Here is a 57,329-nt window from a genome sequence, read left to right on the forward strand (position 1 = left end):
CCCCAGTGGCCTTATTGCCACGGCTACACCACCATATCTGTTGACTTAGGTAGGCAAGCTCGGAGAACCGTCAGCCGTGATTATAAGCCGAAAGTATTGGCTAGCTATACCCCTAAACAGGTATTTCTTGATCCGCTTCAACTGAGCGTGAACAATCTGTGACAGTGCTCACCCAAAGATTTGTCACTCTTTAGGCTAAACAGCCTGCTTAGCCCCTGTGCCATGCGGTGATTTTGAGGTAAGGTGGACATTAGTAATAAAACGCCCGTTTACAAACAAACTACAACACCCGATATAAATTGGGGATAAGCGAAGGAAAAGGTGAACTGATGGAACGCGAATCAATGGAATTCGATGTTGTTATCGTCGGCGCTGGCCCAGCTGGCTTGGCGACTGCGTGTCGATTAATACAGATATCAAAGGATTCAGGTAAAGAAATTACCGTTTGCGTGGTAGAAAAAGGCTCCGAAGTGGGCGCGCATATTCTATCAGGCGCCGTATTCGAACCAAGGGTATTAGACGAGCTATTCAGCGACTGGCGTGATAAAGGCGCCCCCGTCACCACAGCCGTGACCCACGATGAAATCTATCTACTCAACTCCGCTACCGACAGCAAACTCATGCCCAATGCATTTGTGCCGAAAACCATGCACAACGAAGGCAACTATATTGTCAGCGTAGGTAATCTCTGCCGTTGGCTCGCGACCCGTGCCGAAGAGCTCGGCGTAGAAATTTTCCCCGGCTTTGCCGCCAGCGAATTACTCTTCAATGAAGATAACAGCGTGAAGGGTATCCTGATTGGCGATATGGGCGTCGGCGCCGATGGCCAACCCAAAGACAGCTTTATGCCCGGCATGGAGCTTCACGCCAAATATACCGTGTTCTCAGAAGGCTGCCGTGGTCACCTAGGCAAACAGCTAATCGCAAAATACCACTTAGATAATGGTAAAACACCACAACATTACGGCCTTGGATTTAAAGAAATTTGGAAAGTGCCCGCCGAGCAACACGAACAAGGGAAAGTGGTGCACACAGGTGGTTGGCCATTAACCGATGGTGCCTCGGGTGGTGGCTTCCTCTATCATATGGAAGACAACCAAATTGCCGTGGGTCTGATTATCGACCTCAACTACAAAAATCCCCATTTAAGCCCATTCGATGAATTCCAACGTTATAAGACTCACCCAGTTATCGCCAAATACTTAACTGGCGGCGAGCGTTTGAGCTATGGTGCTCGCGCAATCACTAAGGGCGGCCTGAACTCACTGCCGAAGATGAGTTTCCCCGGCGGTTTGCTGATTGGTTGCGATGCGGGCACTTTAAACTTTGCCAAGATCAAAGGCACGCATACCGCCATGAAGAGCGGCATTGTCGCGGCTGAAACCTTAGCTAAGGCAATGATGGCCGAGGTCGAAGGCGGTAAAGATCTGGATTGTTTCCAAACCCATCTGGAAGAAAGCTGGTTACACGAAGAGCTATATAAGTCGCGCAACTTTGGCCCAGCAATGCACAAGTTTGGCACTTTCCTCGGCGGCGCATTTAACTACATAGATCAAAACTGGTTCGGTGGTAAGTTCCCGATCACCCTGCGTGATGAACACCCAGACTATGCACAAATGGCCCCAGTAAGCGCCTACAATAAGATTGATTACCCCAAACCCGATGGCAAACTCAGCTTCGATAAGCTCTCTTCAGTCTACCTGTCGAGCACCTATCATGAGGAAGACCAGCCTTGCCATCTACGCTTAAAAGACAACAGCATTCCGCTCGGGATAAACCTGACGCAATTTAACGAGCCCGCCCAGCGTTACTGCCCTGCTGGCGTGTACGAAATCGTTGAAGAAGCGGGTCAACCGAAGTTTGTTATCAATGCGCAAAACTGCATCCATTGCAAAACCTGTGACATTAAAGATCCTAGCCAAAATATTACTTGGGTGACGCCCGAGGGCGGCGGCGGTCCAAACTACCCGAATATGTAATCTCTACCGAAGAAGGCGCTCATTGAGCGCCTTCTTTTTACTTGCCTTACCCCTACATTTTGGCCACAATTGCATCATAAAAATCACATGCTTCAAATCAGCAACTCATTTCCATCTATACTCTACATAACAAGATCTACCGCAAGAGCAACAGGTTAGGCCAAATAAATGTCTTGTACGCTGTTTTATTCGGCATTCGACCTAAACAAAGGTTAACTTTTAACATTTCTGTCCGATACTTGTTATTGGCTAGAAAACGTCGACCGATATTTCTAAACGTCTAACACAGGCATATTGATATTTATGATATTGAATAACCTTACTATTAAGCAGAAAATCCTGCTGACAGTGACATTTGCTGTGCTGCTGTCGACCATACTCGTGGGCGTCCTCAGCCAACGTAGTGCAAAAAGCGTGGTACAGCAGCGTATGCTCGGGTCGGAAATGCCCAGCCTAATGATGCAGATCCGCAACAAGATTGAGCTAGATATTTCGAGCTTAATGAATGCCGCCGAGCAACTCGCCAGCAGCCGTATGTTACTGCAATGGCTTGAAAATGGCCGTCCACCGGAGCAAGAGCCTCAAGTCGTTGCCCAATTAAAGGACATCACCCGCCAATATCATTTGGCCCAAGCCTCCTACGCCGATAGACAAACCGCAGCCTATTATACTCAGGACGGTTTTTTACGCGTACTCACGCCCGCCCAAGATGGGTGGTTTTTTGGTTATCGTGATAGCGGCCAAGAGCGGATGTTAAACGTATTTACCGAAGCCAATGGTGAGGTAAAACTCTTTATAAACTATCAACAACCTAACGGTCGCGGACTTGTTGGTCTCGCCAAATCCCTCGATGATATGGTGCGACTCCTCGACTCTTTTAAGATTGAAAAAACCGGGTTTGTCTACTTAGTCGATGCCAAAGGCGAGGTAAAACTACATCCAGACGCCAGCCAAATTGGCAAGAGCAGCCTCAAGAGTTTGTACTCAGGCGCCAACATGAGCTCATTACTCAATCGTAGTGATTTCAATCTTATTAATACCGACATCCAAGGTGAAAACACCTTTGTTGCCAGCAGTTATATTCCGTCGATGGATTGGTATTTGGTTGCCCAAGTACCTGAAGCCGAAGTCTTCGCCCTGCTGACAGATGCCGCCTACCAGATCCTAATTTGGACCGTAATCATTGCCGCGGGCTTTATCATGCTGGCCATTGTGGTAGCTGGCTCAGTGAGTCGCCCTATCGCCCAAGTCGCAGCAATGTTCCATGATATCGGTGAAGGTGAGGGTGATTTACGCCAACGCTTACCTGTAAATGGTGAAGATGAAATTGCCCAACTTGCCCAAGGATTTAATAGCTTTATCAGCAAAATCCAAGATTCCGTGATTGAGGTAGCACAGACCAGTGAACAACTCGGCCTCTCGGCGAAAGATGTATCTAATCAAGCGCAGCAAACCCTTGAAGATAGTCATGAACAAAAAGACCGCACTATGATGGTGGTCACGGCCATCAATGAGATGGGGGCAACCGTAAATGAAATCGCTAGTAATGCAGCCCAAGCTGCTGTCGCCGCGAAAGATGCCGATACAGAATCCAATAGCGGCCAAGTGGTGGTAACGCGTGCCCGTGACACTATCAATCAGCTCTCCCATGATGTGGAACAAGTAGGTGAAGTGATTGAATCCCTCGCGACTCATACCAAATCTATCGGTGGCATCCTCGATGTGATCCGTGCTATTTCGGAGCAAACCAATCTATTAGCCCTCAACGCCGCGATTGAAGCTGCACGCGCAGGTGAAGCGGGACGTGGCTTTGCCGTAGTAGCTGATGAAGTCCGTAATCTGGCATCACGTACCGCAGCCTCTACTAACGAAGTCCAAGGTATGATCGACAAGTTGCAATCTGAAGCAAGCCGCGCAGTTAATGCCATGGCACAGAGCCGTGCTCGCTCACACGAAGGTGTAACAGCGGTTGATGAGGCTAGCCAGTCTTTGGTTGGCATTAGCGATCGTATTGGTCTTATCAGTGATATGAACATTCAAGTCGCGGCGGCAACAGAAGAACAATCAACAGTGGTCGAAGATATTAACCGTAACGTGACCGAAATTAACGACATTACCCAACGCACCGCGAGCACAGCCCAAGCTGCGGCGCAGGCCAGTTTAGCGTTAAATCAACTAGCCAACCGCTTGGATACCTTGGTAGCTAAGTTTAAAGTGTAATTGTCAAACACAAAGATATTGATATAGAAACAAAAACGCCTTAGTGGATCTCCCTAAGGCGTTTTTATTACACAACTTAAAAGGCGATTAGTTATCGGAGAGAAACTTGATTGTCAGTGGATAGCGATAAACCTGCCCTTCACTGGCCTTAACTATGCCTAGGATAGTACAGACTAAGTCCAAAATGCCGAGGATGATAAGCAAGATAAATCCAATGCCTACAAACGCTAATATCCCACTGATGATCACGTAGATTAGTAGGCTTAGCTTAAAGTTCAGACAGCTGCGCCCACATTGGTCGACAAAAGCCGACTCTTCACGCTTCATGAGCCACAAAATGAGCGGACCAAGGATGGAGCCTAATGGTACTAAATACCCGATTAAACTAGAGGCATACACCAGTAAACCAAAATCTTTCTCGCTCTTCGTCACTGACTCTATCATGACACTTTCCCTGTATTATTGTTTGAAATATAAAAGTTATTAGCTCTTTGGCCCATACAAACGCATTTGCCAATCTTCGACTTGCTGCGTTGCTAAGCGGCGCTGTAGGCTATTCACCCAGCTTTGTGCCAGCCCTTCACAAGAGGCGAGTCTATCATAGGCTTTAGCGTTATATTGAGGAGAAAAATACAGCGCCATCGCCTCGGCAACGCTGATATCAGTTTTACGCTCGACTAATTCTATCTTGTCGCTTAACTGAATCACACCTGGGATTAATACTCTGTAAAACCAACCGCATAACTGACTCTGCTGCATGGCAAGGGCAAAGTCTCTATGGCCAAATTGCAGGTTCAATTTAAAGCAAGGCGAGCGCGGCTGAGTCACTTGCACAATCACTTCACCGATTTGCAGCACATCCCCAATATTGACCTCGGTTTCATTTAAGCCAACCGTGCTGATATTTTCACCCATGCTCGGTGCATCTTCGAGTTGGGTGATTAAATCCCAACGACGGTATTGACCATAATGCTCACGGGGAAAATGATGCAATACTCGGTCAAGTCCGCCATGATGTTTAGGATCAGCCTGTGCATCGCCTTCCACATGGTCGACATTTACCACTAACTGCTGCGCCGATTTTTTACCGTCAATGCCAGTTGAAATGCCGCTAATTTCTTGCAGGCTCGCCCCTAAATACAAACCCGATAATCTGTTTACCAATAAGGTCGACATTGGTTACTCCCATCATTGTCGCCACACGGGGCCAAATAAAAACGCTAAGTATTACATACTCTAAACAAATAGAGCGTGCCCTAAAATCTGGGTATCACTGATTTAACACGACTTGATTACGGCCAGCTTCTTTCGCTTGATATAAAGCTAAATCGGCTCGTTTTATTAAATCCTCTGCCGGTTCAAGCTTTTGATATTCTGCAACACCAATACTGACTGTGATAGCAATATGTACTCCATTGACCTTCAACTCGCGCTGAGAAATCGAATCACGGAAACGTTCTGCCAACTCTGCCGCATGGCTTAAATCCATCTCTGGCAATAACACCAAAAACTCTTCCCCACCCCAACGGCAAAGTATATCTTGCTGTTTTAGCTGGCTACGTAGCAGGTTAGTGACCGTTTTTAGCACTAAATCACCAATACTATGACCATAGCTATCATTCACTTTTTTAAAGTGGTCGATATCGACAAGGAGAACTGAAATAGGAGTTTGCGACAAATTAGCTTTGTCTAATGCCTGATGGAAATACTCTTCAAAGACTTGTCGATTAGCTGCACCAGTGAGTTTGTCAGTTGATGCCATAACCTCAAGTTTGCGCTGATAGCGCCCTAAGGTCATGTTTGAAATAAACAAAATACCTATGGTCACGACCAAACTTAGGGCTAAGTTCCCCCAAAAGGTATTAAGCAGTTCTTGTTCTTGCGGAGCATCTTCTTGCTCAACAATTAAATACCACTTGAACTCAGGCACTAATCGACTGTTTAAGTAGACCGTTTTACCGTTGCGCTCATAGCTAAATGCGGCGCTTGGGCTAGTTAAAATGCGCGTTGATAGTTGCTCCAAGCCAGTGCTGGCTTGCAGTGAATTAGCGCCATCATATTCATCACCATGGAGAGTGACATTCCCCTGTCTATCGGTGAAAAAAACCCGACGGTTATAACGCTTTTGATAGAGTTCAATCAGCGCCTTGACCTTTTCAACTGCAAGGCCAACGCCAGTAACCCCCATAAACTTACCTTCAAAATCAAAAACTTTATAGTTAACAAATACGGTTGTTTTAGTGCGATCAGCAGTATCGGCATCAATATTGATTTCATAATGTTCTGATTCTGGTAACGAACGGACACGAAAATACCAAGCATCATTAGGCTCAATATCTTGGATTTTCTTTAATACCCCCGATGAGTGGTAGTAGTTGCGACTCTGTTCTGAAACAAAAAAACTGGTGACAGTATCGTACTTATCTTGGATTTCTTTGAGGTAACGGATCAGCTTTTCAGGCTCTTGCTCATGGTTTAATGTCCAATCACGCACAAAGGTATCCTGTGCCATTAGGGAGGAAATAAAGATCGGACGTAGTAGATCTTGTTGAATTTCTGAATAAATATTATCGCTTGTTAAAGGTAAAGTATTACTTTCAATTTGCTGACTCAAAGAGTCATGGGCCACTTTATAGCTAATACCACTGGTCACTAAAAAGGCAACTAGCAACAACACAGAAAGTAGCCAAATAAACTTCTTTTTATCATTCCAAACGTGATTGCCCATTTCCAACTCCAACAGCAGTAGGCTTATTATTTTGTAGTAGCGTGGTGAGTTACCTAAATGTTAACGCAATCCCTCAATGACCGCACAATATTTCCGCTATATGAATGTTCTTCGACGAAATAACATTATTCGAGGTAAAAAAATGCCCCGTTGGGGAAACGAGGCAAACAAGCGAACCAACAAAATGGGAGAAAAGCGCAAGCAAACGTTAAAGGACAAGAGCTCTCCGTCACTGTGCACACTTTATCAATCCAAGATGACAGAAAAATGACATCCAAATTGTTTAACGGTTGCAGCCCATTTCCACATTATGCTTCTAAATACTGCTTTAAAGCTTCACCAGGAATAGAACTGTCTGTTGCGACTGCAAAAGCCGCCCAAACAGCACCTTCAGACATTGCTTGAGTGATAGATTTGCCAGCACAGAGTCCATGAATAAGCCCAGCAGCATAGGCATCCCCTGCACCCGTGGTGTCGACAACCTCAGCAGGCACCGCAGGCACATGCTGCACATCATCTTGGGTATAAACCTTCGCGCCACGGACACCATCAGTCACCACAAAATAACGTAATGATTCACCACCAATGCTTACACCGTAATCCCAAGAGGCGACATCACATCGTCCATGCATATCACTCATAGAAGCAAGTAGTACATGGCAAGGGCGTGGTCTATCATCCTTGGCAAGTTGCGCGATCACAAGGCAATGATCCAGTGCAGTTTTAGCCCAACTTACAGTCCCTTCCGCTGATGTATTAAAATACAACGCATCCCAATGCTGCCATTTTGGTGGAACCGATAACTCAAAAACTGGCCGCTGCGGGCGGATAATGGTGCGCTCACCGTCAGGAGTCATCACCAGTAGCATCTCGCAGGTATTCCCTGCGCGGCGCTGCACTAAACGACAATCAAGCCCTTGGGTACTAGCCTCGGCGATAGCCCAATCCCCCATTTCATCCCTACCCACTTGGCTGACTAATGCAACTCTATGACCTGCCCAAACAAGTCCAAGCCCCGTATTCGCCCCACCGCCGCCTAGGCGTTGACCGCCATCTTGATAATGAAAGCGACCACCGGTTTTTAAAGGTTTATCAAGGATTAACACACGGTCACAGTTAAGGTTGGCCACCAGCAAAATATTTGCCATGACAAGGCTCCATTGAAAGAGAATACCACGCCCAACCGGGACACGTTTGGGGCTAAAAGAGCCCCAATCTAGACCAAAATGCGAGGTGGCACAATCTGAGTATCTAATACCTATTATTCATCAAATGTCAGCTTAAACGGGCTTTTGTTGTAAGACCTTGACCATAATCAAATTCAGCAACACCACACATTCAGGCTAAACAGTTAAAGACGATGTTCGATTAAGAACATGATAAATAATATGAATAATCTTGAAAAACGTAAGCTTTACTCATGAAAACATAAAAATATCACCAAGATTCAAGCGAGCCTTAAATTAGAAAAAGGTTAAACTTGGTGCCAAGGATAAAGACGAAAGGAATTCGTATGTTAATAGGCTGGCTGCATGAAGATATGGATAGCGAAGAACAATTACGCCGTTATCGGCAATGCGTAGAGGAATTTCATCAGCTGAATTTTCATGATGTTTATGTAGCAAAAATCCAACATGAATATCGATTACTACAAACCTTGTTTGAAGAGCAGTCGATTCAACAAAGTGAGCCTGACTGCTCTGAAAAATAACACGAGAATTAGTCAACCGCCTTAAATGGCGAAAGTGATGCAAACTTGACCTCAAGTTGCCAATCCTGAATAACCATCTCCGACGGTTGCCAACTGTCATCAACCCATTCGTAAAGTAGGCCAGGATCTTCCTCAGCATTCACCAATAAACGACGGCCATCTTTTAAAACAATCGTATAATCAAGCCCCTGCGCATCCACACTTTCAATATCCCCCAAGACTTTGTGGTGAATGCTTGCAATTGCCCCAGTAGCCTTAACTGCTTCAGTTTTATTCGCTCCGCTGTAAAGTCTTAATACCTCATTGGTAGCGGGTTTATGAAATAAAAACTCTTCAGTCACGCCCACAACGATCGACGGATCAAGCTCATACCAAGCGGGTATCCATAATGCGTTCATTGCCATCCCGTTATATCCTGCATAATAATTTTACGGACGTGAACATTCTGCCCTAACCTTAGCCGATAAAATACTGCCCAAAGATAAAATAATTTTATCTTTGCGCAATCCAGTAAACGGCAATTCCTTTATCAAATACAGATAAAGCTAGCCGAACAAGCCCGCTCTTAACCAAAACGGCTTATCTCTAAACCACTGGGTACAAACCCATTTTTGCCCCGCTGTTACCTCACAGCCGCGGTGCAATGAGGAAGGAATGGGTTTACCTGTTTGATCCGTGTTGTCAAAAACCAAAATAGCGGCAGTCTCAGGTTTGACTTGTATATAAGGTGCCTTGAACTCCGTTTCGCCTCCGTCAAAATCATCATTAAGATACAAAATAGCCGTTTTTGACCTTTGGCCAAAACGTGCCAATTCGGCTTCAATTTCAGCCGTATATGCATGTATTGCGTCATAATGCCATTGATAAAACTGGCCAGGCTCGTACCTAAGTACAACTATGGGTTCCGCAAACGCCAACTTAACCCCTGCAAACTTGGCAATGACTCTTTCAACACAAGCCATTGCAAGATTGTCATTAGGAATCGGTGTGGGGTAATGCATGTTGTTGCGGATACCGCTTTCGACACTCCCCTTTCCCTGATGTCCATACACAGTAATAGGCCGCAAATGGGGCAATGAGAATCTCTTAATATCGTCTAATAAATTCACTGGGAGTTGGGATTGGGACAGCGTTGCCGATTGCAGTTGCTTCCCGGCTGAAGTCGGCCAGCGCTCAAAAGCCAATAGCGCAGCAAACACATTGATCGCATCAGCGTGGCGGGGCGTAATCGTTTTTAGCCAAGGTACGAAATAACAAAATTTCGCTTTAACTTCTTGCGCTTGCAGAGGATCTTCCATCAAAACATAGGAACCCCAGAACGATTTTAAACTCGCCAACTCCTCTAGCTCCCACTCAGCACTAAAAAACAAAGCGATGGCCAGCTCTCTTTCAGAAACCATGCTACGCATGCAGTGAACTAACCAAAAACGCACAAAATCAGCCGACTCAGTTGCCAACTTAAGTACTAACGCCTCAGGCAAACGATTGAAATAACGCTCTTCTAATAATTGAACAAATAACTGCTGCATATAAAAACCTATTCACAACTCAACCCAACTATGCTCATTAAAACTGAATCACATCAGTGATGAAACATTTTATTTACAATCGATCGTTTTATCGTCTTTTGTCTCTATCAATCTTGAGTACAAAAATACAATCCTAGTTTCATCTCAGGCTTGGTTTCTGTTAGCTTGAAAACTCAGATAAATAACTGCCACATTTTGTTGGTAAAGTGATCCGATAACCAACCGTGACGTATTGAGCCTGACAACCCATGGCAACAACAATGGCACCCGCTTGCCCTATGGAGAAATCGAACATGCCTGTTTTGCAAACACTCAAACTTACGGGTGATAATGAAACGCTAAAACGTCAAGCGCTTAAGCACTACTTCAACCAAACTTGGACGCTCTATGAGTCGCTCTTCGAGTTGATAAAACACGACCATGCCTATTATTTAAAAGCCGAGCCTTTACGCCATCCGCTGATTTTTTACTTTGGCCACACCGCGACCTTCTACATCAATAAGCTCAAACTGGGCAAATATCTTGAAGACAGAGTCAACGATCATTTTGAGTCGATGTTTGCTATTGGTGTTGACGAGATGTCTTGGGACGATCTCAATGAAACCCACTACCAATGGCCAACGGTCACCGAGGTAAAAGACTATCGAGACAAGGTAAATCGCGTTGTTAACCAATTAATTGATACTATGCCAATCACCTTGCCTATCACTCAGGACAGTCCTGCTTGGGTCATTTTGATGGGGATTGAGCATGAACGTATCCATTTAGAAACCTCATCAGTCATTATCCGTCAGTTGCCTTTAGAGGAAGTATCCCCAAATGTTCACTGGCCTGAGTGCCAAGACTATGGAACGATAGACGCTAACCAGCTGATTGCTGTGGCGGGCAAAAAAATCACTTTAGGTAAAAAAGAGCAAGATGAAACCTACGGCTGGGACAACGAATACGGCAATAAGAGCTTTAAAGTGGCAGACTTTAAAGCCTCAAAATATTTAGTAAGTAATCAAGAATATTTGGGCTTTGTTGAAGCCGGTGGCTATCAATCGCCCGAGTTTTGGAATGAAGAAGGTCGTGCATGGCTGGCTTACACTCAAGCCCAGATGCCACGTTTTTGGCGCCGATATGAGGGCAAATGGTGGCAACGAAATCTTACCAGCGAAATTCCACTTCCCCTTAATTGGCCAGTTGAAGTCAATCAACTCGAAGCTAAAGCGTTTTGTTATTGGAAAGCGCGCCAGACTCAAAGCAACATCCGCCTTCTGACTGAGGCGGAATGGTATATTTTACGAGAAAATATTCCAACCGATGCCCCCGACTGGCAAGAAGTACCAGGGAATATCTCGCTGGCCTACTACGCTTCCTCTTGTCCGGTAAATCGCTTTAAACATAATGAATTTTACGACATTGTCGGTAATGTCTGGCAATGGACCGAAACTGCTATCGATGGTTTTAATGGCTTTGCAGTGCATCCACTCTACGATGATTTTTCAACGCCAACTTTCGATGGTAAACATAACCTGATTAAAGGGGGCTCTTGGATCTCGACGGGCAATGAAGCCATTGCAGCCTCTCGCTACGCGTTTCGCCGTCACTTCTACCAACATGCCGGATTTCGTTATGTGGAGTCCCTGCAAAACCCAGAGCAAATGGCCGAGGTTAATGTGTACGAAACCGATGAACTGATTTCTCAATATTTAGAATTCCATTATGGCGCTCAATATTTTGGCGTCCCGAATTTCTGCGTTAATGGCGTTCAACAGGCGTTAAACGAAATCCAACTTGAGCATACCGCGAAGGCATTAGACATCGGCTGTTCGGTGGGCCGAGCCAGCGTTGAGTTAGCTAAAGTGTTCGACCATGTTGACGGTATCGATTTTTCGGCTCGTTTTATTCAACAAGCCTACGCGCTGACTGAACAAGGCGAAAAACGCTATACCATCCGCACCGAGGGCGATTTACAAGAGTTTAAGAGTGTCAGCCTTGCTAAACTGGGCTACCAGGAAGAAGCCAAAAAAGTCAACTTCATGCAAGGTGATGCCTGTAATCTTAAGCCCATCTACACAGGTTACGACTTAGTTTATGCCTCAAACCTTATCGACAGGTTGAACGATCCCAAACATTTCCTCACCAGTATTGGCCAACGCATTAACCAAGGTGGCTACCTAGTGATTGCATCACCTTATACTTGGCTTGAAGATTACACACCAAAAGAGAAATGGCTCGGAGGTATTAAAGTGAAAGGAGAAAATTTCACCACTTTAGATGGGTTGACCGAAACCTTGATCGGCCAATTTGAGCTAGTCGCGGTTAAGGAAATCCCCTTTGTTATCCGTGAAACTAAACGCAAGTTCCAACATTCCCTCTCAGAAATGACGATCTGGCGTAAACGATAACCGAGAACATTAAAGAAAAAATCCGCCAGAGAATCACTTCTGGCGGATGCATAACAGACAGCTCTGTGACATTCGCGGCCCCAATGGCAAGGATCTGCTTTTGATATTGCTTACCGATAACCAAGTTGATTTACTAAGCCAATAAACTCTCTGTTCTGGAAGCGGCTAGGCTTATCACAGCACTGTATTCCTCTACTAGGGCGTGTTGACGTTTCAGTAGAATAACGACACATCATTCCTCGTTTCGCGAGCACGTGCTTGCCAGAACGAACAAAATCTAATCTCGAAACGTGAACACGCCCTAATACCAATGGCATAAAACATCTGTTCATTCAGCGCAAGTTCAAAGTGCTTTAGGCAAGTCGAAGCATAATGGAGCTCTATCAGAAGTCTTTAACCTAATATAAAGTACTTCATCCAGCCATCACCTGCACTATGGTTGCTAAGCCAGATTATTTTATTGGGTATGCCAGCACCAACGAGTAATAACATAGAATAACTTAGAAATTTTATGCACTTACACCCAAAACAAATCCTGTGTACACAACATCCTATTTATTAAGCAGCTACAGAGTAAAAAATCATATTGACGACAGAATTAAAATAACTTTGAATTGCATACATATTCATAAATATAAAGTAATTGGAGCACGGGATGGAACGAATTGAGCAAGTAGCAGTAGCCAAAAAAGCCAATATCTATTTTGAGGGTAAGGTCGCTAGCCGCAGTGTATTTTTCAGTGACGGTAGTAAACAAACCCTAGGCGTAGTGCTTCCAGGAGAATACGAGTTTTCCACCTCGCAGGGTGAAATCATGCAAGTTACCAGCGGCAGTTTTGAGGTATTACTGCCAAATAGCTCAACTTGGCAAACCTTTAGCGAAGGCAGTCAATTTGAACTCGCGGCCAATGTCAGCTTTAAAATTCGCAATAGCGACATAGCAGAATATTGCTGCAGCTATCTATAGCGTTCAAGTCGATGGAATGCTTAGTCAACTGAGCATTCCTCTATTTACATAATACGTCTGTATAAAAACCAATCACTAGACGACTGGTCTAATTTGCTATAGACTCCTGCGCCATGAAAACAGAAACCCAATCAACCCGTCAGCATATTCTCGACGTCGGTTACTCGCTGATCGTTAAGCAAGGCTTTTCGTGTCTAGGTTTAGCCCAATTACTCAAGACCGCCCAAGTACCAAAAGGCTCGTTTTACCATTACTTTGAATCCAAAGAGCAATTCGGTGAGGCACTGTTAACCAGTTATTTTGAGCAATACCAAACAGAGCTTGATAGCTTATTTGCCAACCCACAGCTCTCAGGCTTTGATCGCCAAATGCAATACTGGCAAAGATGGTTGCACGTACAACAGGACGGTTGTATCGATCAAAAATGCCTAGTCGTTAAGTTAAGTGCTGAGGTTGCCGATCTCTCTGAGGCTATGCGCCTTGTGCTTTTAAGGGGGTCGGCTGGCATCATTGAGCGCTTAACCCAGTGCATTCAAGTGGGGATTGCCGATAAATCCATCTGTGAACAGGATGCTCAGGCAACAGCAGAGTTGTTGTATCACATGTGGCTCGGCGCCAGTTTGATGAATAAACTCGGCCACAGCCGCGCAGCTTTAGAGCGCGCCCTTGCAATGACAGAATCTATTTTAAAGACCAAAACCATGGGTTAATGCCAGCAACACTGGCACACCAATTAATCAGTAACCCGTTAATAAACAATGAAATATCGCCTCGTCGGCTTGATTTATCATTTAGTAGCCAAACAAATCTAGACGACTGGTCTACTAAATTTATTTTCCAACCATAGGACAAATAGCAGTATGTTTAATTTCACCTACTACAATCCAACTCGTATTCATTTTGGTAAAAATACCATAGCTGAAATCGACACCTTAGTGCCTAGCAATGCCAGAGTTATGGTGCTATTTGGCGGCAGCAGCGCCAAACGTACAGGTACCTTAGCTGAAGTAAAACAAGCGCTTGGAAATCGTTTTGTGGTCGAATTTGAGGGGATCGAACCCAATCCGACCTACGAAACTCTGATGCAAGCGGTCGCGCAAGTACGTGAATTACATATCGACTTCTTACTCGCCGTTGGTGGCGGTTCGGTCATCGATGGCACTAAGTTTGTTGCCGCGGCTGCGGTATTTGAAGGCGAGCCTTGGGATATTCTCACGAGCTGGGGCACCAAGGTGACCAAAGCCATGCCATTTGGCTCGGTATTAACCCTACCGGCCACAGGTTCAGAGATGAACAACGCCAGTGTGGTGACCCGTAAATCTTTGAAAGCAAAGCTGCCATTCCGTAACGATTTAGTGTATCCACAATTCTCCATCCTCGATCCCACCAAAACCTTTACCCTACCGGAAAGACAAGTGGCGAACGGTGTTGTCGATGCGTTTGTGCATATCACCGAGCAATACCTCACCTACCCAGTCAATGCTGCGGTGCAGGACAGATTTGCCGAAGGTTTACTGCAAATTTTGATTGAATTAGGCCCACAAGCACTCACAAAACCTGAAGATTACGATATCCGCGCCAACCTGATGTGGGTCGCAACCATGGCACTCAATGGCACGATTGCCACAGGCGTTCCGCACGATTGGGCAACTCACATGATTGGCCATGAGCTCACCGCACTCTATGATATTGACCATGCGCGTACCTTAGCCATTGTATTGCCAGCACTATTACGCTGCACAAAAACGGCTAAGCGTGAAAAATTACTGCAATTTGCAGACAGAGTATGGCATATCACCACAGGCTCCGAAGACGAACGAATCGAGGCCGCGATTGCGAAAACCCAAGCATTTTTCGAAGCCATGGGCATTGCAACGCACTTATCTGGCTATGATTTAGGTAAAGAAGCTGTCGATGCGGTTGTTGCTCAACTCGAGAAACATGGCATGGTTGCCTTAGGTGAACATGGCAATATCGATCCCGCCATGAGCCGCGATATTTTAACCCTCGCCTTATAGTTCAATCTCACACCTCTGCAATCCCATGCTGCCGTGAGACTTTACACTATCAACGCACCATAATGGTGCGTTGATATTCCCTCAAACGGGGCAAAGGGTACTCACACTTAGGGGCATCAAGTTTTAAAGAAATATTTGTAATGGCGTTGGCGACATAATTCAGTCACACCTTGTCATCTTGTAAACCCGTTTATCGCCGATAAATCCTCATTACTGATGCACAAACACCATGATTTTTGATGAAAAAACGACTACTCTTGGATAATCTTATCTTACTGATAAAAGGATTTTTGCATGCGTTTATTTACTCTCATCAGCTTAGTGCTGCTTAGCTTATTCGCGCAGGCAACAGTATATAAGTGGGTCGATAAGGACGGTAAAGTTCATTATTCCGATGAGCCACATCCAAATGCTGAGATTGTTGAATTAAAAGAAAAAACACTAAACCAAATTACCCTTCCCTCCGTAAACCCTGATACAAATGACTCGCAAGCCATTGAACAAACCAAATACCAAATCGTCATAACTTCCCCTGAAGAAGAGGAAACCGTCAGGGATAATAATGGCGATTTCCAAGTCACAGCCACAGTAACCCCTGAAATCAAGAGCCAATATTTGATGGCCCTTAAACTCGATGGTAAAGCCATCGGCCAACCCCAAATTGGCGGCACATTTCAGTTGAACAACATCGACAGAGGTGAACATACCATTGTTGTCGATGCGATGACTCAAAACGGCAAAGTCTTTGCATCTAGCTCACCAAGAAAGATATTTCTTCATCAAGCGGCGATGACTCCAGCACCTAAAAAGCAACCAAAATCAAATTAAATTGTTTAATAATAATTAGTTAGGTTGCAAGCAATACATTAAGCCGTTTGACGAAGTCGAGTTGCAGCATGCACCAAATCGGTGCAACATAAGGGTGCAACCCTATTTTCAGGAACGGTAGATGGATAAAGAGACTCTGCTCAATCATTTAGTGACCGCGGTACTGGTAATAGATAAGGATCTTAAGCCTTGTTATGCCAACGCCGCTGCAGAGCAACTGTTAGGTGTCGGTAGCCACAGGCTAGTCGAACAAGCATTACCCGAGCATTATCAAGCGCTCGGTGTCGACGCTCAGCTCCTTAGCGATGCGGTAAAGGCTGGGCAAAGTCTCACCGTTAACACCGCGACGTTAGTCACCTTAGATGCCCAGCATCACACAGTCGATCTGACACTGATCCCGCTCGAGGATGAAGCACAGCTGAGCCTGCTTGAACTTAGGCAAGTCGACCAACAACGACGTATCCACCAGCAACTTAGCCAAGATGCACAGCAGCAGGCGGCACAATTCTTAGTGCGTAACTTAGCCCATGAGATTAAAAACCCCTTAGGCGGCTTGCGTGGCGCAGCGCAATTGCTCTCGCGGGAACTCGACGATCCCGCGCAAAAGGAATTTACTAATCTCATCATCGAACAAGCTGATCGGCTGCGTAGCTTAGTCGACCGACTGCTCGGACCGCAGCGCCCCACTCAACATAGCCTGCATAACATTCATCAAGTGGTGCAAAAAGTGTACAAGTTGGTGGAAATCGCACTGCCAGCCAATATCCAGTTGAAGCGGGATTATGATCCCTCGATCCCCGATATCGAGATGGACCCAGATCAAATGCAGCAAGCCGTGCTGAATATTTTGCAGAATGCGGTGCAAGCCCTTGAGCATACAGGTGGCGAAATCCTAATCCGCACCCGCACGCAACATCAGGTCACTATCGGTTCGCAGCGCCACAAGCTCGTACTGACCCTGTCCATTATCGACAATGGCCCAGGCATTCCACCTGAGCTCATGGACACACTGTTTTATCCCATGGTCACCAGCCGTGAGCAAGGTTCTGGGCTGGGTCTATCGATTGCCCACAACATTGCCAGATTACACTCGGGCAGAATTGATTGCGTCTCCAGCCTAGGACACACAGAATTTATTATCTCTCTACCGATTTTAAGTGCCAAATAATTAAGCAAAACCAACACATACCGTATGAGGAAGCAAAATGCGAATCAGTGAACAAGTGTGGATCCTCGACGATGATAGCTCAATACGTTGGGTGCTCGAAAAAGCGCTCCAAGGCGCTAAACTCAGCACCGCCAGCTTTGCTGCGGCCGAATCACTTTGGCAAGCATTAGAGATTGCCCAACCACGGGTCATCGTCTCGGATATTCGTATGCCGGGCACCGATGGCTTAACTCTGCTTGAAAGACTGCAAATCCACTATCCGCATATTCCCGTTATCATCATGACGGCGCATTCGGACTTAGACAGTGCCGTGAGTGCCTATCAGGCTGGGGCGTTTGAGTATTTGCCAAAACCCTTTGATATTGATGAAGCAATTTCCCTCGTTGAGCGTGCGCTGACCCATGCAACAGAGCAAAGTCCAACGCCAGCGGCGCAGGAAACTCAAGTCAAAACCCCCGAAATTATCGGTGAAGCCCCCGCGATGCAGGAGGTGTTTCGTGCCATTGGTAGGTTGTCGCGCTCTTCAATCAGCGTGCTGATCAATGGCCAATCAGGCACAGGTAAAGAGCTAGTTGCAGGCGCACTGCATAAGCACAGTCCGCGCAAGGATAAACCTTTTATCGCCTTGAATATGGCGGCGATTCCCAAGGATTTAATCGAATCAGAACTGTTTGGCCATGAAAAAGGCGCATTTACTGGTGCGGCTAACGTGCGTCAAGGGCGCTTTGAGCAAGCTAACGGCGGCACCCTGTTTTTAGATGAAATCGGCGATATGCCGCTAGACGTGCAAACCCGTTTGCTACGGGTTCTCGCCGATGGACAGTTTTATCGAGTCGGCGGCCACAGTGCTGTACAAGTGGATGTGCGCATTATTGCTGCCACCCACCAAGACCTAGAGCAATTAGTCCTAAAAGGCGGATTTAGGGAAGACTTATTCCACCGCCTCAATGTGATTCGTATCCATTTGCCACCGCTGTCACAACGCCGTGAGGATATTCCTCAACTCGCAAGCCACTTTTTAGCCTCCGCCGCCAAGGAGATTGGTGTCGAAGCCAAAATCCTCACCAAGGAGACCGCCGCTAAGCTATCGCAATTGCCATGGCCGGGCAACGTTAGGCAACTCGAGAACACTTGTCGCTGGCTCACCGTCATGGCCTCAGGACAAGAAATCCTGCCCCAAGACTTGCCGCCCGAGTTACTTAAGGAACCTACCAGTATTAATCCAATGGCGAAAGGCAGCCAAGATTGGCAATCAGCACTCACCGAGTGGATCGACCAAAAACTGTCTGAGGGAAATAGCGATTTATTAACCGAAGTACAGCCTGCCTTTGAGCGCATATTACTCGAAACCGCATTGCGACATACACAAGGGCATAAACAAGAAGCGGCAAAACGTTTAGGCTGGGGAAGAAATACTTTAACGCGAAAACTGAAAGAATTGTCTATGGATTAACCATCCATTTAAAAGCAAAAAAGGGATATCACTATCCCTTTTTTATTATTTAGATTTAATCTAAATAATTAGAACTGGTAATGCACACCAATCGCCAGTTGTTTAATATCGGTATCGATATCTTTCACATTTAAATAATTGTGGTCAGCGTCTAAATCACCGCTAGTAACATCGTAACTCAAGCGAACATTTAAATGCTCTGTCACAGCAGCGTTAATACCAACACCGTAGGTCCAGCCATAGCCTGTGAAATCTTCATCAAAACCAAAACCGTCAATATTCATAGCCATAGATGCAACACCGACCTTTGCATAAGCTGAGAACATATCATTGATTTGCATAGTAAACTTAGGTGTAAAAGTAAGTGCACCCGCAGAAATATCGACATCCTTATCGCCTAAATCGCCAGTTGCAAATAAATTCGCCTCTAAACCAAACCATTCGTTAAAGTTGTAACCACCGTATACACCGAAACCTGTCCCTGTTTCTGCATCATCAAGCACATCAACAGTCACGCGATTTAGTGCACCACCCACATAAAAACCTGTGGTGTCAGCTGCCGCTACAGCTTGGCCTGCCACTAATACTGCTAGTAAAGAACCCGCAACTAAAGATAGTTTTTTCATTACATTTCCCTAATGAGTTAACTTAAGTAGTAAACGCCGCGAATAATATAACAAACACAAAATAAGAGTAATAGTTTGTAAAGGCTAAATACACTTTATACAGAAAGCATTCAGCTTTAAATAAAACGAGCATGTATGAGAAGAGACTTAAGCATTAACTAATGACTCGCAATACATTCATAATCGCGAAATAACACCAACGAATAAGGGAACGACGTTTTCGCTCATCGAGGCATTCACTAATCATGACTTTTCCCGATTGTGCACAAATTACCCGGCTGCGCCACATTAATAATGGCCAAAAATGTAGTCGATACTCCCGCTACGCAATATTGAACGGAATAATTCTCGGCCAATAATATAAGGATTGACGCAGGATAAGCTCGCTCCAAACGCCCATAGGAAGATTCACTAGATTATGATCAGAGAGGTTTGAGTCAAGTCCCCCGCTCGCGCTGGGGACATGCTCGGCAATCAACTCAAAGCGAGTCGACAATCGATGATAACGGCAGATGAGCCGCGTATTAGCATCAAACAGGTGAGACTGCAGCTGCATCCATGGCATAACCACTCCTTTGGTATGCCAATAATCGCTTTAGTGTTTTACCGCGGTTATTGAGTCATTGGCTCCACTTGTACGGGATCTTGGTGAATAATCACCTCGGCATCTTCAAAGGCGGCCTTTACCCTAAGCCCTATGGTATCGGCAATACTGTGGGCCTCGTTTAGGCTTAAATGGCCGTCTAACTCCAAATGGAATTGAATAAAAATGGTTTTACCTGCTTGGCGCGTGCGTAAATCATGAAGCCCTAATACTCTTGGATCTTCCTTAGCAATTTGTTTTATCCGCTGACGGGTTTCTTCATCTAACTCACGATCTAACAATGCTTGAATCGAGCGGTAACCTAAATCAAAAGCCTGCCGGCCTATGTAACAGGCAATCAGTACTGCAAATAGACCATCCGCCCACCACCAGCCATATTGAGACAATATGAGTGCTAAAAGCACCGCGGCATTGAGAAATAAATCTGACTTATAGTGCAACGAATCGGCTTCAACCACAGTGCTATTCGTTGCCGCTAGCGCCCGTTTTTGCAGCAAAACTAAGGCGAGTGTCAGCACAATTGCGACTACAGAAACCACTACGCCTAAGGTGGCATTTTCAACGGGTGAAGGATTTAGCAAACGTTCGCCGCCATAAAATAGCAACAGAAATGCCGATCCCATAATAAAAGCCGATTGCGCTAGCGAGGCTAATGGCTCAGCTTTGCCGTGACCATATCTGTGGTCATGATCTGCGGGAACGAGAGCATAGCGAATGGCAATAAAATTGATAATCGAGGCGAGTGCATCGGCGAATGAATCCGTCAAGGATGCCAACATACTGGCAGAACCGGAATACAACCAAGCTAACAGTTTGATTGTGATAAGGGTCAAAGCAGTAGCCACGGAAGCGCGACTAGCTAATTTGACCCAAAAATCGTATTGGGAAGTTTCAGTCATAGGGGTCTATATCGGGAAGCTATGACTCTATTGTATATCAGCTTACAAGCTTAACTGCGAGGTTCTTTAGCAGCTTGTGCTTCAAATCGCGCTTTAAACTTAGCTTGTTGCTCGGGCGTCAGCAGATTGTAAATTTGATTCTGCATCTTCATCCTTTCAATCGCTTGCGTTAGACGTTTTTCCTGCTGAGCACTCAGCAGTGCCTTAGCTTGCGCCTCATCGAAGGTGGCCGAGGTGATCAACCCATGCATTTCAGTTCGGTGCGCTAAACGCTCTTCCTTCGAAGGTCTATCATCACTACGTGCTGCACGTTGCTCAGCAAACAGTTTTTTAATGTCTGCTTTTTGTGCATCAGTTAAGTCTAATCCTTCGAACATTCTATGCATGCCATCATGCTCCATGCGATCGCCACGTTTATGAAACTCACCACGAGAATGCTCACAGCCTTGGCTAGGCTCAGCACTCACTGCTGTCGCCAATACTGCGGAGCTTGCTAAGATGGCAAATAGACCTGCTTTTAAAGGAGATAATGTTTTCATCATATTAACCTCAATAATTCAACTTCATGTTGTAAAGATAAGAAATAGTGACGACCCTTTTAAAAGCCGAATCACTTTCGACGATAACAGTCTAAAGCCTCATATGTAAGTGAGGTCGTGACCTGAGTAAATCAGTGTAAAGTTGCGCCAATAACCATACCCGAACCACCTTAAGGAGCAGAAACTCGACTCTGGAACTCGCTTAGGTAAAACAGATTCTCTATTCTTTACTTTGGCTTACATTGCTACACAGCAATTGACATCAAAAGGGGTATACTCAGGCAAAGTACTAAAAGTGCCTGCGATTTACTGAGCCCATGCCGGTCTGCAGCACCCGTTCACCCAGATTAAGGAACACTATGAGTCGGATATTATTAATCGATGATGATCTCGGTTTGTCAGAACTCCTTGGACAATTACTCGAACTCGAAGGGTTTAAACTCACGTTAGCCTACGATGGTAAGCAAGGCTTAGAACTTGCCTTGGCTGCAGATTACGATTTGATCTTACTCGATGTCATGTTGCCTAAATTAAATGGCTTTGAAGTGCTGCGCGCCCTGCGCCAACACAAGCAAACACCGGTGCTGATGCTCACGGCTAGAGGCGATGAGATTGACCGCGTGGTGGGGCTTGAAATCGGTGCCGATGACTATTTGCCTAAACCCTTTAACGACAGGGAGCTTATCGCCCGTATTCGCGCCATCATTCGCCGCTCACACTTAACCGCCCAAGAAATTCATGCAACACCCGCGCAAGAGTTTGGTGATTTGCGTTTAGATCCCACTCGCCAAGAGGCCTATTGCAATGAGCAACTGATCATCCTCACGGGCACAGAATTTACTCTGCTGCACACCTTAGCGCTCCATGCTGGCGAGTTGATGAATAAAGAAGAGCTCAATGAAATTGTGCTGGGTAAAAAATTGATGCCATTCGATCGCAGCCTAGACATGCACCTCTCGAATCTACGTAAAAAACTTCCCGAGCGCAGCGATGGCAGACCCAGGGTGAAAACTATACGTGGCAAAGGTTATATCTGGTTACCATAACGGCGGGAACAACTGTGCCTAATCGCTTATTTATCAAATTACTGCTCGGATTTTGGCTCTGTAGTTCGTTGATTATTGCCTTAGTCGGGCTGTTGCCTTTGTTGCAACAAAATCACGACCGCGCCCCAATCCCGCCCCACCTGCAAAAAGTACTGGCGACCGTAGCGCAGCGCATTCAAGAAAATCCAACTCTGCTCAAGTCCGATTTTCTGCGCCGCTGGGAGAGGCATCGAGATATGGAAGGCAAACCACTGCGGCTGTATCTCACCAATAGCCAAGGCCAAGTGATTAACACCAATAGAATCAGCCGTGGTGTACGCAGTTTTATGCTGATGGCCGATGAAGAAAAACAGCCAATTAGCCACCAATTTAAAGATGAATTAGTATTTGGCCCACACCAATTTACTCTGGAGGGAGAAACCTATTTTCTCTATGGTCGACTGCCAGATATTCATCCTCGGCCCTGGTTCTTCTTCTTTATCGAAAACAAACTACTCACCCTCAGTTTGGCCATACTGATGTCGGGATTACTCTGCGCCCTACTCGCTTGGCATTTGGGTAAGCCACTCAGTTCACTCAAGAAAAGTGCAGATGCCCTCGCCGAAGGTGATCTCAGTAATCGGGTAGATAAGGCAACCACCCAACGTAACGATGAAATCGGCCAACTCGCCACTGCGTTTAACAGCATGGCTGACTCGATTGAGGCCATGGTCAAAAATCAACAGCGATTAATGGGTGATATTTCCCACGAACTGCGCACCCCACTGACCCGCCTGCAATTGTCACTGGCACTGGCCCGTAAGAAAGGCCAACAAACTACAGAAACCGACCGCATTGCCTACGAGGCAGAGCAATTAGAACAACTGATTGCCGAGCTGCTGGAGCTATCGCGGGTCAAACTTAGCACCAATGAGACCAAGGTACGCCTTGGCTTAGCCGAGTCGCTAAGCCAAGTATTGGACGATGCCGAATTTGAAGCCGATCAACAGGGTAAAAAGATCACTATCGATATCGATGAAGCCATCGAACTCAGCCATTATCCGAAATCCCTGTCCCGAGCGATAGAAAACCTGCTGCGCAACGCGATTCGTTATGCCCAGAGCGATATTCACCTGCGCGCGAGCCAAACCAACGGCCAAGTACTGATCAGCATTAAAGACGATGGCCCGGGGATTGATCCTGCTGAGCTTGAAGCGATTTTCAAACCCTTCTATCGCCCCGATTCGGCAAGGCAGCGGGAAAGTGGGGGCTGGGGGCTAGGGCTCGCCATTACCGAAGCGGCTATTAGCGCCCATAAAGGTAAAATCAGAGCCGAGAATCGTCAGCCACACGGCCTTGAAGTCAATATCAGTTTACCGACCTAAAAATATAAGCCCCGCTAACACTGTTAGCGGGGCTTATATTATCAACAACCAACTGCCGTTAATTCTTAATCCCTAGCTGTTTTAATTTGCGATACAAGGCATTACGGCTAATCCCCAAACGCTTAGCACATTGGCTCACATTGCCCTCGCAAGTACGGTAAGCCTGCAATACGTTCAGATTTATGGTTCCATGGAGCGAGTCGATGGTGGCGGAGCTAGACTCGGCCAGTTCGTGCGGATGCGCCGTGGTTTCGGCTTCAACAACCTCAGTTAAGGTGTGCGGCTCAAACGCCAGATCCATTAGCTTTTGAGCAAGGTAATCGGGGAGATGATTGATCTCGAGTACAACCTCACCTTCGGCCATCAAACACGCCACCTGCATTAGGTTATCCAGCTCCCGTAGATTGCCGGGCCAATCGTAACGCATTAGCTGCGCCAATAATTCAGCACATAAGGTTTGTGGGCCGCTGCGGTGACGGCGGTGCAATTTATGGATAATGCGCTCAATATCCTGCCGCTCACGCAGCGCAGGCAAGCGCACCTGCAATCCATTCAAGCGATAAAACAAGTCCTGACGGAACAGCCCCTGCGACACCAGCGACTCTAAATCCATATGGGTCGCGGCGATGATCTGAATATCGACCTTAACACTTTGATTACTGCCGACAGGAACGACCTCACGCTCCTGCAGCACCCGGAGTAACCGGCTTTGCGCCGCCAGCGGCATCTCGCCAATTTCATCGAGGAATAAAAAGCCACCGTGGGCTTGGCGGATCTTACCGATAAAACCAGTTCGATTAGCGCCAGTAAAAGCCCCTGCCTGATAGCCAAATAACTCAGACTCAACTAACTCCGCGGGCAAGGCGGCGCAATTCACCGCCACTAACGGCTGCGCGCGACGCGAACTCTGGGCATGGAGCTTTTTGACAAACTGCTCTTTACCCACCCCAGTTTCACCGAGCACCAGCAAAGGGATTTGTTTAGTGATGACCTTATTCGCTTGCTGCCAAGCCCGCTCAAGCAAGGGATCGCGAAATCTTACCCCCAATTGACTCTGCGGCTTATCTTGAATCGTCTTCGCACTTTTGGTCTGCGTAACACCCAACGCCTGAGTCTGTAAGTGCAGGGCCAAATCCCGATTAAAGCCCCCCGCACGCGTCCAGCTATCCCCCAAATGCAGCTCTAGGCTATCGCCCAGCTTGGCTTGAGTCAGCAATTGTTTTGCCATGGGATTACAGCCCACAATTCGCCCGTCACTGTCGGCAATCACTATGCCTTGCCAGCCAGAACTTAATAAACTCGGCTCGGCTGCTAAATCAATCCGATAATGGCTATCGGGCAGATGACACAGCAGCGCCGTTTCGACCTGCTGTGCCAGACTCGACACTAACATTAAAGTCTGCTGTGAATGCCGCTGTTGCTCACTGGTGATATCGAGCACTCCAAGCATCTCGCCTTGGGGTGAAAAAATCGGGCAAGCAGTACAACTCATAAAACGATTTTGGCGGATAAAATGCTGCTCTCCAACCACTGAGACTGCTTGCTTGGCCATGAGCGCCGTCCCTATGGCATTGGTGCCTTTATACTGTTCAAGCCAGTTAACCCCAATATCAAGCGCTACATCCGCTAACTTACTGGAATAACGACTCACGCCCCAATGTTTCAGCACATAACCGTCAGCATCGGAGAGCAATAACCGGCTATTGGATTGCGCCATCAGTTGATTAAACAGCGGCAAGGCATGGGATTGTACTAATTCGATGAGCTGCTGATATTGCTCATGTTTATGTTTGAGCTCTGCGCGCGTGAGCCTGAGATCCTCACCAGCACGAAACTCTGATAAGCCAGCACCTAAGCTGCGCTGCCATGAATCGGCTAACCATGCCTGTGTGGTTGGAAAATGCGGTTTTACTGTCATAGCCATGCTCCCCGAGCGCTGTTCCATTTCGGCACACCTATGGTGTGTCGTTGGATGACAAAATGACCACAGGGCAACTTTCCATCCTTGAATGCCCTATTGTTTTGGATCTGCAAAATTAGCTTTTCATCATACTGTTAGCTCAACAAGTGTACAACTCCTGCCAGTTTGGCACTGTCCTTGCGATACCCGTTTATACGCAGTACTCAAGTGTTGCGTAAGAGAACACCAACTTAATCAACAACTTTGTCAGTCAATCCGATTGGCAAAGGATAAAAATAACAACAGTGCTCAAACCTATTTCAACAAGACCCATGCTGAGACGCTACACATTTAGCGTTTTCGGCAGCCACAGAAGGAATAACACTATGATTTATGCTCAACCCGGAACTCCTGGTGCCATCGTTAACTTCAAAGAAAAATACGCCAACTTTATCGGTGGCAAATGGGTCGCCCCAGTTAACGGCGAATACTTCGATAATCGCTCCCCCGTCAATGGTCAAAACTTCTGTAAAATTCCCCGCTCCGACTATCGCGATATCGAACTGGCGCTCGATGCGGCCCATGCCGCTAAGGATGTCTGGGGCAAAACCTCAGTCACCGAGCGTGCGAATTTACTGCTGCGTATCGCCGATCGCGTTGAGCAAAATCTCGAATACTTAGCCGTTGCCGAAACCTGGGAAAACGGCAAAGCGGTGCGTGAAACTCTCAACGCCGACTTGCCTCTGTTTGTAGACCATTTCCGTTACTTCGCTGGCTGCATTCGAGCACAGGAAGGCAGCGCCGCCGATATTGATGGCAACACCGTCAGCTACCATTTCCCAGAGCCATTGGGTGTCGTCGGGCAAATCATTCCGTGGAACTTCCCGCTGTTGATGGCGGCATGGAAAATCGCCCCCGCGCTCGCCGCAGGTAACTGTGTAGTGCTTAAACCCGCCGAGCAAACGCCCGTCTCTATCCTTGTGCTACTCGAACTGATTGAAGATCTGCTGCCGCCCGGCATCCTTAACGTCGTCAACGGTTTTGGCGCCGAAGCGGGCCAAGCCCTCGCCACCAGCAAACGTATCGCTAAACTGGCCTTTACTGGTTCCACCGAAGTGGGTTACCACATCTTAAAATGTGCCGCCGAATCACTGATCCCATCGACCGTCGAACTCGGCGGTAAATCGCCTAACCTGTATTTCGCCGATGTGATGGACCACGAAGACGAGTATTTAGATAAAGCCGTCGAAGGTATGTTGCTGGCCTTCTTCAACCAAGGCGAAGTCTGTACTTGCCCATCAAGGGTGCTGATCCAAGAGTCGATTTACGATCGCTTTATCGAAAAAGTGCTCGCCCGTGCGCAAACCATCAAGCAGGGCAACCCGCTGGATACTGCAACCCAAGTGGGCGCACAGGCCTCCCAAGAACAGTTCGATAAGATCTTAAGCTATCTCGCGATTGGTAAAGATGAAGGCGCGCAGGTGCTCTTAGGCGGCTCGCTCTGCCAGCTCGAAGGCGATCAAAGCAAAGGCTATTACATCAGCCCAACGATCATGAAAGGCAATAATAAGATGCGGATTTTCCAAGAGGAAATCTTCGGTCCGGTTATTTCGGTCACCACCTTTAAGGATGAAGCCGAAGCCTTAGCAATTGCCAACGATACCGAATACGGCCTTGGTGCAGGCGTGTGGACACGGGATATGAACCGTGCCCAACGTATGGGCAGAGGCATTCAGGCTGGCCGCGTATGGATTAACTGCTACCATGCCTATCCTGCCCACGCAGCCTTTGGTGGTTATAAGAAGTCAGGCATCGGCCGTGAAACCCACAAGATGATGCTCAATCACTATCAAAACACCAAAAACCTATTGGTGAGTTACGATATCAATCCGCTCGGGTTCTTTTAAAGATAGGGTTAACACCAAAGGGCGCATCGATGCGCCCTTTATTTTAGATATTTATCATGTGATTGACTGACATCAGCCAAACGCTGCGCCAATGCATCCATTGAGGCTTTAGTATGAGGATCATCTCGAGGAGCCAACACTTCAACCAGTAATAGTTTAGATGACAAGGTAAACCAAGACGGGCGAGGTTCAATCACGATATCCATAAACAACTGGTTATAAAAGTGCAGTCTTAAGCGATTTTCAGCCATAGGCCAATGGGCGTAAAGCAAAAATGAGCCATATTCCCTCGCTAAGGATGTGGTCGTCACCAAGCCATATGCATCATTAAGCAAGCTAAATTCTAAGGATTCTTCAAAGGGGCAATCGTAGGAGGTCAGCAGTAGATAGCCTTGGGTGCCATTGGGTAAAGTGCAGCGGTACTGGGCCTCAAGCTGCCTTCCCGCAATATTGACCCCAGTAGCTTGCTGATTGAAATACAAAGGCTGAGTGATCGCCTCGGTATCGGACACTCGCAGTGTGAAGGCTGTTATCGGCTGCATGCTGTATCCTTCCTGTGCCTTGAAATAGCTAATTTCGCTTCCAATACAAGCCTATCAATATCAGGTATCCCACAAAATACGCCAGCAAATCAAGTGGATCGAAATGGCTACCAATCACAATTCGCGCCAAGCGGTTACCGCCCAGCCCCAGCTTGTCCACTAAGCCCCAATACTGACCAAATTCGATAGCGAAGGCAAACAGCAACACAGCCAATGCCAACCATGGCGTGTGCCAAAAGCGATTGATTGATTCCCCTTTTGCATTCACCACGGGCACTAGCGTGCGCGCCATGCAAAACAACAGGATCACCACTAACACGTCACCTACAAAACCGCGAATAAATCCCGAAGCCGCAAAACGGGCGATCAACACTTCGATAATAAACAACAGCACCGCATAAATTAAAAAAGATTTTCGTTCGGGCTGACGGCTAAAAAGATGGACTGGCATAAACAGGTTGCTCCCTTACCTATCGAAGATGAAGCGGCAAAATCTAGCTTAATACCAATACCTTAACAAGCTTAGTTCGATGGATTTCTCACTTATTTACCCAGTTCACTCATCAGAACAGCGGGCAAGTTCACTCCGCAAAATTTAAGCGTCGTTTAAGTTTGGCTTTAGTAGCCTGCAAGCACACCACCTTAGGAGCAACAGATCATGTCCTCAAATATGCAGCAAAACATCAACGTCTGGGATCCCTTGATCCGTATCTTTCACTGGTCATTGGTGGGCTTTTTTACCTTAGCCTACCTCACCGAAGGCGAAGACGAATGGATGAACATCCACAGTTACGCCGGCTACAGCATCTTAACCCTGCTGGTATTTCGCCTGTTGTGGGGCGTGATTGGCACTCACCATGCGCGTTTTATCAACTTTGTCACCCGTCCGAACATCGCTTGGACTTACCTGAAGGAACTCTTCACGGGCAAGGCTAAGGATTACATCGGCCACAATCCCGCAGGCGCACTGATGATAGTCGCCCTAATCCTCAGCATAGGGTTCACTGGCTTCTCCGGCATGGCACTTTATGCCACCGATGGCCAAGGTCCACTGGCCACAAGCTTTTTCGCTACTTGGCCCGAGGGCACACTGAAGGAAGTACATGAGTTTTCCGCCAACTTCAGCCTGTTTTTAATAGCTACCCATATCGGCGGCGTGATTGTCAGCAGCCTGCTGCATAAGGAAAACCTCGTCAGAGCCATGCTGACAGGTAAAAAGCAGCGCCCGCTGATCCAACAAGATGAACATCAATAACCGCCGCAACTCGACCGTTCAAAGGAGTCAGAAATGAACTACGTGAATAAACACAGCATCGGACTAGCAATCACTGCGCTACTACTCAGCAGTGTTAATGCCAGTGCCGCCAATACCAAGGTCGCCAGCTTGCCACTCAGTGCCGAGCGAATTGGCTTACAACTGCAACAATATCAAGCACAAGGTGCAGGCCCCTTTAGCGCCGATGCAGGACAAGCGCTGTGGCTACAGCAGAGTGAGGATCGCAGCTGTGCCAGCTGTCACACCGCCAAGGTGACAGACCCAGGTATGCATCAAAATACCCGAAAACCCATTGAGGCCATGGCGCCGTCGCTCACCAGTAACCGTTTAACCGATGCGGCCAAGATTGAGAAATGGTTTAACCGTAACTGTAACTGGACCTTTAAACGCGAGTGCACGCCTCAAGAAAAAGGCGACGTACTGCTGTGGCTAAGTTTGCAATAAAGGCGTTATCCACATCCATTTTAGTAAGCAAAACGTAAGGAAATACCATGACTAAACAAGCCCATCCCCTAAGCTGGATTGCCGGTTCCACACTTACTGCCCTCGCCCTGGCGATAGGCGTCGTAGGGCTCAGCTTAACCTTTACCAGCACGGGTTATGCCGACGATGGTCGCGAGCTGAATCAAGCCATCCCACAAAATGCAGAATACTCGGCAGAATGTGGCAGCTGCCATATGGCGTATCCCGCAAATTTACTGCCCGCAGACAAGTGGCAGGCAATTACCAACAACCTAAACAATCACTTTGGTGATGATGCCAGCCTGACGCCTGAAGCAACGGCGAGAATTGAGCAATATCTCGTTCAACATGCCGCGCAAAATGGTAAGGTGATGAAAAATAGCAAACCTTTAATTGCTGCTATGGGGCCACAAAAAATTACCGAGCAGGCATTTTTTATCCGTAAGCACGATGAGATCCCAAGACGCATGGTGCAAGATAACCCCAAAGTCGGCTCATTCAGCCAATGTAGCAATTGCCACAACCTCGCAGAGAAGGGCATATTCGATGAAGATACCGTTAATATTCCTGGCTTTGGCCGCTGGGATGATTAACAGCCCAAGCTGTCTAGCCCATGATGACGACCTCTCTAACAAAGTGGTCGAATGGGTGAAGGAGGGTAAAGTATTACCCTTCGACACCATCATGCAACGCTATGAATCACGGTTAAAGGGACGTTTGCTCGACCTTGAAGTCGAGCAAAAACACGGCCGCATCATCTATGAACTCGAAATCCTGCGCGACGATGGCATTGTCTATGAGATTAAGATCGATGCCAAAACGGGTGAATGGCTTAAGGAAAAGGTCGACTAATGCGCTTACTCTTGATTGAAGATGATGCCGACTTAGTAGCTCGCCTCATTCCCGCCCTTAACAAGGCGGGCTATACCGTTGAACATGCCAATAACGGCATCGATGGCGCCTTTCTCGGTGAGGAAGAAGCCTTCGAAGCGGTGATCCTCGATTTAGGCTTGCCCGGTAAGCCGGGCTTAAGCGTACTGAGCCAATGGCGCCAAAAGGGTCTGCTGATGCCTGTGTTAATTCTTACGGCACGCGATGCTTGGCACGAACGCGTCGATGGCCTTAAGGCCGGCGCCGACGATTATCTCGGTAAACCTTTCCATGTTGAGGAGCTGCTCGCCAGATTAGAAGCGCTGATCCGCCGACACTTTGGCCGCGCCGACAACCTGCTGCAACATGCTGGCGTCTCCCTCGATGTGGATAAACAAGCAGTGACCAATGCCGAAGGGGAAGTTATCGAGCTTACTAAGATTGAGTATCGCCTGTTGCATTATTTAATGGCCAACCCGACTAAGATTGTGTCCAAATCCGAGCTGAGCGAGCGCATTTACGAAGAGGAACAAATCAAAGACAGCAATGTAATTGAAGTGTACGTCAACCGACTCCGCCAACGCTTAGGCAAAGATTATATCGAAACGCGGCGCGGCCAAGGTTATCGACTCAAGGATGCCTAAGCGTGTATTCACTCAAAGCCTATCTCACCCGTAATCTGCTTATCACCCTCACCTGCGCCATGGCGCTATTGTTGTATTTGCTATTTCAAGGCATTCAAATCTTGACCCAAGACTTTGTCGCCTCGCGCCTACAACACGATGCCGATAGTCTGATCTCCGCCCTCGAACCGCAAGCCGATGGCACTTGGTCACTGAGTGCCGACAGGCTCCCCAATGTGTATCACAGGGTCAACTCAGGTCATTACTTTGCGATTAACATCGGTGAGCAGCTATTACGCTCGCGCTCGCTGTTTGATCATGCCGTTTCACTCCCCAATCTTAACGTTGGGGAACAACAACAGGCCACTCAATACGTTGGCCAAGAACACTGGCTGATGTTCAGTCAGACAATCGTCAAAAATGGGCAAACCATCACCCTCTGGGTAACGGAAGACATTAGCTCGCTCGAGCAAACCCAATTACGCTTTCTAGGCTTTGCGGCGGTAGTGGTACTGCTGACCATTATGATCCTGCTATTTGCCCAACATCTGTTGCTCAAGCGGGGCTTTAAACCGCTAGAGCAAATGCCAGATGCCATCAGGCAACTGCGACTCCAGGGACAAGAAATCGATACCCAGCACACGCCAACAGAAATTAGCCCTTTGATTGAGGAAATCGAACGCCTCATGAATCAACTGGGGCAAAGGGTACAACGCTCACGCAATGCCTTGGGTAATCTTGCCCACGAAATGAAACGCCCTCTGCAAGGGCTACAATCCTACCTCGATAGCCTAGCGCCAGAGCAAAGACGCGAAGGCAGCAAGGTGCTCGCGGATCTGCACCATATTATTGAGCGAGAGCTTAAGCGCACTAAAATCGTCGGGCTCTCCACTCCGGGGCGTTTCACCGTGCTCAATGACGATCTGCCGCCACTTATCCAAGTGATGCAACGCATCTATCCTGAGCGTCAAATTGATAGTCAGTTTGATAAAACACTGGTCATGCCCTTCGACCGGGACGACTTGCTGGAACTGCTTGGCAATCTGCTCGACAACGCCTGTAAACATGCGCATCAACGGATACAGCTTTGTATTGAGCAGACTCATGCCAGCATGCCGGCGTATCTGATTGAGGTCAGCGACGATGGCGAAGGTGTATCGGATAGCGATTTAGCTGTGATTACGGAGCGAGGGATTCGGCTCGATGAGAGCATTCAAGGCCATGGCTTAGGCCTGTCGATTTGCAAAGATATTGTCGAGAGTTATCAGGGGGAACTTAGCTTTACGCATTCAGCACTTGGTGGGCTAAAGGTTAGCGTGATATTGCCTCTGCCGCATTAAGCGCACAGCAAAGCTAATGCTCTGCTGTGCGATGGGCTTTACGACTTGTAAGGCATAGGGCCAAGATAATCTTTCTTACCCACATCCACACCGTTGTGGCGCAGAATCGCATAGGCCGTCGTCACATGGAAATATAAGTTCGGGATGGCATGCTCAATCGCAAACTCATACCCCGTCAAATACTTACCTTCCCAACGCGGTTGAGAAACATGGATAGTCGCCGCATCGGCAAAATCTGCCTCAGTAAATTGAGCTAAGTACTCGACAACAGAAGCAATACGTGCTTGCAGCTCTGGCAGAGTCGTTTCAGTATCATCATGCTTAGGTACGGTATCTAAATTCCCCGTGAGACGCGCGACCCCAATCTTGGCGGTATCACAGGCAATCTGGATCTGACGGATCAGATTAAATTGATCGGGTGCTAAGCGGGAATTCAATAATACCGCCATATCCACCTTCTTCAAGTTGGCAAAAATCTCACCCTTTTCCAGAATAAGACTCAAGTTTTTCAGCATCTTGCTAAATTGAACAGCCGTTAAATCATAAAGCATGACATAAACTCCTGTGATAAACGCCACCAGATTGCAGCACTAGAGACTATATTGGGGCAAAAAGGATGATTTCAACAGAGTTAAAATTTCAGCTTTGCTAGGGCGTGTTGACGTTTCGAGATTAAATTTTGTTCGTTCTGGCAAGCTCGTGCTCGCGAAACGAGGAATGATGTGTAGTTATTCTACTCAAATGACGAGCGGCTCTTATGACAGAAAGTAAGAGCAAGGGCTTGCCAGACGAACCCTTCGGGCAGCATTTGGCTGACGTTTCTGCTGCGTTATCGTCCGTTTATGTAGAATAACTACACTGCACGGACTTTTCCTTGCATAAAAGCCAGCCAAATTGCCGCAAAAACAACCCTGAAACGTCAACATGCCCTAGATACAGACGGCCTTTATTGATCCCCAGAAAAATCGAGTATCTCGGGCCATAATCCATCCGTTTTTCCTCTCTCGATTGCTAGACTAAAATGCATAACACCAGTTAAGGTGTTATTTTTGATTCATTTCAAATGAAAATTCACGTTTATTCAGTCTTATCAAAAATGAAATGCCGTAAGGTATAACTATTTACAGCCAACGCAGAAAATAACATAAAAACAATTTCTTAGCATTTATCCAGAAGCTTAACTATCAATCTTCTTTATGCATCGATTAATCGTATTGCCTGAAAAATAAAAGGCCTCGCATCGCTGCGAGGCCTTTTACTTTAAAGAGGTTGAGTTGGCCGATAAGCCGACTCCTCGCAGCGGAATCTGTTCAGTAATGGTAAGGGTTAAAGGCGCTTTACAATCTTTTGTGTCTCAGTTTGAGACACAAAATGTAGCACACTAAAACCAGACTACCGGATAGTCAGAATTTTGCAAACGAGTATTTAGCTGGTGTGCTTTTGGGGTGAATTTTCAAAAAATACCCCAAAAACAATGAAACGGGTGGCTTTAGGGAAACGCGTTTTTTCTAGGACTTTGAGGCCTTAGAAGCTGGTGGGGTCTTATATTTCTTTCTGAACTCTCTAGATAACTTCACTAGCTCTCTCTTTTTGTCGCTAATCATAGTTCCGAAGTTAATGAAATTAAGTCGTTGGTTATCGTTCTCATCGGTAAGTTGCTTTGACAAGTAATCTGCAATGCCGACGTCTATAGGCAATCTTCTATGGATATAATTGGAGCCTTCAGGACGCCACGTATTCATCCAATATTCAGAATTGTGCTCCTCGATTGGAGGAATCACATTCCCACTTTGTTCTTCCTCTAGAGCGGTTAAATCTGTATACCGAAACTTTGTTATGTAGCTATCTTGAATCTTAATAGCACTGTCATAATGGTTAGCATCCTTCTTGAGAAGCTCTCTCAGCGCAGGAAATCGATTTGAGGCAGACTCCTCACTGATTGTGATGATATGGGCGTGTGAGAGCTTTTTAGAGGCTTTCCCGTGTTCTAAAACAATTATGGTTGGCAATCCCCAACCTCTTTCTCTTAACTTCTTACCGTAAGCATGAGCTGAAAGATTCTTAGCCTTGGCTTTGTGAGAAAAGTATACCGTGGCTAACACTAAGCGACCTGTAACGATTCGCTTAATAATGAGGTCTTTCATCGCCAAGAATGCGTTTTCTAGTTCTCTGGAGAAAAATCTAATCTCGCCACTATTGGTAAGACAGAGCTTTGTTTCTCGTGCTCTTTTTTTCTCTTTTCTATCGATGCTAACTAGGGGCTTGTAGTGATAGCTATTGAGATGTGATCCCTTACCTTTGACTTCTGCTTTCGGAGTTTCTAACTCTTCAGCCTCATCCTGTATTAAGCAATCATCTAATTCTTGTTCTTCTAGCTCAGTTGTCTCTTGCTCTCTATCTAGTAAGTTATAGTAATGGATATTACTACCTACTGGACTATCGTCCATTCCAGCTGCTTTTGCATACTCTATAGCCCGCAACACAGCTGGGATACGGGTATTTTCCGAAGTTAAATTTTCGAAATCCAAAATCGTATTTTCATTACCATTTTTCTCGGACAAAAATTCCACACTTTCTAGGCTAGAGTGATTGGTTTCGAAGTTAGATTTCATAGCGGTTTGTTCTTATAAACTCAGTGATGTTCTAATAAAAAATTGCCTCTCGAGAGAGAGGCATCAGATAAGGCTGCATTAGGAAGCTTCTACGGTAGTGAATTTCCCTTTTACATCGAGAATTTCAACCTCTAGCATTTCTCTAACTATCAACTCCGGTAGATCTTCGTTGACCTCAGGTTCTTCACCTAACTTAAAGCTTGCTCTTAGCGTGTCGTTTGAAAGCTTTAAGCTGGTGGCTATTGCTGACAGGGAACGTGCAATAAGTACCGCCTCTTTGGTGTCCCTTGGTGAGTCCGGTAGTTCATCCAAAAGCACATGTAATTTACTGCGTAGCTTTGACGACAAAGCTAGATCATCCATAAGCAGGGCAGATGCCTTATCTCTTATGAAATCACTAGCTAGGGAGTCTTTCAGGGCATTTTGATATTTGAGGATAACTTGCTTCTTAATTTCACCGGATTTGATACCTGCTCGCTTCTGAATGCCTCTGACGGTGTGATACGAAAGGCCGAACTGGCTTGATACAGCGGCAAGTGAGTAACCTGCCGCAATCATCGCTAAAACTTCGCCTTCGATATGGGGCGGAGTCTTAGCCAATAACTTCTCCTACTTCGTTCAGGTTTGCCCGTAATCTTAGAGTGTTTAAGCCTTCAGCTATCAGATACGCAACCAAATCCCGATACTCCATATCGGAGTGCTCAGCAAGCCCAATGATGATTTCATTCAGCTCTTTACGTATACGAATAGGGTGGCTTGTGTTGATGCTCATATTACTTCACCCCCAAGATCGGCAAGGTTACGTTTTTAGCAATATTAGCTTCACGAAGTAAGAAGTCTGCCAATGTGGATTGTTGTAGGCCGTGACCACGCCCAAAAGTAGTGCAACCAGTGAGCACCAAGGCTTCCAACGCTTTAATATCATCAAGGCCAGTGTTCTTTGCGACCTGCTTGATTGCTTTCGCTGTGACTTGATCACCAAACTTTAGGCCGTTGATGACATTCTTGAGTGCATTAAGGTTTGCAAGTGCCGAGGTTTGGTCATTCGTCTCAATGGCGTTAATGGCTGTAGAAACGAGATCTGAACAAAAGTGGATTCTATCTAACATTATTAAGTCCTTGTTTAGCTAAAGAAGCGCTGATTCGGTATAAACCACCTAAGTGTTGATATTTAGAGGTTTCCTTGACCTCCTGCTCTAACTGTCTCTGTTTCCTCTGCGCTTCTTTTTGCTTGGACTGTTGATTGATTAGTTCTTGCTCCTCGAATGAGATTTTTTGGGGTTCATTCTGCTTGTATTTATTAGCTAGTCGATAAATCTCGTACTCTGAAAGTTGATTTAAATAGCTTAATTCTAAACCTTGCTCTTGGAGATCCAGAATTAAGATATCTAGCGTTTTAGATATGTTATTTCTCATAAATTTTTTTACTCTCTATAAGGATAAATCTTTATGATTCAGACACCTGCATTATACACACAATGAAGAAATGTAGCTACATCACATAGCTACATCAACTGTTTGTAAGCTGTGCATAATCAGTGGATATGTAGAAAAATAGATCTTTATCAGCGGGTTAGTGCCAGCAAAATATTTTGCTCTTATAGTTCGATCGCTTCTAATTTGATCGAGTTTTGCTTTTTTACCCTTTGGACTGTTGAAACTGAACACCCGAGCATCTCAGCAGTTTTACGAATACTCATGGTTTGCAGGTGAGTGTTAATCGCTTGGTGAAGCTTTTCATCCTTGTTTTGGCCTCCCCATGTTTTCCCTTCTGCTTTAGCTTTGGCAATGCCTTGGGCTTGTCTAACCCTTCTCGCTTCGTAATCATCCCGAGCCATACCCGCAGCGAGGTCAATCATAAAGTTAGTGAGAGCCTTTTGAATGAAACCGGAATTCACATCGTTTGCTGTTAGTGCTGAATGTGTTTGAGGTTGGTCGGCTATCACAATGATGATCCCTTTGCTCGCAATCTTGCTCTTTAAACTCTGCCAAGTTTCCCAAGGTAAACGGCTCAAGCGATCCATCTTCTCAATGAGCAGAATGTCCCCCTCGGATGCCTCCTCAATCAGCCTATTTAGCTCTGGGCGGTCAGGGTCATTTCCTGATACGTTTTCTTGATAAAAGGTCGTAATCTTTACGTGGTGAGCTTTAGCAAAGGCGATTAACTCAGGTTTGGCGCGTAAGCTGTCTTGATCTTTGGTTGAAGCTCGAAGGTAGGCACGAATGGTAAGATTAGGTGTATTCAGCATGTGGTGTCTCAAGTCATTACATTTAGGTGTATTCATTTGGCTCTGAAAGCCGCATTCCTACGTTATACCAAATGTATTCATTGAAGTATACATGGTGAATATTCAGATTTTCAATTTTATATGTTAAAAACAATGAACTGGTGTAGTGTATTTAAGCCATTTTTAGGTTAAAGGATTGAATAACATGCAAGAAGTAAAGGCTAAAGAGAATATAGAATGGCTAATTGAGCAGTATAAGAAAGTGAAGCCTAGGCCATACTCTGGTGTCTTAATTTTTGCTGGTGTAACGATCTTGATAGGGCCCGGCTGGTGGCAGGATATTATTGCCAATTTTGTATATAGCCATTTTCTTGACCACATAAGTAAAGCATCCACTCCCCCAGCATCTACCAGCGTTTGGGTTGGTTTTGTTCTAATTTTTATTGGCTTAACTTGGGACTTAGCACTACGACATTTAGATAAGAAAAGTTCAAATGTTGACAACTTTGAACCAGTAAAGAAAGCAATGGAAGACAAAGAACTAGATGAGAGACGCAAATGGGAACCAGTCATTCATAAGTTGATTCATTTAATTGAACGATCTGAAGGCTGGTTTTATGTAGGGTTTAAAAAATTATTTATCCCCTCCCAAGAAAACTTCGGTTTGGCTGCGCATAGTTACAAAATGCTCACAAAGCATTTGGATGATTTAAAAAATTTAACGAATAACTTAAGAAGTGAGGATATGCCTGAATTTATTGATATTTTATCCACACTAAATTGCCTTTTTATTAAAATGGAATTTTTAATCACAATGTATCAGGATTTTAACCCGAAAGCTGATTATGTAATTCACAGTCCTGCAAATGAGTTAACTGAGTTAACTGAAAAATTTTTTTCTACGGCAGCTAAACATAACTACACAATCAAGACAGAAGGGACTGACCCTAACTTAAGAAATGATACATTATCAGAGTGGAAAACATTTTGTGAAAGAAACCCTATTTTCGACACTCCAAGTCAGTACCAAGCGACAAAAGCACGTGATCTAATTATTTTCGATGTTAAAACAATGCAAGAAATTAAGACTCTCGAACCCGGAATGATGCTCAAAATCTTTATGACGGATTAGAAAGTGTTTATTTGGAATCTAGACAGTTAATTACTGCTATACAACAGTACTTAAAAATATATATTACGGTGTAACGACTCTCTATTCACGCTGATAAAAACAAATGTAAATCAGCTTCTTAGAAAACTTAGAGAGGGTTCAACTCCCTCTTAAACCACCCTTTTCGGCAACTATAATTACACTGAGCACTCCACCAGCATCAGTTCATTCAAATCCCTATAAAACAAAAAGGCTACCTAGCGTACTTGGTAGCCTCTTCGCTGATAGAATTAGATTAGCTTGATTTCATCACCAATCTAAGCAATCAATTACGCAGAGCAAATCGTTTAGCTCAAACTCATTTGTATAAATATCAGTAGTGCCGCCTTCTGAAAGTTCATGACCAATAACAGTTTGTATCTTAGCGAGACTGATGTCCTGACTTCTGGCTTTGGTCACTACCGTATGTCTCAAACTGTGGAATGAATAACGCCTCTTTTTCGGCGTTGTTTTGGGTATGCCAATCGCATCCAAACTAAGCCTAAACTTTGAGGTAATGTAATTATCAACTTTCACATCTCCAAAAAGCTTTTCCTCTATATCCAAAGAAGACTTCTTAGCCTTATAGAACCGTACAAAACCTTGCTCAAACAGTGACTTATGCAATGGAATCATACGTTCAGCATTTTCATTCTTTCCCTTTTCAATGAACAAGAAGAATCTGTCACAGCTCTTATCATAACGAACGGATGAAATCTTTAGATTGAAAAGATCTCCTCGCCTAGCTCCGGTATATATTCCAAGCAACATAATCCATTTGTAGTCAGAACACGGCTGTGATTTCCAGTAATCGACCACCTGACTAATTTGAGTATGAGAAAATGAAGCGTATGAAAGTGATTCAAACTCGACACGAACCCCTGTCGTAGGTGCTACCTTCAACCACCCCATTTCATCTGTCAGATATCGTGAGAACAATGACTGATAATCTTTTAATGCTTCTTTAGCTTGCTTAGATGCAACCAACTCGTCTTCAGAAACACTTCTTTCTCTTGCAGCCTCGACCGCTTCTTCGAGAGTCCTGCCGCAGTAAGGGCTCTTGTTACGTCTCGGCATATTCGAAATACAGTCTAATAAATCACGAAGTTTAAATTTCGTAACCTCATGAATACTGATATCACCAAGTATCAGGAGTAAAAGGTCAAAGTTCCGCATTCGAGCGTTTTTGGCAGAAGCAGTTAACCCCAATGAACCATCTTTATTTCTGCGATTTCCACGCCAAGACATGTACTGGCGAATTGCTTCAGACAATGACACATCAACATTAGGAGGGCTGGCTTGAGTATTCGGTATAACAGAATGATTTTTAACAATTATATCATCATTCTCCACCATAAAAGTGCGGACTTTTCTAGCCTCCACAGCGTCATTTTCATCATGAATTACTACATCACCGTAGATTGTTTTTATCATGGAGAAATGCATTTTCAGAGAGGTTTCAAGATTTCGAGCCATTACAACACCTTTTAATTCACAAATTTTAGATACAACTATCCTAGTGAATTCCAAAGCAACATCTGGCGATCTTGTATTTAAACTCTGCCTTAAGACGGCAGGTAATCCGGTCATATCTTGGACTACTCTCGGTACTCGATACCGCAAGTAATAGATCCCATTCCGTAGATAGGTATGGGGAATTTTTCGTGTCTCAGTTTGTAGCACATCTTGTAGCACAAAGGCCTCGCATAGCTGCGAGGCCTCTGTTTACAAGAAGGTTGAGCTGGCCGATAAGCCGGGTCCTGTCGTGGACAGTCATTCATCTAGGCCTGCAATCGCTCACAGGCTCAAGCGACCTACCCGGTTCCAACGCGAGCCACGCCATACGGAACCCTATTTGGTCTTGCTTCGGGTGGAGTTTACCTTGCTACGGACTATTGCTAGCCGCACGGTGCGCTCTTACCGCACCCTTTCACCCTTACCACCTTAGCCGAGGCTATGATGGCGGTCTACTCTCTGTTGCACTTGTCGTCGGTTCACACCGCCCAGGCGTTACCTGGCACCCCGCTCTTTGAAGCCCGGACTTTCCTCCCCGTTCTTGCGAACGCGGCGACTGTCTGGCCAACTCGGCGCGGATTATAGCCTAAGCCTCCTGTATGTACCACAGTTAATCCAAGTACCTAGTGTCAGCGCTTATAAATCAGACGCTAAGCCGAACTTATACAGGGCATTCTTTTTAAGACCGTGAATTTGCGCGGCAATGGCGGCGGCTTTTTTAAGCGGCAATTCTTCACAGAGTAACTTGAGTGTGTTGATGGCAACGGTTGGGATAGCTTCATCATCCTCGGCCGCACGGTGACCGTGCACCATCAGCACTATCTCGCCTTTTTGCTGGTTAAGATCGCTGCTGACGGTAGCCAATACCTCAGCCACTGGGCCGCTGAGGAAGGTCTCGAAGGTTTTAGTCACTTCACGCGCCATCACCACCTGCCGCTCACCGCCTAACACTTCAACCATAGTCGTTAGGCTATGTTCGATACGGTGGGGAGATTCATAAAAAATCAGCGTGCGCGGATCTTCCTTAAGTTCAAGCAACTTATCGGCGCGAGCTTTTTCTTTCGAGGGTAAAAAGCCTTCAAAGGAAAAACGATCCGACGGCAAACCTGAGGCACTTAACGCCGTAATCGCCGCACAGGGGCCAGGCAGGGGGATCACCTTAAACCCAGATTGGCGCACATGGGAGACCAAGTGATAGCCGGGGTCTGATATCAGCGGCGTGCCCGCATCGGAAATTAGCGCAATCGACTGCCCTGCGGCTAGCTGATCCACAATCCACTGGGCGCGAGCACGCTCATTATGGTCGTGCAGTGCGATGGTTTTAGTTGAAATGCCAAAATGACTCAATAACTTGCCGCTATGGCGGGTGTCTTCACAGGCAATTAATGCAACCTGGCTGAGCACGTCAATAGCACGTGGGCTCATGTCCCCCAAATTACCAATAGGAGTGGGAACGATGTAGAGTGCGACGCTTTGGTCCATATATACCTCTGTAATGACAGTGCCAAGACTTTCGTCAAGCGCAAGAGAAGGTTAAACTAGAGGCAGCATCTTACCAGAGTGAAGCCCAGTGTTAAAAAGCCTGAATACAACTAAGTTAGTTTCCGTGGCCATTTTATCCGCAGTATTGGCGGGTTGCGGCAGTCAAGCGCCCAGCAGCTCTACCAGTACAGCGCCCACCGTGGCCACCTCATTAGCCTCTGCTCCATTGGCGCCAAATGTGTATTTAGCACAGGCCGCTAATAGCAAAGATCCTCAGCAACGTGATACTTACCTGCTGCTGGCGGCGCATGCGCATATCAATGCGAACGACTATGCGGCGGCGCAAAAGCTGCTCAAGTCGATGCTGCCAAGCCTGACTCAGGTCCCGACGCTAGTGGCTGAGCATAAGTACCTGACTGCGCGGGTGCTGGAGCATACATCGACGCCGCTTGATGCTCTGAAAACGCTAACTTACCCAAGCACTTGGGTATTACCCGGCTGGCAAATGGCAGCGTATCATCAATTAAGAGCACATTTATTCCAACAGAATAAACAGCCTATCGAACAGGTGCGCGAATTAAGTTTATTGACCACCTATTTACCTCCCGCCGAGGCGAATGAAGTCAATAATCAGATCTGGCAAGTGTTGCAACCGATGCACGAGCAAACCTTGCTCGCATTCACCAAAGATGCCAAAAGCCCTGTTTTTGCAGGTTGGTTACAACTGGCGTATATCGCTAAGCATTATGCGGTCGATCCCAACCAACTGGTCCGTTATTTAGGCGACTGGCAAAAACAAAACCCTTATCATCCTGCGGCGGCGAAGTTGCCCGCGGATTTAGATCAAGCGTTAAACGCCAAACCTTATACTCCAAAAAATATCGCTGTACTCTTACCGCTCACAGGCCAGCGCGCCAGTGCCGCCAATGCGATTCGCCAAGGTATTTTGGCCAGTTATTTAGCCAAACCGAATGAGCAAGTCTCAGTGAATTTTTACGATACCGCCAATGACGCAGTAGCCGCCTATCAGCAAGCGGTAAATGCAGGTGCTGAGTTTATTATTGGCCCGCTACTGCCAAATGAAATCGATCAATTATTGGCATTAAACACTGGTACTGCGGCAACTAACACCCCTGCCACTGGCACGCCAGCAGCGCCTGTTGCGGCAAGCGCGCCGATCCCGCAACTGTTTTTAAATCAAACAGACAAGTTTGTCGCTGATGCTAATAAGTTTTACTTTGCATTATCACCAGCACAAGAAGCAGCCGATGCAGCAATACGCATGTATCAAGATGGAGTAACTATGCCACTGCTACTCGCCAGCAACGATGCTATCGGCAAACGTATGGCCGAGAGCTTTATTCAAGCCTGGAAAAAGAAAAGCGATACGCCCATCGAAGTCTATTACTACGACAGTGGCGATAAGATGAAAACCACGGTGCAAGATGCGCTCGGCGTTCGCGATAGCCAAGCCCGTATTGCGCGCATCAAGGAACTACTGGGCAATTCAGTACAGGCCGATTTTCGCTCGCGCCAAGATATAGATGCGATTTATATGATCTCGACGCCGCAGGAGTTAACCCTGCTCAAGGCCTTTATCGATGTCACCTTTAGCGTCTTTACTCAGCCCGTGCCGTTGTACACCTCGAGCCGTAGCCGTATCGATAATGAATCGAGCCAAACTGCGCAGGATTTAAATAACCTCACTCTCAGTGACGCACCTTGGTTGATGCAAAATGGCGAAGAAAACCTGATGGTTAATACCTTATGGCCCGGCTGGAACAACGGCCAAAAACGCTTATTTGTGATGGGTTATGATGCGATGGATTTGATCAGCAAACTGGCACAAATGCGCTCATTCACAGGTTACCAGTTCAATGGACGTAGCGGCGTGTTATCCGTCAATCCAGACGGCGTGATAAACCGCCAATTAAGCTGGGGACGCTATCAAAGAGGCAGTTTCCGTCAACTATGACACTCGGACAGCAGGCAGAGTCGCTCGCTCAAGGTTACCTCGAACAGCAGGGTTTAACCTTTGTCGAGCGCAATGTCCGCTATCCCTTTGGTGAAATAGACCTCGTCATGCGCCATAAACACCACTGGGTATTTGTTGAAGTAAAATATCGCTCAGCAAATCAATTTGGCGGCGCAATACAAGCACTTAGCAAAGCACAAATCGGCAGGATCCGCATGGCGGCCAGTCATTATTTACAGAGCCATAAATTGGATGTACCCTGCCGATTCGACGTTGTCGCCATCGAAGATACGCAGATCCAATGGCTGGTCGATGCCTTTTAAACGAGGCTCTCGACTCAGCTAATCGAATAATTTTTAACGCTTATGCCTCAACTCCACCGTGGAAATATGGCATCATAGCCACACTTTATCCTGAAAGGATGTATCCATGTTAGAACGCATTAAAGACAGCTTTACTGAATCTATCCAGACTAAAATCGATGCAGCCGAAGCACTGCCAGAATCCATCGCCAAAGCGGCAGAGATGATGGTGCAATGTCTTTTGGGTGGCAATAAAATTCTTGCCTGCGGTAACGGTGGTAGTGCCGGTGATGCTCAGCACTTCTCGGCCGAGCTATTAAACCGCTATGAGATTGAACGTCCACCACTGCCAGCCATTGCCCTGTCGACGGACACATCGACTATCACGGCAATTGCTAACGATTACAGCTACGATGAGATTTTCTCAAAGCAAATCTTAGCCTTAGGTCAGCCTGGCGACATCCTGTTAGCCATTTCCACCAGCGGTAACTCTGGTAACGTGATTAAAGCGATGGAAGCGGCACTGAGTCGCGATATGACTATCGTAGCCTTAACTGGTAAAGACGGCGGCGCGATGGCAGGATTACTCAGCGTGGGTGACGTCGAAATTCGCGTTCCTTCGAACGTGACGGCACGTATTCAAGAAGTTCACTTACTGGTGATCCATTGCCTGTGTGACAATATCGACCGCACACTCTTCCCACAGGACGAACAGCAATGAGATATGCTGCCCCACTGTTAATGGTTTGCATGCTACTGCAAGGTTGCGCCGGTGCCGTTATGGTGGGCGCAGTCAGCGGCGCCATGATGGCCAACGATGAGCGTTCGGTAAAAACGCAGCTCGATGATACTAATACTGATTTTAAGATCACCAGTGCGCTACTAGAGCATGAAGATCTTAAGAAACAAACCAATATCACGGGTGTATCGGTAAACGGTAATGTGCTGATGATAGGCCAAGCCCCCAACTCGATGCTGCGAGATAAAGCGGTTAAGGTCGTACAAGACCTTAAGCTGGGCGGTAAAATCCACAATCAGATCCGCATCGGTAATCCAACGTCTTTCACGACTCGCAGTAACGACACTTGGGTAACAACCAAAGTGAAGGGACGTATGCTCAACGAGAAAGAATTGGATGTGACCCGAATTAAAGTGATCACTGAAAATGGTGAAGTCTTCCTGCTAGGGCTGATCCACCGCTCACAGGCAGAGCTTGCTGTTGACATTGCCCGTCATACTGCTGGTGTACGCAAAGTCGTTAAGGTTTTCGAATATATCGAATAACCGATTGAGCCTAAACACTTAAAGTTTAGGCTCGCCTTTCACCGCGGTATCAATTCCTAAAGACTTCACCTGTATGTTATCCATCATCTTGGGTGACTTCTCCAGCAACGCTCCTATCCAAGGTAAAAACAGCGAAGGCAGCACAATCAAAGCGGCACCCAGCCAACTTAAGCTATCCAGCCATTCATCAAACAGCAACCAGCCTAAGAAGACGATAAATAACAAACCAGTATATTCGGCAATCGCAATATCACTCGCCTGCGCTTTACGGTAAGCCAGTACACAGAACCAATGATAAATCAGTAAAAAGGCATTACTAAGTAGTGCAACCGCGAGCAATTCCCAGCTCAGTCCCTCCACCCCCTGAAAGGCCGCAATGACTAAAGTCGCAGGAATCCCCAGCAAGTTATAGAGCATTAAGGTTAATACCGGATGCTCAGTATTAGGCACTTTTTTAAGCATCAACTGATTGATAGCAAAAGTAAATGCTGAAAATAACACCGCTAATCCAAACCAGTTCATCTCGCTCGGCCTGAGGATAATTAAGATCCCCACAAAGCCTAACAGTGTGCATATCACCTGCCCTGTGGTAATCCGCTCCCTTAAAAACCAGTATCCCATCAAAATAATCATCAGGGGGGCAGAATAAAACAGTGAACTGACTGTGGCTAAAGGCAATGCCATCAATCCAATAATTAAAAAAAGCGCGCCAACCGAGCCTATGTTGGCACGCCAAAGGTGAACCGAAATATATTCCGTCTGCGGTCGCTGCGAGTACAACCAAATCGGGGTTAACATGAGTACTGAAGTGATTTGTCTCACGAGTAGAAAAGTGGCTGCATTAGCATCTTCTGGCAACCATTTGATCGATACATCGTAAAAAGCACTAAATAGATTACCCACTATCAATAAAATCAAACCGATAACAACAGGGCGCTGCATTTTAACTATCCGTAAATCTCAATGCTGGCATGATAATCCCCGCAAAACTTAAGCTGAAATGATGCTTTCTCATGCTGGATGAATTAAATTCATACTAAATCGTTTAGACGTTGAAAATCATGAGAAAGCTTCCACCCTTACGTGCGCTGCAAGTATTTGAAACCGCCGCGAGGCAACAGCATTTTTCCAAGGCTGCCGCCGAGCTTTGCATTACCCAAAGCGCGGTTTCACACCAAGTGCGTGTATTGGAGGAGTACTTTGGTGAACAACTTTTTGATCGTCAGGGACGTAAACTACAGCTCACGCCCAAAGGCCAGAGCTTATTTATTGAGTTAGAAAGAATTTTTAATGAGTTAAGCGATCTTAATCTCAAAATCCGCGACACCCCAAATCAACAGCTCTGTTTGGCGGTATACAGCTCATTTGCGGTGAAATGGTTGATCCCAAGATTAGCGGATTTTCGGCGCCAATATCCCAGCGTTAAAATTCGCCTCGAGATGATCACTCAAGACCCCGATCTCAGCACCAGCACGGCCGATATCTTTATCGCAGGCAAACTCAATCAACGGGGTTATTGGCAACAATTACTGCACAAGGAACGCCTGATCCCCGTATGTAGCCCTAGCCTTTATCCTAAATGGCGCGAGATTAACTTGGGCAATTTTCAGCAACAAGCATTACTGATTGTGGATGAAGGCCCACTTGGACTCGATTGGCATAAGTGGTCATCGGCCCATAAAATCCCCCTGAACAACGAGCAACAACATATTTTTAGCCACATAGTGATGGCAATTGAGGCGGCGATTGCCGGACAAGGTATCGCCCTCGCCCCCGACTTTATGGTGGCAGGTGATATCAGTACTGGACGACTGGTGGCGGTAAATCTACCCGATGTTAATACGGGTTTTGAATTTTGTTTTTTGTGCAAACAGCGACGCCTAAATGAGCCTGCCATTGCAGCTTTTTCTTCTTGGTTAAAATCGCAGGCATAAAAAAGCCGACCTCTATTTGGAGTCGGCTTTGTCAAAACTAGACGGGTTTTACGTTAAATTAAACTAGTAAACCAATCTTCTCATAAACCTTTTTCAAGGTGACTTCAGCACGAGCTTGAGCATTTTCAGCGCCCGCTCTCATCACTTGGTCGAGGTAAGCACGGTCAGCACGCAGCGCACGGTAACGCTCTTGCAGTGGCTCTAACATGCCCACGACCGCTTCACCCGCTGCGCCTTTTAAGTGACCATACATCTTGCCTTCAAACTCGGCTTCGAGGCTGGCAATGCTTTGGCCTGTGATACCTGACATTAAACTCAGCAGGTTGGATACACCTGGCTTGTTTTCCATATCAAAACGCACCACTGGCGGCTCGTCACTGTCGGTCATGGCTTTTTTCAGCTTTTTCATGACCGCTTTAGGATCTTCAAGCAGGCCAATCACGTTGTTACGGTTATCGTCTGACTTTGACATCTTCTTTAGCGGATCCTGTAGCGACATCACCTTAGCGCCATGCTCAGGGATAAAAGGCTCAGGAATAGTAAACGTCTCGCCGTAAGCATTGTTAAAGCGAGTCGCGATATCACGTGTTAACTCAAGATGTTGCTTCTGATCTTGACCAACCGGGATTTCATTTGCTTGATACAGCAGAATATCCGCCGCCATCAACACCGGATAACCAAACAGACCCACGTTAATATTGTTGGCGTGCTTTTGTGACTTATCCTTAAACTGCGTCATACGGCTCAGCTCACCCATTTGGGTATAGCAATTTAACGCCCAACCCAGCTGAGTGTGCTGCGGCACTTGAGATTGAATAAATACCGTGCTCTTTTTAGGGTCGACGCCGCAGGCTAAATACAATGCAAGCGTATCTAAGCAGGCCTCACGCAATGCTTGAGGGTCTTGGCGCACGGTAATGGCATGCAAGTCCACCACGCAATAAAGGCAGTCGTGGCTATCTTGCATGGCAACCCATTGACGCAATGCACCCATGTAGTTACCTATGGTTAATTCGCCGGACGGCTGTGCACCGCTGAGTACTATGGGTTTGGTCATTACGTCATTGCTCCAAATAAAGATAAAAAGAATCGATTAAACTGCCTGGCCGACATTTAGCCAGCTAAGGATCTCGGCAAACTGCTCGCACACCGCGTCAGGGCCAGTGAGCCCAATATCTTCACCGTAGTTGTAGCCATAGGTCAAGCCGATTGATGCAACACCTGCTGCTTTCGCCGCTAAAATGTCATTTTTAGAATCGCCCACCATCAACAACTCACTTTTATCAAGTTGCCATTGCGCTAATAAATGCTCTAGCGGTAATGGATCCGGCTTCATCTTCGCCAACGAATCGCCGCCAAGCACTAAGCTAAAGAAGTCATTAATCTTAAAGGCCTCAAGCAGCGGTAAAGTAAAGCGGTAGGGTTTGTTTGTCACCACTGCTAGCTTAAATCCTGCGTCATACAGGGTTTGTAGCACTTGGTGCACATCGGCATAGAGTGCGCTGTGCTTCTCAAGATTTTCTTGATAGTGATGCATAAAGATGGGCATAGCCGCATCCAATACCGTTTGCTCAACAGCGGTGCCTAAAGCGTGGCTCATGGCACGGCGCATAAGCATTTCGGCGCCATTACCCACCCAAGTTCTCACCTGAGCTTCAGTGCAGGTCGCCAAACCTAACTCGGCGAGTACCGCCTGTGTCGCGACCGCAAGATCGGGCACACTGTCAATCAGTGTGCCGTCGAGATCAAAGGCAATCGCCTTAATCTGTCTCCGCATCATTTGGCCTCAACTTTTGCTAACTCGGCACGCATTTCATCGACAACGGCTTTATAGTCTGGTTGACTAAAAATAGCCGACCCAGCGACAAACATATCAGCACCTGCGGCAGCAATTTCGGCAATGTTATCCACTTTTACGCCACCATCGACCTCTAAGCGAATATCAAAACCGCTCGCATCGATACGCTCACGCACTTGGCGTAATTTATCTAAGGTCGAAGGAATAAAGGATTGGCCACCAAAGCCTGGGTTGACCGACATCAGCAGGATCACATCTAACTTATCCATCACATGGTCAAGATAATGCAGCGGTGTTGCAGGGTTAAACACTAAACCTGCCTTACAACCGGACTCTTTAATCAGTTGCAAAGTACGATCGATATGCTCAGAGGCTTCGGGATGGAAAGTAATAATAGAAGCGCCAACCTTAGCAAAATCAGGCACGATACGATCAACAGGCTTAACCATTAAATGCACGTCGATCTCGGCCGTAATGCCATAGTCGCGTAACGCTTTACACACCATAGGACCAATGGTTAAGTTCGGCACATAGTGGTTATCCATCACATCAAAATGCACTACGTCAGCCCCTGCATCTAACACGGCTTTAACGTCATCCCCTAAACGGGCGAAATCGGCGGATAAAATCGATGGAGCAATTAAAAATGGGCGCATAGGACACTCGCTGCTATTGAACAAAAAGTGCCTTATTTTACCCTTAGCTAGACCATGCCTCTATAGCAAATGCCACATTTATCGCGATTGAGGCCAGATAGAAGCTCAATTCCAGTACTCACAACCTACGGTAAGTCTTAGGAGAAGCTGAAGCGTTGGAAAGATTTTAGTGAAGATTGATAAATTATTGTTCATAAACTAAGCGAGTTTGTTATACTCGGGCAGCTAGCGTGGATCATTTAATGATTTCAAGGGAAGTATCATGAAAGGGCGGTTAACACAGTTTTCACACATTTTAGGCTCGGTGACCTTTAAGTCGTCGATGATGTTGGCATTTACCGCAGTGGTAGTCGCCTCCTTAGCCTTTGGTGTCGAAAAACTGACCGCAAGTAACGATACCTCCGCCTGCGCTTGCAGTAGTGATACTCGTTACAACAATAGCTTACCTAGCAGCCATCCGAATAACCGTTGTGCTGAACAGGCGCAAACTTTAAGTTGGAAGACCTGGCTAACAGGTAAAAATCGCTCTAGCCAGTTCCATTTTGTCGACTTGCTTGAACTGCTCCATGGTCATCAAGATAAACCTATCGATGACATGAAACCAGCCAATTCACAACAGTCCTATTGATGCTAAGCCGGATCTGGCAAGTCTTTCACAGTACGATAGCCGCCTTCTTTGGGGTGCAGTCAGATAAAAATCGCCAAAAAGACTTCCAGACCAATTCACCATTACCGTATATTTTGATGGGAATCGTGTTAGCGATAGCCTTAGTTGCCAGCCTTATTTTGCTGGTTAGCCAAGTCGTTAGCTAAATAAGTAACTGAAACCTTCAGTCATCAGTAATTAGTCTTTAGTCTTTAGTCTTTAGTCTTTAGTCTTTAGTCTTTAGTCTTTAGTCTTTAGTCTTTAGTCTTTAGTCTTTAGTCTTTAGTCTTTAGTCTTTAGTCATCCTGCGGATCGTAAGTCTCATCGTATAAAGCAATCAACTCGTCAACTTTATTGCGGCCACTACCATTTTGGCTAATGTTGCGTTGCACTTGGATCTTAGCGAGATGCGCGCCGCGATACAGTTCTCGCGTCAGCGGAATATCATGGTTGCTAATCACAACAGGAATGCGCTGTTCAAGAGCCATATGCCGCGAATAACGCGCGAGCAACGCCTGATCATCTAAGCTAAAGCCTGCACCGACATAGGTAGTAAAACTCGCCGTAGAGGATAATGGCGCATAGGGTGGATCACAATAAATCACATCACCAATTCGGATTTGTTCAAAGGCTTTTTCATAGCCAATGCACTTAAATTCGGCGCGTTGCGCTTTCTTTGAAAAGGCCAAGATTTCCTTTTCGGGGAAATAAGGCTTCTTGTAGGAGCCAAAGGGTACATTAAAGCCGCCTTTGCGGTTATAACGGCACAAGCCATTAAAACCATGACGATTGAGGTACAGGAAATAAACCGAACGCAGGAAAGGATCGCGAGATTTATTAAAGTCTGTACGCACGCGATAGTAGGCTTCCTTCTGATTCATCTCATCGACAAATAGCTTCTTAGCAGCCGCAATGTACTCCAAGGGCCTTTCTTTGACTATGTTGTAGAGATTTATCAGGTCTTGATTGATATCGCAGAGTAAATAGCTGGGATAGTCAGTATTTAAAAATACCGAACCTGCGCCAACAAACGGCTCAACTAAACGTTCACCCGTGGGTAAATAGTTCGAGAGCTCATCCACCAATTTAAATTTTCCGCCAGCCCATTTCAGGAAGGCTCTATGTTTTTTGATCATTTAACTTGATGAATGCCGACAAAAATAAAGGCCATGATTGTACTCTGTTTATTCTGAAATTTCACCGCTTGGAAGCGCATCTTGTAATTGATAACCACCTAACTCAGCCCATTTTTTTATCATGGGTTGACTCAAACGATATTGTTTGACCAATTCTGCGGCAGCCTGTTGCGCCGATTGACTGTCGCTAAACTGCCCCACCAGCACCACCCAAAATTGTTTGTATTTAGCGACTCGAATATCCGGCACAGAATGCAGTTTTTTCAACAGCGACTCGACTGTGTCACGCTGGGAGACTGTAGCTATTTGGATGGTATAACCGGACGTTGGCCGAGTTTTTACATTAGTTATTGATGCAGCCGTGATGTTCTTCGCTGGATGAACGTTATCGTTCTTAGCGATATCTTCATGTGATGTATTGTTACTAGCAGTCGCAACATTGTTTTCGGCCTTACTTGTAGCTTCATCAATCGGTTGTGTTATGGCGGACTCATTCTCGGCTGGAGTCTCACCATGAAATCCCGCCAAAGGATCGGCTTGCAGCGCCGCTTGCGATAATAAAGACTGCGCTAACGACTCCTCACGTTGTTTAAAATAGGGCGTTAATATCCGTTGACCATGGGCTAAAAACTCGTCGGAATCCAATGCGGGATAAGTGACCACGTCAAGCACGGGCTCATCGGAAAAGGGTTGAGCCAATCCAAACCAAATCAAAATGGTAATCAACAAACTGCAAAGTCCAATCAACGCTAGCTTATATTGTACCCAAGCTGACTTCTTCTCACTCTGGCCATGTAGCGCCAGTTCCAGCAAGGTAACGACTTCCTGAGGAGTACCCGTTTGTTTTTCAAGTTGTGCGCGAACAATGTCTCTTGGAGTAAATGGATTTTGGTCACTGTATCTCAGCAAGGTTTGATACAGTGCTTCCCGCTCAGGCAAACTTAGCGGTTCAATACTAATAGGCAGGATCTGCCGCCGGAGAGAATCGGGTAATTGTGGCAATAAATCGGCTAAAAATGCTGGAGGAACCGTTAAGGTCACAGCTATCCGCTGTCCCGCACACTGAATTTGATTGAGTATGATGCATTCTGCCCATAGCTCTTTTGAGAGCAAATGAGCATCATCGATGATGATATGTAACGGTTTACTTTGATTTTGAGCTACACGCAGAATGGTTTCGGCTAGGGGAATTTCATCATCAAAAATGGGGGATGACATCAACTGCACTAAAATCTTGCGACGAATCTCAGCGTTATCGGCATGCATGGGACAAATAACCAGCGCCGCATTTGAATCATCAAAATCGGTAGCTAATGCAGTGAGCAGCGTTGTCTTGCCCGAACCTTGGCCGCCAACAAGCACCAGCAATTGGTCGCTATAACTGGCAACATGATGCAATCTTTGTATGAGGGCTTCCTGTGAGGGAAGCAAGACTTGCCCCTGAAATGTCACTCATCCACCACACAAGGTTTATGCGCAGCAGATAACCTGTTCTAGGGTAGATTCAGAGACTTGACTAAATACTTCCGCTCGACCAATGGCCGTTGGAAGTACCAGCCGGATCTGACCGCCTAACACTTTCTTATCGCGACGCATATGTTGAATAAAACTGTCGAAATCCATTGATTCCGGCGCTTTTACAGGAAGATCGAAGGCTTGAAACAATTGCACAATACGACGGACAATTGACTCATCAACCAATCCTAAAGACTTAGCGGTTTGAGCAGCAAGGACTGTGCCAGCCGCAACGGCCTCACCGTGCAACCAGTTACCATAGCCCATCTCAGCTTCAATAGCATGACCAAAGGTATGCCCAAGATTCAAAAGCGCGCGCACGCCCTGCTCTGTTTCATCTTGGCTGACCACATCAGCTTTAATTTCGCAGCAGCGGGAAATCACATAGACTAAGGCTTGAGTGTCTAAGCTTTTTAGTGCTTGAACATTATCCTCAAGCCATTGAAAAAAATCAGCATCCCACATAATGCCATATTTAATAACTTCCGCTATCCCCGCAGCAAACTCACGCGCCGGCAAGGTCTTTAAACAGTCAGTATCAATCATGACAATTTGTGGCTGATAAAAAGCCCCTATCATATTTTTACCCAAAGGATGATTGACCGCCGTTTTGCCGCCAACCGAAGAATCCACTTGGGATAAAAGCGTTGTAGGGATTTGAATAAAATCGATACCACGTTGATAACATGCCGCGGCAAACCCCGTCATATCACCAATCACCCCTCCACCGAGGGCCACCAACACAGAATCTCGGCCATAATTACGTTGCAGTAAAGCCGAAAAAATAGCATCTAAATGCGTTAAATCTTTAAATTGTTCGCCATCGGGAAGGATGACACTAGATACCTCACCAAACGAAGCCATCGTGTCTTGAACCTGATTTAGATACAAGGGCGCGACAGTTTCATTGGTGACGATAAGGATACGTTTTTTCAGCAGATAGCGAGACAAAGTCTCGCTATCACTCATCAAACTCTGGCCAATGTAAATGGGGTAACTACGTTCACCTAAATTAACCTGAATTTGTTGTGTCATTCTGCCTAGAAACCTAATTTCTCAACGATTTGATTCGCAACAACCTTTGCACTTTGATCATCAGTTTTAACGATCACATCAGCAATTTCTTCGTACAGAGGGTTACGGATTTCTGCGAGGCTCTCTAATACTTCTCGCGGATCATCTACTTGCAGTAATGGGCGACGCTTGTCTCTTTGAGTTCGCGCAACCTGTTTGTCGATAGTGGTTTCGAGATAAACCACAATACCGCGAGCAGATAAATGATTACGGATATCTTTGCTCTGAACTGAACCACCACCAGTGGCAAGGACAATACCCTGTTTTTCAGACAGATCAGCAATAACCTGAGCCTCACGACGGCGGAAACCTTCTTCGCCTTCTACATCAAACACCCAAGCAATATCAGCGCCAGTGCGTTGCTCAATCTCTTGATCTGAATCGTGGAATTCTAAATGCAGCATTTGCGCCAGATGGCGACCAATTGTGCTTTTACCTGCGCCCATTGGGCCTACCAGAAAAATATTACGTTTTTCAGCCATTTCTTGTACGTCTGAATCTTAATGAAAAGTATGCCTATATCGACTCATGATCAAGCCGACCTACTGTATGTTACCTTGCTCTTATGAGACTTGACCGAGGATTATCTCAGTTTAATGTCTAGTCTGGCAAGTGATGCTCGCTATTTATGGTAAGAATTGTATTTTATAAATAATAAAGCCAGCAAGTGGTGCTGGCTTTATCCGAACGACTACATAGAGTTAGAGTTTCTCATTCACAATTTTAGGTGTTACAAAAATCAATAGCTCTTGGCGCTCATTCTTATCGGTACTGTTACGGAATAAGAAACCGACCAAGGGAATGTCTCCCAAAATAGGTACCTTGCTAACCCGGCTAATCAAATTCTGCTGGTAGATACCACCTAATACAATGGTTTCGCCATTATCGACAAGTACTTGAGTACCAATACGCTGTGTATCAATCGCTACTGCTGGACCTGTCGGCGTATCCACCGTTTTGCCCTGTGAGTCTTGCGTAATCTCAAGATCCAGAATCACACGATTGTCCGGTGTAATTTGTGGTGTCACCCTTAGTGACAACACCGCCTTTTTAAAGGTCACCGAGGTCGCACCGCTTGACGTGGATTGTACGTAGGGAATTTCAACACCCTGCTCAATATACGCCGATTTTTGGTTAGAGGTCGTGATACGAGGGCTCGCGATAATCTCACCTTTGTTTTCTTGCTCTAGTGCACTGAGCTCTAGATCCAAGATAGTACCGTCAGCGAGCTTAGCCACATGGAAGGCGATGCTAGTTGGGTTAGTGACGGCCGCAGGCAAGTTCACATTCAAACGATTATCTAAACTTGGTATTGTACCATTGGCAATATCGCCGGCCCCTTCTAGAGAACCAGAGGTCCCTTTATCACCCTGCTGATCAGTCACTCCCCAGCGGATACCCAAATCTTCGGACACGTCATCCTTTACGGTAACCATACGCGATTCAATCAACACTTGGCGGATCGGAATATCAAGCACCTCAACCAAACGATGAATATTTTCGATGATTTCAGCGGTATCTTTGACGAGTACCGTATTGGTGCGCTCATCAACGGCCACAGAACCGCGAGGAGACAATAAACTTGAGTCAGTGCCTTTTAATAGCTCAGCAATGTCGGTCGCTTTGGCGTAGTTAATCTGCAGATACTCAGAATAAAGCGGTGCAAGCTCTTTAACTTCCTGTTTACTTTTGAGATTTTGACTTTCGCGAATCGCAAGTTCTTCACTCGGCGCCACCATCAAAATATTACCTTCAATGCGCTTATCGAGTCCTTTGGTTTGCAAAATCAAATCCAATGCTTGGTCCCAAGGTACATCGTCAAGCCTAAGGGTAATATCTCCCTCAACAGTATCACTGGTCACTAAGTTAAAATTGTTATAGTCAGCAATAATCTGTAATACGGTACGAACAGAAATATTCTGGAAGTTTAATGAAAGGGTCTTACCGTTATATTTCTTAATATCTTTAGTCGCTACAGTACGTTCAACCTTATTAATCGACAACCTAAAGAGGTTATCTTCCTGCTTATAATTGAACTCATAATTACCCGATACATCGACTATGATGCGAGTCGTTAAGTCATCTTTAAAGGTTTCAAAATTTTTAACTGGCGTAGAAAAATCCTGTACATCCATCACATACAACAAGTCATTGTTGATGTCAGTGTTGTAAAGCTGAACTTCAAGTTTGGCACCAATTTGCTCAACGTTGGCCGCAACAGAGCGGCTATTTAGGTAGACTAATAAATCGCCACCGCCATTTTCATTACGTCGAAAATCAATATTTTTAATACTATTTACAAATGGGCTATTTGCTGTTGTCTGAGAATTCACAACCTCATCATTAATGGTTAAGCGATAAGAATTACCAACTACGCTACCTTGATAAGGTTTGACTTTGGATAAACCTAAAGTCACCGTCAAACGCGCATCTTGCTGCGAGGTCACTAGATCTTTAACACCGACCTGATTAATCGGTAAGCGATCTTTAGAAAGACCAGAAATACTATCATCAAAGGTCAATACCAGCTCAGCAGGCGATGCATTTGAATCAATTTGTGGAGCCGAAATCGCATCCTCAAATATTAACTCAACCTCTAACTGATGATCGACTAAAGCATGGTATTTCACATCCATTAGCCGATTTGCCGCAAAGCTCGATGGCAAAAATCCAAATAGTAATGCGATCCCAATAACAGACTTAACTAAGCCTGAAGATAAAAACGATAACGGGATTTTTATCGCGGCAGAAGATTTCATTGTTCCCTCATCCTTCGCTTGTTATTTTCCAGAAAGTTCGATGTTGTTTGTGCGCTCTGACCAACAACCCGTACCATCTGGAATTAATTCTACAACTTCCACATTCTGTGGAGTCACTTTCGCTATACGTCCGTTAAACAACCCTAGATACTCACCCACGCCCATCCGATATACACTGCCATCATTCGTTTCAATCAGCGCCCAAGTTACATTAGCTTCACTTAACGTACCGCGCATTTTTAGGTTGTCTAAAGCATAAGTTTCTAAACGG

Annotated in this window: 59 protein-coding genes, 1 other RNA gene and 1 riboswitch (2 of these 61 cut by a window edge); of the genes, 27 read left to right on the forward strand and 33 right to left on the reverse strand. The window is 46.0% G+C overall.

Annotated elements, in window-relative coordinates; all coding sequences use genetic code 11:
• Positions 1–77: riboswitch (molybdenum cofactor riboswitch) on the reverse strand (it extends 57 nt beyond the left edge of the window).
• 252 nt (positions 78–329) lie between these two features.
• Together HG547_RS15200 and HG547_RS15205 are read left to right on the forward strand one after the other, a co-directional pair.
• Entirely contained in the window at positions 330–1,979 is a 1,650-nt protein-coding gene (locus tag HG547_RS15200; RefSeq protein ID WP_169548279.1) for an electron transfer flavoprotein-ubiquinone oxidoreductase, read from the forward strand.
• Positions 1,980–2,282: 303 nt separating this feature from the next.
• Positions 2,283–4,199 (forward strand): methyl-accepting chemotaxis protein, encoded by a 1,917-nt coding sequence (locus tag HG547_RS15205; protein ID WP_169548280.1) that lies wholly within the window; start codon positions 2,283–2,285, stop codon positions 4,197–4,199.
• 87 nt (positions 4,200–4,286) lie between these two features.
• Here the strand turns inward: HG547_RS15205 and HG547_RS15210 are convergent, their stop codons facing one another.
• From HG547_RS15210 to HG547_RS15225, 4 genes are all read right to left on the reverse strand, one after another.
• Positions 4,287–4,643 (reverse strand): DUF4870 domain-containing protein, encoded by a 357-nt coding sequence (locus HG547_RS15210; protein ID WP_037423127.1) that lies wholly within the window; start codon positions 4,641–4,643, stop codon positions 4,287–4,289.
• 39 nt (positions 4,644–4,682) lie between these two features.
• Complete coding sequence (locus HG547_RS15215) at positions 4,683–5,375, reverse strand: MOSC domain-containing protein (protein WP_047538603.1); 693 nt, start codon at positions 5,373–5,375, stop codon at positions 4,683–4,685.
• 94 nt (positions 5,376–5,469) lie between these two features.
• Positions 5,470–6,927 carry a sensor domain-containing diguanylate cyclase gene (locus HG547_RS15220; protein WP_169548281.1) on the reverse strand — a complete coding sequence of 486 codons (1,458 nt, stop codon included), beginning with the start codon at positions 6,925–6,927 and terminating at the stop codon, positions 5,470–5,472.
• A gap of 308 nt (positions 6,928–7,235) precedes the next feature.
• Positions 7,236–8,075: a PfkB family carbohydrate kinase gene (locus HG547_RS15225; RefSeq protein ID WP_169548282.1), complete on the reverse strand. Its 840-nt coding sequence runs from the start codon at positions 8,073–8,075 to the stop codon at positions 7,236–7,238.
• Positions 8,076–8,440: 365 nt separating this feature from the next.
• Here HG547_RS15225 and HG547_RS15230 point away from each other — a divergent pair, with 365 nt between their 5' ends.
• Positions 8,441–8,638, forward strand: coding sequence for a hypothetical protein (locus HG547_RS15230; protein ID WP_169548283.1), 198 nt, complete (start codon positions 8,441–8,443; stop codon positions 8,636–8,638).
• A gap of 8 nt (positions 8,639–8,646) precedes the next feature.
• On the opposite strand, the gene HG547_RS15235 is transcribed toward HG547_RS15230, so the two are convergent.
• Positions 8,647–9,042, reverse strand: a complete 396-nt coding sequence (locus HG547_RS15235; RefSeq protein WP_037423116.1) for a hypothetical protein — start codon at positions 9,040–9,042, stop codon at positions 8,647–8,649.
• Between the two features lie 141 nt (positions 9,043–9,183).
• Positions 9,184–10,167, reverse strand: coding sequence for a 2OG-Fe(II) oxygenase (locus HG547_RS15240; RefSeq protein WP_169548284.1), 984 nt, complete (start codon positions 10,165–10,167; stop codon positions 9,184–9,186).
• 293 nt (positions 10,168–10,460) lie between these two features.
• Between HG547_RS15240 and ovoA the strand changes: the two genes are divergently transcribed.
• The 7 genes from ovoA (at position 10,461) to glnG (ending at position 18,994) form a co-directional block, all read left to right on the forward strand.
• A complete protein-coding gene (gene ovoA, locus HG547_RS15245) occupies positions 10,461–12,560 on the forward strand; it encodes a 5-histidylcysteine sulfoxide synthase (RefSeq protein WP_169548285.1) in 2,100 nt (699 codons plus the stop codon).
• A 655-nt stretch (positions 12,561–13,215) separates the two neighbouring features.
• Positions 13,216–13,527 (forward strand): pyrimidine/purine nucleoside phosphorylase, encoded by a 312-nt coding sequence (locus HG547_RS15250; RefSeq protein ID WP_169548286.1) that lies wholly within the window; start codon positions 13,216–13,218, stop codon positions 13,525–13,527.
• 113 nt (positions 13,528–13,640) lie between these two features.
• A complete protein-coding gene (locus HG547_RS15255; RefSeq protein WP_169548287.1) occupies positions 13,641–14,237 on the forward strand; it encodes a TetR/AcrR family transcriptional regulator in 597 nt (198 codons plus the stop codon).
• Between the two features lie 150 nt (positions 14,238–14,387).
• Positions 14,388–15,545, forward strand: a complete 1,158-nt coding sequence (locus HG547_RS15260; RefSeq protein WP_037425092.1) for an iron-containing alcohol dehydrogenase — start codon at positions 14,388–14,390, stop codon at positions 15,543–15,545.
• Between the two features lie 294 nt (positions 15,546–15,839).
• The gene (locus HG547_RS15265; protein ID WP_169548288.1) at positions 15,840–16,373 is read left to right on the forward strand and encodes a DUF4124 domain-containing protein; all 534 of its coding nucleotides are present in this window, start codon (positions 15,840–15,842) and stop codon (positions 16,371–16,373) included.
• A gap of 121 nt (positions 16,374–16,494) precedes the next feature.
• Positions 16,495–17,541, forward strand: a complete 1,047-nt coding sequence (glnL, locus tag HG547_RS15270; protein ID WP_169548289.1) for a nitrogen regulation protein NR(II) — start codon at positions 16,495–16,497, stop codon at positions 17,539–17,541.
• A 37-nt stretch (positions 17,542–17,578) separates the two neighbouring features.
• A complete protein-coding gene (gene glnG / locus HG547_RS15275; RefSeq protein WP_037423096.1) occupies positions 17,579–18,994 on the forward strand; it encodes a nitrogen regulation protein NR(I) in 1,416 nt (471 codons plus the stop codon).
• Between the two features lie 68 nt (positions 18,995–19,062).
• On the opposite strand, the gene HG547_RS15280 is transcribed toward glnG, so the two are convergent.
• The 4 genes from HG547_RS15280 to HG547_RS15295 all read right to left on the reverse strand — a co-directional run bounded on the left by HG547_RS15280 (position 19,063) and on the right by HG547_RS15295 (position 21,662).
• Positions 19,063–19,620: a porin family protein gene (locus tag HG547_RS15280; protein WP_169548290.1), complete on the reverse strand. Its 558-nt coding sequence runs from the start codon at positions 19,618–19,620 to the stop codon at positions 19,063–19,065.
• Positions 19,621–19,942: 322 nt separating this feature from the next.
• Entirely contained in the window at positions 19,943–20,185 is a 243-nt protein-coding gene (locus tag HG547_RS20855) for a hypothetical protein (protein WP_224021441.1), read from the reverse strand.
• 47 nt (positions 20,186–20,232) lie between these two features.
• Positions 20,233–21,123, reverse strand: coding sequence for a cation diffusion facilitator family transporter (locus tag HG547_RS15290; protein WP_169548291.1), 891 nt, complete (start codon positions 21,121–21,123; stop codon positions 20,233–20,235).
• A 50-nt stretch (positions 21,124–21,173) separates the two neighbouring features.
• Positions 21,174–21,662, reverse strand: coding sequence for a Spy/CpxP family protein refolding chaperone (locus HG547_RS15295; protein ID WP_169548330.1), 489 nt, complete (start codon positions 21,660–21,662; stop codon positions 21,174–21,176).
• Between the two features lie 359 nt (positions 21,663–22,021).
• On the opposite strand from HG547_RS15295, the gene HG547_RS15300 reads away from it, so the two are divergent.
• Both HG547_RS15300 and HG547_RS15305 read left to right on the forward strand, forming a co-directional pair.
• A complete protein-coding gene (locus tag HG547_RS15300) occupies positions 22,022–22,708 on the forward strand; it encodes a response regulator (RefSeq protein ID WP_037423088.1) in 687 nt (228 codons plus the stop codon).
• A 14-nt stretch (positions 22,709–22,722) separates the two neighbouring features.
• Complete coding sequence (locus tag HG547_RS15305) at positions 22,723–24,072, forward strand: ATP-binding protein (RefSeq protein WP_037423086.1); 1,350 nt, start codon at positions 22,723–22,725, stop codon at positions 24,070–24,072.
• 58 nt (positions 24,073–24,130) lie between these two features.
• Here the strand turns inward: HG547_RS15305 and HG547_RS15310 are convergent, their stop codons facing one another.
• Positions 24,131–25,990, reverse strand: a complete 1,860-nt coding sequence (locus tag HG547_RS15310) for a sigma-54-dependent Fis family transcriptional regulator (RefSeq protein ID WP_169548292.1) — start codon at positions 25,988–25,990, stop codon at positions 24,131–24,133.
• A 368-nt stretch (positions 25,991–26,358) separates the two neighbouring features.
• On the opposite strand from HG547_RS15310, the gene HG547_RS15315 reads away from it, so the two are divergent.
• Positions 26,359–27,879: an aldehyde dehydrogenase family protein gene (locus HG547_RS15315; RefSeq protein ID WP_169548293.1), complete on the forward strand. Its 1,521-nt coding sequence runs from the start codon at positions 26,359–26,361 to the stop codon at positions 27,877–27,879.
• Between the two features lie 38 nt (positions 27,880–27,917).
• Here HG547_RS15315 and HG547_RS15320 read toward each other — a convergent pair whose 3' ends face one another.
• Both HG547_RS15320 and HG547_RS15325 read right to left on the reverse strand, forming a co-directional pair.
• A complete protein-coding gene (locus HG547_RS15320; protein ID WP_169548294.1) occupies positions 27,918–28,421 on the reverse strand; it encodes a hypothetical protein in 504 nt (167 codons plus the stop codon).
• A gap of 28 nt (positions 28,422–28,449) precedes the next feature.
• Positions 28,450–28,872 (reverse strand): DUF2809 domain-containing protein, encoded by a 423-nt coding sequence (locus tag HG547_RS15325; protein WP_169548295.1) that lies wholly within the window; start codon positions 28,870–28,872, stop codon positions 28,450–28,452.
• A gap of 207 nt (positions 28,873–29,079) precedes the next feature.
• Here HG547_RS15325 and HG547_RS15330 point away from each other — a divergent pair, with 207 nt between their 5' ends.
• Genes HG547_RS15330 through HG547_RS15355 form a run of 6 tightly spaced genes read left to right on the forward strand, consistent with a single transcriptional unit; the run spans position 29,080 to position 32,992 of the window.
• A complete protein-coding gene (locus HG547_RS15330) occupies positions 29,080–29,676 on the forward strand; it encodes a cytochrome b/b6 domain-containing protein (protein WP_169548296.1) in 597 nt (198 codons plus the stop codon).
• A 33-nt stretch (positions 29,677–29,709) separates the two neighbouring features.
• Positions 29,710–30,141 (forward strand): DUF1924 domain-containing protein, encoded by a 432-nt coding sequence (locus HG547_RS15335; protein ID WP_037423065.1) that lies wholly within the window; start codon positions 29,710–29,712, stop codon positions 30,139–30,141.
• A gap of 47 nt (positions 30,142–30,188) precedes the next feature.
• Positions 30,189–30,752: a diacylglycerol kinase gene (locus HG547_RS15340; RefSeq protein ID WP_169548297.1), complete on the forward strand. Its 564-nt coding sequence runs from the start codon at positions 30,189–30,191 to the stop codon at positions 30,750–30,752.
• A complete protein-coding gene (locus tag HG547_RS15345; protein WP_037423059.1) occupies positions 30,745–31,011 on the forward strand; it encodes a PepSY domain-containing protein in 267 nt (88 codons plus the stop codon). Before HG547_RS15340 ends, HG547_RS15345 begins: the two co-directional genes overlap by 8 nt.
• Positions 31,011–31,673 (forward strand): response regulator transcription factor, encoded by a 663-nt coding sequence (locus tag HG547_RS15350; RefSeq protein ID WP_037423056.1) that lies wholly within the window; start codon positions 31,011–31,013, stop codon positions 31,671–31,673. Before HG547_RS15345 ends, HG547_RS15350 begins: the two co-directional genes overlap by 1 nt.
• Positions 31,674–31,675: 2 nt before the next feature.
• A complete protein-coding gene (locus tag HG547_RS15355) occupies positions 31,676–32,992 on the forward strand; it encodes a sensor histidine kinase (protein ID WP_169548298.1) in 1,317 nt (438 codons plus the stop codon).
• A 38-nt stretch (positions 32,993–33,030) separates the two neighbouring features.
• Here the strand turns inward: HG547_RS15355 and HG547_RS15360 are convergent, their stop codons facing one another.
• From HG547_RS15360 to HG547_RS15390, 7 genes are all read right to left on the reverse strand, one after another.
• Positions 33,031–33,543, reverse strand: a complete 513-nt coding sequence (locus HG547_RS15360; protein ID WP_169548299.1) for a DUF1993 domain-containing protein — start codon at positions 33,541–33,543, stop codon at positions 33,031–33,033.
• Between the two features lie 957 nt (positions 33,544–34,500).
• On the reverse strand, positions 34,501–35,604 hold the full coding sequence (locus HG547_RS15365) for a hypothetical protein (protein ID WP_169548300.1): 1,104 nt from the start codon (positions 35,602–35,604) through the stop codon (positions 34,501–34,503).
• Between the two features lie 78 nt (positions 35,605–35,682).
• Positions 35,683–36,204, reverse strand: a complete 522-nt coding sequence (locus tag HG547_RS15370; protein ID WP_169548301.1) for a helix-turn-helix domain containing protein — start codon at positions 36,202–36,204, stop codon at positions 35,683–35,685.
• A complete protein-coding gene (locus HG547_RS15375; RefSeq protein WP_169548302.1) occupies positions 36,197–36,376 on the reverse strand; it encodes a hypothetical protein in 180 nt (59 codons plus the stop codon). Before HG547_RS15375 ends, HG547_RS15370 begins: the two co-directional genes overlap by 8 nt.
• 1 nt (position 36,377) lies before the next feature.
• Positions 36,378–36,713, reverse strand: a complete 336-nt coding sequence (locus HG547_RS15380; protein ID WP_169548303.1) for a hypothetical protein — start codon at positions 36,711–36,713, stop codon at positions 36,378–36,380.
• Positions 36,703–37,020 (reverse strand): hypothetical protein, encoded by a 318-nt coding sequence (locus tag HG547_RS15385; RefSeq protein WP_169548304.1) that lies wholly within the window; start codon positions 37,018–37,020, stop codon positions 36,703–36,705. Before HG547_RS15385 ends, HG547_RS15380 begins: the two co-directional genes overlap by 11 nt.
• Positions 37,021–37,202: 182 nt before the next feature.
• The gene (locus HG547_RS15390) at positions 37,203–37,889 is read right to left on the reverse strand and encodes a recombinase family protein (protein ID WP_169548305.1); all 687 of its coding nucleotides are present in this window, start codon (positions 37,887–37,889) and stop codon (positions 37,203–37,205) included.
• A gap of 148 nt (positions 37,890–38,037) precedes the next feature.
• Here HG547_RS15390 and HG547_RS15395 point away from each other — a divergent pair, with 148 nt between their 5' ends.
• Positions 38,038–38,964, forward strand: coding sequence for a hypothetical protein (locus HG547_RS15395; protein WP_169548306.1), 927 nt, complete (start codon positions 38,038–38,040; stop codon positions 38,962–38,964).
• A gap of 288 nt (positions 38,965–39,252) precedes the next feature.
• On the opposite strand, the gene HG547_RS15400 is transcribed toward HG547_RS15395, so the two are convergent.
• From HG547_RS15400 to rsmI, 3 genes are all read right to left on the reverse strand, one after another.
• The gene (locus HG547_RS15400; protein WP_348981364.1) at positions 39,253–40,677 is read right to left on the reverse strand and encodes a tyrosine-type recombinase/integrase; all 1,425 of its coding nucleotides are present in this window, start codon (positions 40,675–40,677) and stop codon (positions 39,253–39,255) included.
• Between the two features lie 38 nt (positions 40,678–40,715).
• Positions 40,716–41,069: RNase P RNA component class A (gene rnpB / locus HG547_RS15405), an RNA gene on the reverse strand.
• A 64-nt stretch (positions 41,070–41,133) separates the two neighbouring features.
• Complete coding sequence (rsmI, locus tag HG547_RS15410) at positions 41,134–41,979, reverse strand: 16S rRNA (cytidine(1402)-2'-O)-methyltransferase (protein ID WP_169548308.1); 846 nt, start codon at positions 41,977–41,979, stop codon at positions 41,134–41,136.
• A gap of 88 nt (positions 41,980–42,067) precedes the next feature.
• On the opposite strand from rsmI, the gene HG547_RS15415 reads away from it, so the two are divergent.
• From HG547_RS15415 to dolP, 4 genes are all read left to right on the forward strand, one after another.
• Positions 42,068–43,954 (forward strand): penicillin-binding protein activator, encoded by a 1,887-nt coding sequence (locus HG547_RS15415; protein WP_169548309.1) that lies wholly within the window; start codon positions 42,068–42,070, stop codon positions 43,952–43,954.
• Positions 43,951–44,277, forward strand: a complete 327-nt coding sequence (locus HG547_RS15420) for a YraN family protein (RefSeq protein WP_169548310.1) — start codon at positions 43,951–43,953, stop codon at positions 44,275–44,277. The genes HG547_RS15415 and HG547_RS15420 overlap by 4 nt, the downstream gene beginning before the upstream one ends.
• 106 nt (positions 44,278–44,383) lie before the next feature.
• A complete protein-coding gene (locus HG547_RS15425; RefSeq protein ID WP_011070670.1) occupies positions 44,384–44,977 on the forward strand; it encodes a phosphoheptose isomerase in 594 nt (197 codons plus the stop codon).
• Positions 44,974–45,540, forward strand: coding sequence for a division/outer membrane stress-associated lipid-binding lipoprotein (dolP, locus tag HG547_RS15430; protein WP_037424203.1), 567 nt, complete (start codon positions 44,974–44,976; stop codon positions 45,538–45,540). The genes HG547_RS15425 and dolP overlap by 4 nt, the downstream gene beginning before the upstream one ends.
• An 18-nt stretch (positions 45,541–45,558) precedes the next feature.
• Here dolP and HG547_RS15435 read toward each other — a convergent pair whose 3' ends face one another.
• Positions 45,559–46,482 carry a DMT family transporter gene (locus HG547_RS15435; protein ID WP_169548311.1) on the reverse strand — a complete coding sequence of 308 codons (924 nt, stop codon included), beginning with the start codon at positions 46,480–46,482 and terminating at the stop codon, positions 45,559–45,561.
• 119 nt (positions 46,483–46,601) lie between these two features.
• Between HG547_RS15435 and HG547_RS15440 the strand changes: the two genes are divergently transcribed.
• Entirely contained in the window at positions 46,602–47,474 is an 873-nt protein-coding gene (locus tag HG547_RS15440) for a LysR substrate-binding domain-containing protein (RefSeq protein ID WP_169548312.1), read from the forward strand.
• A gap of 58 nt (positions 47,475–47,532) precedes the next feature.
• Here the strand turns inward: HG547_RS15440 and trpS are convergent, their stop codons facing one another.
• Genes trpS through rpe form a run of 3 tightly spaced genes read right to left on the reverse strand, consistent with a single transcriptional unit; the run spans position 47,533 to position 49,928 of the window.
• A complete protein-coding gene (trpS, locus tag HG547_RS15445) occupies positions 47,533–48,531 on the reverse strand; it encodes a tryptophan--tRNA ligase (protein ID WP_011718615.1) in 999 nt (332 codons plus the stop codon).
• A 36-nt stretch (positions 48,532–48,567) separates the two neighbouring features.
• Positions 48,568–49,251: a phosphoglycolate phosphatase gene (locus tag HG547_RS15450; protein ID WP_169548331.1), complete on the reverse strand. Its 684-nt coding sequence runs from the start codon at positions 49,249–49,251 to the stop codon at positions 48,568–48,570.
• Positions 49,251–49,928 carry a ribulose-phosphate 3-epimerase gene (rpe, locus tag HG547_RS15455; protein WP_169548313.1) on the reverse strand — a complete coding sequence of 226 codons (678 nt, stop codon included), beginning with the start codon at positions 49,926–49,928 and terminating at the stop codon, positions 49,251–49,253. The genes HG547_RS15450 and rpe overlap by 1 nt, the downstream gene beginning before the upstream one ends.
• Positions 49,929–50,190: 262 nt before the next feature.
• Between rpe and HG547_RS15460 the strand changes: the two genes are divergently transcribed.
• Together HG547_RS15460 and HG547_RS15465 are read left to right on the forward strand one after the other, a co-directional pair.
• Positions 50,191–50,556, forward strand: a complete 366-nt coding sequence (locus HG547_RS15460) for a hypothetical protein (RefSeq protein WP_037424190.1) — start codon at positions 50,191–50,193, stop codon at positions 50,554–50,556.
• Complete coding sequence (locus HG547_RS15465; RefSeq protein ID WP_037424187.1) at positions 50,556–50,741, forward strand: DUF2970 domain-containing protein; 186 nt, start codon at positions 50,556–50,558, stop codon at positions 50,739–50,741. Before HG547_RS15460 ends, HG547_RS15465 begins: the two co-directional genes overlap by 1 nt.
• Positions 50,742–50,870: 129 nt before the next feature.
• Here HG547_RS15465 and HG547_RS15470 read toward each other — a convergent pair whose 3' ends face one another.
• The 6 genes from HG547_RS15470 to HG547_RS15495 all read right to left on the reverse strand — a co-directional run.
• Complete coding sequence (locus tag HG547_RS15470; protein ID WP_037424184.1) at positions 50,871–51,710, reverse strand: Dam family site-specific DNA-(adenine-N6)-methyltransferase; 840 nt, start codon at positions 51,708–51,710, stop codon at positions 50,871–50,873.
• 48 nt (positions 51,711–51,758) lie between these two features.
• A complete protein-coding gene (locus tag HG547_RS15475; protein ID WP_169548314.1) occupies positions 51,759–53,162 on the reverse strand; it encodes an AAA family ATPase in 1,404 nt (467 codons plus the stop codon).
• A gap of 18 nt (positions 53,163–53,180) precedes the next feature.
• A complete protein-coding gene (gene aroB / locus HG547_RS15480) occupies positions 53,181–54,260 on the reverse strand; it encodes a 3-dehydroquinate synthase (protein WP_169548315.1) in 1,080 nt (359 codons plus the stop codon).
• A 5-nt stretch (positions 54,261–54,265) separates the two neighbouring features.
• On the reverse strand, positions 54,266–54,781 hold the full coding sequence (gene aroK, locus HG547_RS15485) for a shikimate kinase AroK (RefSeq protein ID WP_037424170.1): 516 nt from the start codon (positions 54,779–54,781) through the stop codon (positions 54,266–54,268).
• Between the two features lie 219 nt (positions 54,782–55,000).
• Positions 55,001–57,058, reverse strand: a complete 2,058-nt coding sequence (locus HG547_RS15490) for a type IV pilus secretin PilQ family protein (protein ID WP_037425158.1) — start codon at positions 57,056–57,058, stop codon at positions 55,001–55,003.
• 21 nt (positions 57,059–57,079) lie between these two features.
• A protein-coding gene (locus tag HG547_RS15495; protein WP_169548316.1) for a pilus assembly protein PilP crosses the window boundary here: on the reverse strand, positions 57,080–57,329 show its 3' end. Its footprint extends 266 nt past the window's final position; 250 of the gene's 516 nt are visible here — the last part of the coding sequence; its start codon lies beyond the right edge, outside the window; its stop codon occupies positions 57,080–57,082.

The sequence above is a fragment of the Shewanella sp. DNRA4 genome (assembly GCF_012843185.1).
In the GTDB taxonomy this organism is placed as follows: Bacteria; Pseudomonadota; Gammaproteobacteria; order Enterobacterales; family Shewanellaceae; genus Shewanella; species Shewanella xiamenensis.

What these genes read in the sequence shown, in the direction of transcription:
- HG547_RS15200 (WP_169548279.1), top strand. Translation starts at nt 330, where the DNA reads ATGGAACGCGAATCAATGGAATTCGATGTTGTTATCGTCGGCGCTGGC.
- HG547_RS15205 (WP_169548280.1), top strand. Translation starts at nt 2,283, where the DNA reads ATGATATTGAATAACCTTACTATTAAGCAGAAAATCCTGCTGACAGTG.
- HG547_RS15210 (WP_037423127.1), bottom strand. Translation starts at nt 4,643, where the DNA reads ATGATAGAGTCAGTGACGAAGAGCGAGAAAGATTTTGGTTTACTGGTG.
- HG547_RS15215 (WP_047538603.1), bottom strand. Translation starts at nt 5,375, where the DNA reads ATGTCGACCTTATTGGTAAACAGATTATCGGGTTTGTATTTAGGGGCG.
- HG547_RS15220 (WP_169548281.1), bottom strand. Translation starts at nt 6,927, where the DNA reads ATGGGCAATCACGTTTGGAATGATAAAAAGAAGTTTATTTGGCTACTT.
- HG547_RS15225 (WP_169548282.1), bottom strand. Translation starts at nt 8,075, where the DNA reads ATGGCAAATATTTTGCTGGTGGCCAACCTTAACTGTGACCGTGTGTTA.
- HG547_RS15230 (WP_169548283.1), top strand. Translation starts at nt 8,441, where the DNA reads ATGTTAATAGGCTGGCTGCATGAAGATATGGATAGCGAAGAACAATTA.
- HG547_RS15235 (WP_037423116.1), bottom strand. Translation starts at nt 9,042, where the DNA reads ATGGCAATGAACGCATTATGGATACCCGCTTGGTATGAGCTTGATCCG.
- HG547_RS15240 (WP_169548284.1), bottom strand. Translation starts at nt 10,167, where the DNA reads ATGCAGCAGTTATTTGTTCAATTATTAGAAGAGCGTTATTTCAATCGT.
- ovoA (WP_169548285.1), top strand. Translation starts at nt 10,461, where the DNA reads ATGCCTGTTTTGCAAACACTCAAACTTACGGGTGATAATGAAACGCTA.
- HG547_RS15250 (WP_169548286.1), top strand. Translation starts at nt 13,216, where the DNA reads ATGGAACGAATTGAGCAAGTAGCAGTAGCCAAAAAAGCCAATATCTAT.
- HG547_RS15255 (WP_169548287.1), top strand. Translation starts at nt 13,641, where the DNA reads ATGAAAACAGAAACCCAATCAACCCGTCAGCATATTCTCGACGTCGGT.
- HG547_RS15260 (WP_037425092.1), top strand. Translation starts at nt 14,388, where the DNA reads ATGTTTAATTTCACCTACTACAATCCAACTCGTATTCATTTTGGTAAA.
- HG547_RS15265 (WP_169548288.1), top strand. Translation starts at nt 15,840, where the DNA reads ATGCGTTTATTTACTCTCATCAGCTTAGTGCTGCTTAGCTTATTCGCG.
- glnL (WP_169548289.1), top strand. Translation starts at nt 16,495, where the DNA reads ATGGATAAAGAGACTCTGCTCAATCATTTAGTGACCGCGGTACTGGTA.
- glnG (WP_037423096.1), top strand. Translation starts at nt 17,579, where the DNA reads ATGCGAATCAGTGAACAAGTGTGGATCCTCGACGATGATAGCTCAATA.
- HG547_RS15280 (WP_169548290.1), bottom strand. Translation starts at nt 19,620, where the DNA reads ATGAAAAAACTATCTTTAGTTGCGGGTTCTTTACTAGCAGTATTAGTG.
- HG547_RS20855 (WP_224021441.1), bottom strand. Translation starts at nt 20,185, where the DNA reads ATGCCATGGATGCAGCTGCAGTCTCACCTGTTTGATGCTAATACGCGG.
- HG547_RS15290 (WP_169548291.1), bottom strand. Translation starts at nt 21,123, where the DNA reads ATGACTGAAACTTCCCAATACGATTTTTGGGTCAAATTAGCTAGTCGC.
- HG547_RS15295 (WP_169548330.1), bottom strand. Translation starts at nt 21,662, where the DNA reads ATGAAAACATTATCTCCTTTAAAAGCAGGTCTATTTGCCATCTTAGCA.
- HG547_RS15300 (WP_037423088.1), top strand. Translation starts at nt 22,022, where the DNA reads ATGAGTCGGATATTATTAATCGATGATGATCTCGGTTTGTCAGAACTC.
- HG547_RS15310 (WP_169548292.1), bottom strand. Translation starts at nt 25,990, where the DNA reads ATGACAGTAAAACCGCATTTTCCAACCACACAGGCATGGTTAGCCGAT.
- HG547_RS15315 (WP_169548293.1), top strand. Translation starts at nt 26,359, where the DNA reads ATGATTTATGCTCAACCCGGAACTCCTGGTGCCATCGTTAACTTCAAA.
- HG547_RS15320 (WP_169548294.1), bottom strand. Translation starts at nt 28,421, where the DNA reads ATGCAGCCGATAACAGCCTTCACACTGCGAGTGTCCGATACCGAGGCG.
- HG547_RS15325 (WP_169548295.1), bottom strand. Translation starts at nt 28,872, where the DNA reads ATGCCAGTCCATCTTTTTAGCCGTCAGCCCGAACGAAAATCTTTTTTA.
- HG547_RS15330 (WP_169548296.1), top strand. Translation starts at nt 29,080, where the DNA reads ATGTCCTCAAATATGCAGCAAAACATCAACGTCTGGGATCCCTTGATC.
- HG547_RS15335 (WP_037423065.1), top strand. Translation starts at nt 29,710, where the DNA reads ATGAACTACGTGAATAAACACAGCATCGGACTAGCAATCACTGCGCTA.
- HG547_RS15340 (WP_169548297.1), top strand. Translation starts at nt 30,189, where the DNA reads ATGACTAAACAAGCCCATCCCCTAAGCTGGATTGCCGGTTCCACACTT.
- HG547_RS15345 (WP_037423059.1), top strand. Translation starts at nt 30,745, where the DNA reads ATGATTAACAGCCCAAGCTGTCTAGCCCATGATGACGACCTCTCTAAC.
- HG547_RS15350 (WP_037423056.1), top strand. Translation starts at nt 31,011, where the DNA reads ATGCGCTTACTCTTGATTGAAGATGATGCCGACTTAGTAGCTCGCCTC.
- HG547_RS15360 (WP_169548299.1), bottom strand. Translation starts at nt 33,543, where the DNA reads ATGCTTTATGATTTAACGGCTGTTCAATTTAGCAAGATGCTGAAAAAC.
- HG547_RS15365 (WP_169548300.1), bottom strand. Translation starts at nt 35,604, where the DNA reads ATGAAATCTAACTTCGAAACCAATCACTCTAGCCTAGAAAGTGTGGAA.
- HG547_RS15375 (WP_169548302.1), bottom strand. Translation starts at nt 36,376, where the DNA reads ATGAGCATCAACACAAGCCACCCTATTCGTATACGTAAAGAGCTGAAT.
- HG547_RS15380 (WP_169548303.1), bottom strand. Translation starts at nt 36,713, where the DNA reads ATGTTAGATAGAATCCACTTTTGTTCAGATCTCGTTTCTACAGCCATT.
- HG547_RS15385 (WP_169548304.1), bottom strand. Translation starts at nt 37,020, where the DNA reads ATGAGAAATAACATATCTAAAACGCTAGATATCTTAATTCTGGATCTC.
- HG547_RS15390 (WP_169548305.1), bottom strand. Translation starts at nt 37,889, where the DNA reads ATGAATACACCTAAATGTAATGACTTGAGACACCACATGCTGAATACA.
- HG547_RS15395 (WP_169548306.1), top strand. Translation starts at nt 38,038, where the DNA reads ATGCAAGAAGTAAAGGCTAAAGAGAATATAGAATGGCTAATTGAGCAG.
- rsmI (WP_169548308.1), bottom strand. Translation starts at nt 41,979, where the DNA reads ATGGACCAAAGCGTCGCACTCTACATCGTTCCCACTCCTATTGGTAAT.
- HG547_RS15420 (WP_169548310.1), top strand. Translation starts at nt 43,951, where the DNA reads ATGACACTCGGACAGCAGGCAGAGTCGCTCGCTCAAGGTTACCTCGAA.
- HG547_RS15425 (WP_011070670.1), top strand. Translation starts at nt 44,384, where the DNA reads ATGTTAGAACGCATTAAAGACAGCTTTACTGAATCTATCCAGACTAAA.
- dolP (WP_037424203.1), top strand. Translation starts at nt 44,974, where the DNA reads ATGAGATATGCTGCCCCACTGTTAATGGTTTGCATGCTACTGCAAGGT.
- HG547_RS15435 (WP_169548311.1), bottom strand. Translation starts at nt 46,482, where the DNA reads ATGCAGCGCCCTGTTGTTATCGGTTTGATTTTATTGATAGTGGGTAAT.
- HG547_RS15440 (WP_169548312.1), top strand. Translation starts at nt 46,602, where the DNA reads ATGAGAAAGCTTCCACCCTTACGTGCGCTGCAAGTATTTGAAACCGCC.
- trpS (WP_011718615.1), bottom strand. Translation starts at nt 48,531, where the DNA reads ATGACCAAACCCATAGTACTCAGCGGTGCACAGCCGTCCGGCGAATTA.
- HG547_RS15450 (WP_169548331.1), bottom strand. Translation starts at nt 49,251, where the DNA reads ATGCGGAGACAGATTAAGGCGATTGCCTTTGATCTCGACGGCACACTG.
- rpe (WP_169548313.1), bottom strand. Translation starts at nt 49,928, where the DNA reads ATGCGCCCATTTTTAATTGCTCCATCGATTTTATCCGCCGATTTCGCC.
- HG547_RS15460 (WP_037424190.1), top strand. Translation starts at nt 50,191, where the DNA reads ATGAAAGGGCGGTTAACACAGTTTTCACACATTTTAGGCTCGGTGACC.
- HG547_RS15465 (WP_037424187.1), top strand. Translation starts at nt 50,556, where the DNA reads ATGCTAAGCCGGATCTGGCAAGTCTTTCACAGTACGATAGCCGCCTTC.
- HG547_RS15470 (WP_037424184.1), bottom strand. Translation starts at nt 51,710, where the DNA reads ATGATCAAAAAACATAGAGCCTTCCTGAAATGGGCTGGCGGAAAATTT.
- aroB (WP_169548315.1), bottom strand. Translation starts at nt 54,260, where the DNA reads ATGACACAACAAATTCAGGTTAATTTAGGTGAACGTAGTTACCCCATT.
- aroK (WP_037424170.1), bottom strand. Translation starts at nt 54,781, where the DNA reads ATGGCTGAAAAACGTAATATTTTTCTGGTAGGCCCAATGGGCGCAGGT.
- HG547_RS15490 (WP_037425158.1), bottom strand. Translation starts at nt 57,058, where the DNA reads ATGAAATCTTCTGCCGCGATAAAAATCCCGTTATCGTTTTTATCTTCA.